The 56,626-nt window shown below is 41.9% G+C and carries 69 protein-coding genes and 1 pseudogene (1 of these 70 cut by a window edge); 69 read left to right on the top strand and 1 reads right to left on the bottom strand.

What is annotated here, in order from left to right:
• The 69 genes from recO to rplQ all read left to right on the top strand — a co-directional run.
• A protein-coding gene (recO, locus tag ODU46_RS08440) for a DNA repair protein RecO (protein WP_024385103.1) crosses the window boundary here: on the top strand, positions 1-697 show its 3' portion. 86 nt of this gene lie to the left of the window's left edge; 697 of the gene's 783 nt are visible here — the last part of the coding sequence; its start codon lies beyond the left edge, outside the window; the stop codon is at positions 695-697.
• The gene (gene plsX / locus ODU46_RS08435; protein WP_398579510.1) at positions 694-1,701 is read left to right on the top strand and encodes a phosphate acyltransferase PlsX; all 1,008 of its coding nucleotides are present in this window, start codon (positions 694-696) and stop codon (positions 1,699-1,701) included. The genes recO and plsX overlap by 4 nt, the downstream gene beginning before the upstream one ends.
• The gene (locus ODU46_RS08430) at positions 1,694-1,942 is read left to right on the top strand and encodes a phosphopantetheine-binding protein (protein WP_398579509.1); all 249 of its coding nucleotides are present in this window, start codon (positions 1,694-1,696) and stop codon (positions 1,940-1,942) included. The genes plsX and ODU46_RS08430 overlap by 8 nt, the downstream gene beginning before the upstream one ends.
• Before the next feature lie 117 nt (positions 1,943-2,059).
• On the top strand, positions 2,060-2,767 hold the full coding sequence (purC, locus tag ODU46_RS08425; RefSeq protein ID WP_398579508.1) for a phosphoribosylaminoimidazolesuccinocarboxamide synthase: 708 nt from the start codon (positions 2,060-2,062) through the stop codon (positions 2,765-2,767).
• Positions 2,768-2,779: 12 nt separating this feature from the next.
• Entirely contained in the window at positions 2,780-6,499 is a 3,720-nt protein-coding gene (locus tag ODU46_RS08420; protein ID WP_398579507.1) for a phosphoribosylformylglycinamidine synthase, read from the top strand.
• Positions 6,500-6,501: 2 nt separating this feature from the next.
• On the top strand, positions 6,502-7,956 hold the full coding sequence (gene purF, locus ODU46_RS08415; RefSeq protein ID WP_024389655.1) for an amidophosphoribosyltransferase: 1,455 nt from the start codon (positions 6,502-6,504) through the stop codon (positions 7,954-7,956).
• A 56-nt stretch (positions 7,957-8,012) separates the two neighbouring features.
• Positions 8,013-9,035: a phosphoribosylformylglycinamidine cyclo-ligase gene (purM, locus tag ODU46_RS08410; protein ID WP_105121295.1), complete on the top strand. Its 1,023-nt coding sequence runs from the start codon at positions 8,013-8,015 to the stop codon at positions 9,033-9,035.
• Entirely contained in the window at positions 9,032-9,583 is a 552-nt protein-coding gene (gene purN / locus ODU46_RS08405; protein ID WP_174854257.1) for a phosphoribosylglycinamide formyltransferase, read from the top strand. The genes purM and purN overlap by 4 nt, the downstream gene beginning before the upstream one ends.
• Positions 9,584-9,592: 9 nt before the next feature.
• Positions 9,593-11,140: a bifunctional phosphoribosylaminoimidazolecarboxamide formyltransferase/IMP cyclohydrolase gene (gene purH, locus ODU46_RS08400; protein WP_398579506.1), complete on the top strand. Its 1,548-nt coding sequence runs from the start codon at positions 9,593-9,595 to the stop codon at positions 11,138-11,140.
• 118 nt (positions 11,141-11,258) lie between these two features.
• Entirely contained in the window at positions 11,259-11,537 is a 279-nt protein-coding gene (locus ODU46_RS08395) for a hypothetical protein (RefSeq protein WP_253216905.1), read from the top strand.
• Positions 11,538-11,672: 135 nt separating this feature from the next.
• Positions 11,673-12,935, top strand: a complete 1,263-nt coding sequence (purD, locus tag ODU46_RS08390) for a phosphoribosylamine--glycine ligase (protein ID WP_398579505.1) — start codon at positions 11,673-11,675, stop codon at positions 12,933-12,935.
• 25 nt (positions 12,936-12,960) lie between these two features.
• Positions 12,961-13,449 carry a 5-(carboxyamino)imidazole ribonucleotide mutase gene (gene purE, locus ODU46_RS08385; RefSeq protein ID WP_398579504.1) on the top strand — a complete coding sequence of 163 codons (489 nt, stop codon included), beginning with the start codon at positions 12,961-12,963 and terminating at the stop codon, positions 13,447-13,449.
• Complete coding sequence (gene purK / locus ODU46_RS08380; protein WP_398579503.1) at positions 13,436-14,527, top strand: 5-(carboxyamino)imidazole ribonucleotide synthase; 1,092 nt, start codon at positions 13,436-13,438, stop codon at positions 14,525-14,527. Before purE ends, purK begins: the two co-directional genes overlap by 14 nt.
• A 154-nt stretch (positions 14,528-14,681) precedes the next feature.
• Entirely contained in the window at positions 14,682-17,222 is a 2,541-nt protein-coding gene (locus tag ODU46_RS08375; RefSeq protein WP_395315568.1) for an SIR2 family protein, read from the top strand.
• Positions 17,223-17,227: 5 nt separating this feature from the next.
• The gene (gene purB, locus ODU46_RS08370; RefSeq protein WP_398579502.1) at positions 17,228-18,520 is read left to right on the top strand and encodes an adenylosuccinate lyase; all 1,293 of its coding nucleotides are present in this window, start codon (positions 17,228-17,230) and stop codon (positions 18,518-18,520) included.
• Between the two features lie 772 nt (positions 18,521-19,292).
• Positions 19,293-20,021, top strand: a complete 729-nt coding sequence (locus ODU46_RS08365) for an amino acid transporter (RefSeq protein WP_398579501.1) — start codon at positions 19,293-19,295, stop codon at positions 20,019-20,021.
• A gap of 9 nt (positions 20,022-20,030) precedes the next feature.
• A complete protein-coding gene (locus ODU46_RS08360; RefSeq protein ID WP_398579500.1) occupies positions 20,031-20,609 on the top strand; it encodes a lysostaphin resistance A-like protein in 579 nt (192 codons plus the stop codon).
• A 14-nt stretch (positions 20,610-20,623) separates the two neighbouring features.
• Complete coding sequence (locus ODU46_RS08355) at positions 20,624-21,052, top strand: Msa family membrane protein (RefSeq protein ID WP_161943651.1); 429 nt, start codon at positions 20,624-20,626, stop codon at positions 21,050-21,052.
• Positions 21,045-21,917 carry an ABC transporter ATP-binding protein gene (locus tag ODU46_RS08350; RefSeq protein ID WP_398579499.1) on the top strand — a complete coding sequence of 291 codons (873 nt, stop codon included), beginning with the start codon at positions 21,045-21,047 and terminating at the stop codon, positions 21,915-21,917. The genes ODU46_RS08355 and ODU46_RS08350 overlap by 8 nt, the downstream gene beginning before the upstream one ends.
• A 5-nt stretch (positions 21,918-21,922) precedes the next feature.
• The gene (locus tag ODU46_RS08345; RefSeq protein WP_398579498.1) at positions 21,923-22,693 is read left to right on the top strand and encodes a hypothetical protein; all 771 of its coding nucleotides are present in this window, start codon (positions 21,923-21,925) and stop codon (positions 22,691-22,693) included.
• Positions 22,694-22,695: 2 nt separating this feature from the next.
• Positions 22,696-24,408, top strand: a complete 1,713-nt coding sequence (locus ODU46_RS08340; protein WP_398579497.1) for an ABC transporter ATP-binding protein — start codon at positions 22,696-22,698, stop codon at positions 24,406-24,408.
• A gap of 118 nt (positions 24,409-24,526) precedes the next feature.
• Positions 24,527-25,363: an ABC transporter ATP-binding protein gene (locus ODU46_RS08335; RefSeq protein ID WP_398579496.1), complete on the top strand. Its 837-nt coding sequence runs from the start codon at positions 24,527-24,529 to the stop codon at positions 25,361-25,363.
• Positions 25,356-26,099, top strand: a complete 744-nt coding sequence (locus ODU46_RS08330) for an ABC transporter permease (protein ID WP_398579495.1) — start codon at positions 25,356-25,358, stop codon at positions 26,097-26,099. The genes ODU46_RS08335 and ODU46_RS08330 overlap by 8 nt, the downstream gene beginning before the upstream one ends.
• Before the next feature lie 52 nt (positions 26,100-26,151).
• The gene (locus ODU46_RS08325; protein ID WP_398579494.1) at positions 26,152-26,325 is read left to right on the top strand and encodes a hypothetical protein; all 174 of its coding nucleotides are present in this window, start codon (positions 26,152-26,154) and stop codon (positions 26,323-26,325) included.
• Between the two features lie 283 nt (positions 26,326-26,608).
• A complete protein-coding gene (ruvB, locus tag ODU46_RS08320; RefSeq protein WP_398579493.1) occupies positions 26,609-27,610 on the top strand; it encodes a Holliday junction branch migration DNA helicase RuvB in 1,002 nt (333 codons plus the stop codon).
• A 66-nt stretch (positions 27,611-27,676) separates the two neighbouring features.
• Positions 27,677-28,312, top strand: coding sequence for an HAD-IA family hydrolase (locus ODU46_RS08315; RefSeq protein ID WP_398579492.1), 636 nt, complete (start codon positions 27,677-27,679; stop codon positions 28,310-28,312).
• Between the two features lie 92 nt (positions 28,313-28,404).
• Positions 28,405-29,307: a helix-turn-helix domain-containing protein gene (locus ODU46_RS08310; protein ID WP_398579491.1), complete on the top strand. Its 903-nt coding sequence runs from the start codon at positions 28,405-28,407 to the stop codon at positions 29,305-29,307.
• Positions 29,308-29,517: 210 nt separating this feature from the next.
• On the top strand, positions 29,518-29,664 hold the full coding sequence (locus ODU46_RS08305) for a hypothetical protein (protein WP_153309212.1): 147 nt from the start codon (positions 29,518-29,520) through the stop codon (positions 29,662-29,664).
• A 205-nt stretch (positions 29,665-29,869) separates the two neighbouring features.
• Positions 29,870-31,090, top strand: a complete 1,221-nt coding sequence (locus ODU46_RS08300) for a folylpolyglutamate synthase/dihydrofolate synthase family protein (protein ID WP_105136247.1) — start codon at positions 29,870-29,872, stop codon at positions 31,088-31,090.
• 190 nt (positions 31,091-31,280) lie between these two features.
• Positions 31,281-32,804 carry a quinol oxidase gene (locus ODU46_RS08295; RefSeq protein ID WP_105136248.1) on the top strand — a complete coding sequence of 508 codons (1,524 nt, stop codon included), beginning with the start codon at positions 31,281-31,283 and terminating at the stop codon, positions 32,802-32,804.
• A 117-nt stretch (positions 32,805-32,921) separates the two neighbouring features.
• A complete protein-coding gene (mutL, locus tag ODU46_RS08290) occupies positions 32,922-34,859 on the top strand; it encodes a DNA mismatch repair endonuclease MutL (RefSeq protein WP_208542012.1) in 1,938 nt (645 codons plus the stop codon).
• A 38-nt stretch (positions 34,860-34,897) separates the two neighbouring features.
• Complete coding sequence (gene ruvA, locus ODU46_RS08285) at positions 34,898-35,488, top strand: Holliday junction branch migration protein RuvA (protein WP_044692559.1); 591 nt, start codon at positions 34,898-34,900, stop codon at positions 35,486-35,488.
• A 729-nt stretch (positions 35,489-36,217) separates the two neighbouring features.
• Positions 36,218-36,787: a DNA-3-methyladenine glycosylase I gene (locus ODU46_RS08280; protein ID WP_398579490.1), complete on the top strand. Its 570-nt coding sequence runs from the start codon at positions 36,218-36,220 to the stop codon at positions 36,785-36,787.
• Between the two features lie 36 nt (positions 36,788-36,823).
• Entirely contained in the window at positions 36,824-38,005 is a 1,182-nt protein-coding gene (locus ODU46_RS08275) for a competence/damage-inducible protein A (RefSeq protein ID WP_398579489.1), read from the top strand.
• Positions 38,006-38,056: 51 nt separating this feature from the next.
• Positions 38,057-39,208 (top strand): recombinase RecA, encoded by a 1,152-nt coding sequence (recA, locus tag ODU46_RS08270; RefSeq protein ID WP_398579488.1) that lies wholly within the window; start codon positions 38,057-38,059, stop codon positions 39,206-39,208.
• Positions 39,209-39,443: 235 nt separating this feature from the next.
• Positions 39,444-39,842: a transcriptional regulator Spx gene (spx, locus tag ODU46_RS08265; RefSeq protein WP_002939362.1), complete on the top strand. Its 399-nt coding sequence runs from the start codon at positions 39,444-39,446 to the stop codon at positions 39,840-39,842.
• A gap of 99 nt (positions 39,843-39,941) precedes the next feature.
• Entirely contained in the window at positions 39,942-40,208 is a 267-nt protein-coding gene (locus ODU46_RS08260) for an IreB family regulatory phosphoprotein (protein WP_002939360.1), read from the top strand.
• Positions 40,208-40,627 (top strand): Holliday junction resolvase RuvX, encoded by a 420-nt coding sequence (gene ruvX, locus ODU46_RS08255; protein ID WP_398579487.1) that lies wholly within the window; start codon positions 40,208-40,210, stop codon positions 40,625-40,627. The genes ODU46_RS08260 and ruvX overlap by 1 nt, the downstream gene beginning before the upstream one ends.
• Before the next feature lie 11 nt (positions 40,628-40,638).
• Complete coding sequence (locus ODU46_RS08250; protein ID WP_002939343.1) at positions 40,639-40,959, top strand: DUF1292 domain-containing protein; 321 nt, start codon at positions 40,639-40,641, stop codon at positions 40,957-40,959.
• Positions 40,960-41,112: 153 nt separating this feature from the next.
• Positions 41,113-41,235: a hypothetical protein gene (locus ODU46_RS08245; protein WP_266578202.1), complete on the top strand. Its 123-nt coding sequence runs from the start codon at positions 41,113-41,115 to the stop codon at positions 41,233-41,235.
• Positions 41,236-41,443: 208 nt separating this feature from the next.
• On the top strand, positions 41,444-41,752 hold the full coding sequence (gene rpsJ / locus ODU46_RS08240; RefSeq protein ID WP_002939332.1) for a 30S ribosomal protein S10: 309 nt from the start codon (positions 41,444-41,446) through the stop codon (positions 41,750-41,752).
• 71 nt (positions 41,753-41,823) lie between these two features.
• Positions 41,824-42,450, top strand: coding sequence for a 50S ribosomal protein L3 (gene rplC / locus ODU46_RS08235; protein ID WP_011921686.1), 627 nt, complete (start codon positions 41,824-41,826; stop codon positions 42,448-42,450).
• Between the two features lie 24 nt (positions 42,451-42,474).
• Positions 42,475-43,098 carry a 50S ribosomal protein L4 gene (gene rplD, locus ODU46_RS08230; protein ID WP_004195490.1) on the top strand — a complete coding sequence of 208 codons (624 nt, stop codon included), beginning with the start codon at positions 42,475-42,477 and terminating at the stop codon, positions 43,096-43,098.
• A complete protein-coding gene (locus ODU46_RS08225) occupies positions 43,098-43,397 on the top strand; it encodes a 50S ribosomal protein L23 (RefSeq protein ID WP_004195491.1) in 300 nt (99 codons plus the stop codon). Before rplD ends, ODU46_RS08225 begins: the two co-directional genes overlap by 1 nt.
• 17 nt (positions 43,398-43,414) lie before the next feature.
• Positions 43,415-44,248, top strand: coding sequence for a 50S ribosomal protein L2 (gene rplB / locus ODU46_RS08220; protein WP_002936663.1), 834 nt, complete (start codon positions 43,415-43,417; stop codon positions 44,246-44,248).
• 104 nt (positions 44,249-44,352) lie between these two features.
• Positions 44,353-44,634: a 30S ribosomal protein S19 gene (gene rpsS / locus ODU46_RS08215; RefSeq protein WP_000533766.1), complete on the top strand. Its 282-nt coding sequence runs from the start codon at positions 44,353-44,355 to the stop codon at positions 44,632-44,634.
• A gap of 17 nt (positions 44,635-44,651) precedes the next feature.
• Positions 44,652-44,996 carry a 50S ribosomal protein L22 gene (gene rplV / locus ODU46_RS08210; protein WP_002936662.1) on the top strand — a complete coding sequence of 115 codons (345 nt, stop codon included), beginning with the start codon at positions 44,652-44,654 and terminating at the stop codon, positions 44,994-44,996.
• 12 nt (positions 44,997-45,008) lie between these two features.
• A complete protein-coding gene (rpsC, locus tag ODU46_RS08205) occupies positions 45,009-45,662 on the top strand; it encodes a 30S ribosomal protein S3 (RefSeq protein ID WP_002936661.1) in 654 nt (217 codons plus the stop codon).
• A gap of 3 nt (positions 45,663-45,665) precedes the next feature.
• Positions 45,666-46,079 carry a 50S ribosomal protein L16 gene (gene rplP, locus ODU46_RS08200; RefSeq protein WP_002936660.1) on the top strand — a complete coding sequence of 138 codons (414 nt, stop codon included), beginning with the start codon at positions 45,666-45,668 and terminating at the stop codon, positions 46,077-46,079.
• Positions 46,080-46,088: 9 nt separating this feature from the next.
• The gene (gene rpmC / locus ODU46_RS08195; protein ID WP_002936659.1) at positions 46,089-46,295 is read left to right on the top strand and encodes a 50S ribosomal protein L29; all 207 of its coding nucleotides are present in this window, start codon (positions 46,089-46,091) and stop codon (positions 46,293-46,295) included.
• A 23-nt stretch (positions 46,296-46,318) separates the two neighbouring features.
• Entirely contained in the window at positions 46,319-46,579 is a 261-nt protein-coding gene (gene rpsQ / locus ODU46_RS08190) for a 30S ribosomal protein S17 (RefSeq protein WP_000440801.1), read from the top strand.
• Positions 46,580-46,603: 24 nt separating this feature from the next.
• Entirely contained in the window at positions 46,604-46,972 is a 369-nt protein-coding gene (rplN, locus tag ODU46_RS08185; RefSeq protein ID WP_002936658.1) for a 50S ribosomal protein L14, read from the top strand.
• Between the two features lie 182 nt (positions 46,973-47,154).
• The gene (gene rplX, locus ODU46_RS08180; protein WP_002936656.1) at positions 47,155-47,460 is read left to right on the top strand and encodes a 50S ribosomal protein L24; all 306 of its coding nucleotides are present in this window, start codon (positions 47,155-47,157) and stop codon (positions 47,458-47,460) included.
• Positions 47,461-47,483: 23 nt separating this feature from the next.
• Positions 47,484-48,026 (top strand): 50S ribosomal protein L5, encoded by a 543-nt coding sequence (rplE, locus tag ODU46_RS08175; protein ID WP_002936653.1) that lies wholly within the window; start codon positions 47,484-47,486, stop codon positions 48,024-48,026.
• Positions 48,027-48,040: 14 nt separating this feature from the next.
• Positions 48,041-48,226, top strand: coding sequence for a type Z 30S ribosomal protein S14 (locus ODU46_RS08170; protein ID WP_002936651.1), 186 nt, complete (start codon positions 48,041-48,043; stop codon positions 48,224-48,226).
• Positions 48,227-48,562: 336 nt separating this feature from the next.
• Positions 48,563-48,961 (top strand): 30S ribosomal protein S8, encoded by a 399-nt coding sequence (gene rpsH, locus ODU46_RS08165; protein WP_398579486.1) that lies wholly within the window; start codon positions 48,563-48,565, stop codon positions 48,959-48,961.
• 378 nt (positions 48,962-49,339) lie between these two features.
• Entirely contained in the window at positions 49,340-49,876 is a 537-nt protein-coding gene (rplF, locus tag ODU46_RS08160; RefSeq protein ID WP_004195502.1) for a 50S ribosomal protein L6, read from the top strand.
• A gap of 88 nt (positions 49,877-49,964) precedes the next feature.
• Entirely contained in the window at positions 49,965-50,321 is a 357-nt protein-coding gene (gene rplR, locus ODU46_RS08155; RefSeq protein ID WP_002936641.1) for a 50S ribosomal protein L18, read from the top strand.
• 18 nt (positions 50,322-50,339) lie between these two features.
• On the top strand, positions 50,340-50,834 hold the full coding sequence (gene rpsE / locus ODU46_RS08150; protein WP_002936639.1) for a 30S ribosomal protein S5: 495 nt from the start codon (positions 50,340-50,342) through the stop codon (positions 50,832-50,834).
• Between the two features lie 14 nt (positions 50,835-50,848).
• Positions 50,849-51,031: a 50S ribosomal protein L30 gene (gene rpmD, locus ODU46_RS08145; RefSeq protein WP_002936638.1), complete on the top strand. Its 183-nt coding sequence runs from the start codon at positions 50,849-50,851 to the stop codon at positions 51,029-51,031.
• Positions 51,032-51,166: 135 nt separating this feature from the next.
• The gene (gene rplO, locus ODU46_RS08140) at positions 51,167-51,607 is read left to right on the top strand and encodes a 50S ribosomal protein L15 (protein ID WP_002936637.1); all 441 of its coding nucleotides are present in this window, start codon (positions 51,167-51,169) and stop codon (positions 51,605-51,607) included.
• Between the two features lie 13 nt (positions 51,608-51,620).
• Complete coding sequence (secY, locus tag ODU46_RS08135) at positions 51,621-52,931, top strand: preprotein translocase subunit SecY (protein ID WP_014637293.1); 1,311 nt, start codon at positions 51,621-51,623, stop codon at positions 52,929-52,931.
• Between the two features lie 93 nt (positions 52,932-53,024).
• Positions 53,025-53,666, top strand: a complete 642-nt coding sequence (locus tag ODU46_RS08130; RefSeq protein ID WP_024385065.1) for an adenylate kinase — start codon at positions 53,025-53,027, stop codon at positions 53,664-53,666.
• A gap of 121 nt (positions 53,667-53,787) precedes the next feature.
• Complete coding sequence (gene infA / locus ODU46_RS08125; protein WP_002936627.1) at positions 53,788-54,006, top strand: translation initiation factor IF-1; 219 nt, start codon at positions 53,788-53,790, stop codon at positions 54,004-54,006.
• Positions 54,007-54,030: 24 nt separating this feature from the next.
• Complete coding sequence (gene rpmJ / locus ODU46_RS08120; RefSeq protein WP_001808836.1) at positions 54,031-54,147, top strand: 50S ribosomal protein L36; 117 nt, start codon at positions 54,031-54,033, stop codon at positions 54,145-54,147.
• A gap of 19 nt (positions 54,148-54,166) precedes the next feature.
• Positions 54,167-54,532: a 30S ribosomal protein S13 gene (gene rpsM / locus ODU46_RS08115; RefSeq protein ID WP_002936622.1), complete on the top strand. Its 366-nt coding sequence runs from the start codon at positions 54,167-54,169 to the stop codon at positions 54,530-54,532.
• Positions 54,533-54,549: 17 nt separating this feature from the next.
• Positions 54,550-54,933, top strand: coding sequence for a 30S ribosomal protein S11 (rpsK, locus tag ODU46_RS08110; RefSeq protein ID WP_004195509.1), 384 nt, complete (start codon positions 54,550-54,552; stop codon positions 54,931-54,933).
• A gap of 44 nt (positions 54,934-54,977) precedes the next feature.
• Positions 54,978-55,916 carry a DNA-directed RNA polymerase subunit alpha gene (locus ODU46_RS08105; RefSeq protein WP_004195512.1) on the top strand — a complete coding sequence of 313 codons (939 nt, stop codon included), beginning with the start codon at positions 54,978-54,980 and terminating at the stop codon, positions 55,914-55,916.
• Between the two features lie 14 nt (positions 55,917-55,930).
• Positions 55,931-56,317 (top strand): 50S ribosomal protein L17, encoded by a 387-nt coding sequence (gene rplQ / locus ODU46_RS08100; RefSeq protein ID WP_000331493.1) that lies wholly within the window; start codon positions 55,931-55,933, stop codon positions 56,315-56,317.
• 199 nt (positions 56,318-56,516) lie between these two features.
• Here the strand turns inward: rplQ and ODU46_RS08095 are convergent.
• Positions 56,517-56,626 (bottom strand): annotated as a pseudogene (locus tag ODU46_RS08095) (IS30 family transposase); the annotation flags it as partial.

The following is a 56,626-nucleotide window of genomic DNA, read 5'->3' as shown; positions in this document are numbered from 1 at the left end:
GGCTGGCAAGCGAATGTTTTTTGTGAAACATGCCTCTAAGTCCAAGCTGGTAGCTTCTATCCAGCCTTTGACCTATGCGGATTTTATCGTTAAAATCAATGATGATGGTCTGTCTTATATCGAAGATTTTCATCAGGTACAGCCATTTAAGAATATTAACGGCGATATTTTCAAGCTTAGCTATGCTACCTACATCTTGGCCTTGGCAGATGCGGCCTTGCAGGACAAGGTCTATGACCCAGCCCTCTTTGCATTTTTGGTCAAGACCTTAGATTTGATGGAGTCGGGTTTGGACTATGAAATTTTGACCAATATCTTTGAAATTCAACTCTTGGGACGATTTGGGATTAGTCTGAATTTTCACGAGTGTGCTTTTTGTCATCGGGTTGGCCTGCCTTTCGACTATTCCTACAAGTACAGCGGTGTCTTGTGTCCGCAACACTATCAACAAGATGAGCGACGGGCTTATCTGGATCCCAATGTTCCCTATCTACTTGATCAATTTCAGGCTATTTCCTTTGATGAGCTGGAAACCATTTCCATCAAGCCTGAGATGAAGCGAAAATTACGGCTTTTTATTGACCAGCTGTACGAGGAATATGTGGGGATTCACTTGAAATCCAAGAAATTTATAGATGATTTGTCTTCTTGGGGGCAAATTATGAAACCAAGAACAGAAAATGAGGAAACAGAATGAAACGTATTGCAGTAGATGCTATGGGTGGGGACCATGCCCCTCAGGCAGTGGTAGAAGGTGTCAATCAAGCCTTGGCTGCCTTTCCAGACATTGAAATTCAACTTTATGGTGATGAGGCTAAAATCAAGCAGTATTTGACAGTGACAGAGCGTGTCAGCATCGTCCATACGACGGAGAAAATCAATTCAGATGATGAGCCTGTCAAGGCCATTCGTCGGAAGAAAGAGGCTTCTATGGTCCTAGCGACCAAGGCTGTCAAGGATGGTCAGGCAGATGCGGTCTTGTCAGCTGGAAATACAGGTGCTCTTTTGGCGGCAGGCGTCTTTGTCGTCGGTCGCATCAAGAACATCGACCGTCCTGGTCTTATGTCTACCTTGCCGACTATGGACAGTAAGGGATTTGATATGATGGACTTGGGGGCAAATGCTGAAAATACAGCTCATCACCTCTATCAGTATGGTATTCTTGGTTCATTTTACGCGGAGCATGTGCGTGGTGTCAAACAACCTCGTGTGGGACTTTTGAACAACGGTACGGAAGATACCAAGGGCACGCCAGTTCACCAAGAAGCCTATAAACTCTTGGCGGAAGACAAGTCAATCAACTTTATTGGCAATGTGGAGGCGCGTGAGTTACTTAACAGCGTGGCGGATGTGGTCGTGACGGATGGTTTCACGGGAAACGCTGTGCTGAAAACAGTTGAAGGGACTGCAAAATCCATCGTTGGTCAGTTGACGGGCTCAATCAAGAATGGTGGTCTGCGTGCTAAATTGGGTGGTCTTTTGGTTAAACCAACCTTGAAAAAGGCCTTGGGGGCTATGGACTATAAAACTGCAGGTGGTGCTGTCTTGCTTGGTCTGAAAGCACCTGTCATCAAGGCGCACGGATCCAGCGATGCTCAGTCAATTTTCTATACGATCAAGCAGACGCGTTCGATTTTGGAGGCTGGTATTGTTGAAAAATCAGTGGCCAAATTTTCAGTAGTGGAGGAGAGTCATGACTAGAGAGCAGGTCTATCAGCGGGTTGTTGAATTAATTCAGGATGAAAAGGGAGAAGATTTTCAAGTTCAACCTGAATCTACTTTGGCAGATAATATTGCAGCAGATTCAGTAGAAATCATGGAATTTGTTCTTAATTTGGAGGATGAATTTCATGTAGATGTCCCAGATGCTGCTATTGAGCAGTTTGAGGTCCTATCTGATATTGTTGATTTTATTTATGAAGAAGTGAAAAAACGTTCGTAATTTACGGGCGTTTTTCTTTGTTTTTTCCTAAATAACCGTAAATTTGTTGTGGATGCGAATGTTGTGTGTTAGAATAAACGAAAAGACTAGAATATTTTACGAAAGGCGAACATTCTCATGAAAACAGACCTTCTATATTCAGGAAAAGCCAAAGACATCTACGCAACGGCTGACCGCGACCAGATCGTTGCGGTTTATAAGGATCAGGCGACGGCTTTTAATGGTGGTAAGAAAGAACAGATTGTGGGTAAGGGCCGGCTCAATAATCTGATTTCCTCTTTGATTTTTGAAAAATTGAATGAAGCGGGTGCCCAGACGCATTTTATCAAGCGTTTGTCGGATACGGAACAGTTGAATAAGAAGGTGGAGATTATTCCTCTTGAGGTTGTTTTGCGAAATGTGACAGCTGGGTCTTTCTCAAAACGCTTCGGGGTGGAGGAAGGGATAGCCTTACCTACTCCTATCGTAGAATTTTACTATAAAAAAGATGAATTGGACGATCCTTTTATCAACGATGAACATATTTTTTTCCTTAATCTAGCTAGTTCAGAAGAAATCGCCTATATCAAGGAAGAAACAAGACGAATCAACGTTTTCTTGAAGGACTTGTTTGCACAGATTGGGCTGACTTTGGTGGATTTCAAGCTAGAATTTGGGGTTGACTCGTCTGGTCAGATTTTATTGGCGGATGAGTTTTCTCCTGATAATTGTCGTTTGTGGGATGCGGATGGCAACCATCTGGACAAGGATGTTTTCCGTCGGGGTCTCGGGGAGTTGACCGAGGTTTACGAGGTCGTATTGGCAAAGTTACAAGAAGTGAAATAAGGATTGGAAGATATGGCGAAGCGGATTTTTGTTGAGAAGAAGGCGGATTTTCAGATTAAGGCGGAGGCTCTTCGCAAGGAGTTGACCCATAATTTACAGTTGACAAGTTTGATGAGTGTACGTCTGGTGCAGGTGTACGATGTTTTCCATCTGGAGGAGGACTTGCTGGAGCAAGCTATTAAGCATATCTTTACCGAGCAGGTGACGGACAAGGTCTTGTCGGAAGCGGAACTGGACTTGGCGGAGGCTGCTTATTTTGCGATTGAGGCTCTTCCTGGTCAGTTTGACCAGCGGGCGTCCAGCAGTCAGGAGGCACTTCTCTTATTGGGCAGTCGTCAGGAGGTGCGTGTCAATACAGGTCAGCTCTATATTTTGAATGGCGATGTGCGGGAAGAAGAGTTGGCTGCTATCAAGAACTATTTGCTGAACCCTGTGGATTCGCGGTTCAAGGACTTGGATGCTCCTTTGGTGGCTCAAGAGTTTTCGGTGTCAGATACGACTATTCCAAGCTTGGACTTTTTTAATAGCTATGGGGCGGAAGAATTTGCAACCTACAAGCGTGAAGCTGGCTTGGCTATGGAAGTGGAAGACCTGCTCTTCATTCAGGACTACTTCAAGTCAATCGGTCGAGTACCAACTGAAACAGAGCTCAAGGTCTTGGATACCTATTGGAGTGATCACTGCCGTCATACGACATTTGAGACAGAACTCAGGTCTATAGACTTTTCAGCTTCAAAATTCCACAAGCAATTGCAGGCGACTTATGACAAGTATCTGGCTATGCGAACAGAGTTAGGTCGGACAGATAAGCCGCAGACGCTTATGGATATGGCGACTATTTTTGGTCGCTATGAGCGGGCAAATGGTCGTCTGGATGACATGGAAGTGTCAGATGAAATCAATGCCTGCTCGGTGGAAATCGAAGTGGATGTGGACGGCGTGAAAGAGCCATGGCTCCTCATGTTCAAAAATGAAACCCACAATCACCCAACAGAAATCGAGCCTTTCGGTGGTGCAGCAACCTGTATCGGCGGAGCCATTCGTGATCCTTTGTCAGGACGTTCCTATGTCTATCAGGCCATGCGAATTTCAGGTGCAGGTGATATTACCCAGCCTCTGACAGCTACTCGTCCAGGGAAATTGCCACAGCAAATCATTTCTAAAACAGCGGCACATGGCTATTCTTCTTACGGTAACCAAATCGGTCTTGCGACCACCTATGTGCGTGAATATTTCCACCCAGGCTTTGTCGCTAAACGTATGGAGCTAGGCGCCGTAGTCGGTGCTGCTCCTAAGGAAAATGTGGTCCGTGAAAAACCAGCCGCAGGCGATGTGGTCATCTTGTTAGGAGGCAAAACAGGTCGCGATGGTATCGGCGGGGCAACAGGCTCGTCCAAGGTACAGACAGTCGAGTCTGTGGAAACAGCTGGTGCGGAAGTCCAAAAAGGAAATGCCATTGAAGAACGCAAAATTCAGCGTTTGTTCCGCAATGGTGCCGTGACTCGCTTGATTAAAAAATCCAATGACTTTGGTGCAGGTGGTGTCTGCGTTGCCATTGGTGAGCTGGCAGATGGTTTAGAAATCGACTTGGACAAGGTGCCGCTCAAATATGCAGGCTTGAACGGAACGGAAATTGCTATTTCGGAATCACAAGAGCGGATGAGCGTCGTTGTTCGTCCAGAGGATGTAGATGCATTCATCGCAGCCTGCCGTCAGGAAAATATCCATGCAGTTGTCGTGGCCAAAGTGACGGAAAAATCAAACCTAGTCATGACTTGGAATGGACAAACCATTGTTGATTTGGAGCGCTCCTTCCTTGATACCAACGGTGTGCGCGTGGTCGTCGATGCCAAGGTAGTTGACAGTCCTGTCAACTTACCAGAAACACGTGTAACATCTGCCGAAACACTACAAGAGGACTTGAAAGACCTTCTTTCAGACCTCAACCATGCTAGTCAGAAAGGTTTGCAGACGATTTTTGACTCATCTGTTGGTCGTTCAACCGTCAACCACCCACTCGGAGGTCGCCACCAGTTGACACCGACAGAAAGTTCGGTACAGAAACTACCTGTCCAACACGGTGTGACGACGACGGCTTCTGTCATGGCTCAGGGCTATCATCCTTATCTGGCAGAATGGTCTCCTTATCACGCTGCAGCCTACGCGGTCATCGAAGCGACAGCTCGCTTGGTGGCAACAGGCGCCAACTGGTCCAAGGCTCGCTTCTCCTATCAAGAATACTTCCAACGCATGGACAAGCAGGCAGAGCGTTTTGGTCAGCCGGTGGCAGCACTTCTAGGCTCTATCGAGGCTCAGATTCAGCTTGGTTTGCCGTCTATTGGTGGCAAGGACTCCATGTCTGGCACCTTTGAGGACTTGACAGTTCCGCCAACCCTGGTTGCCTTTGGTGTGACCACGGCTGATAGTCGCAAGGTCCTCTCGCCTGAGTTCAAGGCGGCTGGCGAGTACATTTACTACTTACCAGGTCAGATTTTGTCCGAAGATATTGATTTTGCCCTTATGAAGTCTAATTTTGAGGCTTTTGAAAAATGGCAGAGCGATTACGTGATTACGGCTGCTAGTGCAGTCAAGTATGGTGGTATTCTAGAAAGTCTAGCCCTCATGTCCTTTGGAAACCAAATCGGAGCAAGAGTCGAGCTTGCAGACCTTGAAACCAGCTTGACAGGTCAGCTTGGCGGATTTGTCTTTACATCGAAAGTAGACATTCCAGACGTTGTGAAAATTGGACAAACCACCGTTGACTTCACACTCCTTGTCAACGGTGTCAACCTAGCAGGGCAGGACTTACAGGTAGCCTTTGAAGGTAAGTTAGAAGAGGTTTACCCAACAGAATTTGAACAGGCGACAGACTTGCAGGATGTTCCGGCGGTAACCAATACAGCAGTTATTCAAGCTAAAGAAATTATCGAAGAGCCGATAGTCTACATCCCAGTCTTCCCAGGTACCAACTCAGAATATGATTCTGCTAAGGCCTTTGAACAGGCTGGTGCTAAGGTTAATCTGGTGCCATTTGTGACCTTGGATGCAGAGAGTATTGAAAAGTCAGTTGACACAATGGTTGACAACATTGACAAGGCACACATTCTTTTCTTTGCAGGGGGATTCTCAGCTGCGGATGAGCCAGACGGGTCTGCCAAGTTTATCGTGACCATCTTACGAAACGCCAAGGTCCGCTCTGCTATTGACCAATTCATCGAAAAAGGTGGCCTCATCATCGGTATCTGCAATGGCTTCCAGGCCCTTGTCAAATCGGGCTTGCTGCCGTATGGAAACTTTGAGGAGGCGGGTGAAAGCAGTCCAACCCTCTTCTACAACGATGCCAACCAGCACGTTGCCAAAATGGTGGAAACGCGGATTGCCAATGTCAACTCTCCGTGGTTGGCAGGTGTCCAAGTCGGCGATATTCACGCTATCCCAGTTTCTCATGGGGAAGGAAAATTTGTAGTGACGGACGAGGAGTTCGCTATCTTGCGGGATAATGGTCAGATTTTCAGCCAGTACGTTGACTTTACAGGTCAGCCAAGCATGGATTCTAAGTACAATCCAAACGGTTCTAGCCATGCCATTGAGGGCATTACCAGTCGCAACGGTCAGATTATCGGGAAAATGGGACATTCAGAGCGGTATGAGGACGGTCTTTTCCAAAACATTCCAGGTAAGAAAGACCAAGGACTCTTTGTTTCAGCGGTTCGCTATTTTACAGGAAAATAAATATGACATACGAAGTTAAATCACTCAATGAAGAATGCGGTGTTTTCGGCATTTGGGGACATCCGCAGGCTGCTCAGGTTACTTATTTTGGTCTCCATAGTTTGCAGCACCGAGGTCAAGAAGGGGCAGGGATTTTAGCCAATGATGGTGGGCATTTGCGTCGCCATCGTGGAACAGGTCTGATTGCAGAAGTCTTCAAAAATCCAGTAGATTTAGAAGCCTTGACAGGAACGGCTGCCATTGGTCATGTCCGCTATGCGACTTCTGGCTCTGCTTCTATCAATAATATCCAGCCCTTCCTCTTTGATTTTGCAGATATGCAGGTGGGTTTGGCACACAATGGGAATTTGACCAATGCGGTTAGTTTGAAGGCTGAACTTGAAAAAAATGGTTCCATTTTCTCTTCTTCTTCTGACACTGAAATTCTCATGCACTTGATTCGCCGCAGTCACAATCCAGACTTCATGGGAAAAATCAAGGAAGCCCTCAATACTGTTAAAGGTGGCTTTGCCTACCTGATTATGCTAGAGGACAAGCTGGTCGCAGCCCTGGATCCAAACGGCTTCCGACCACTTTCAATTGGCAAAATGAAAAATGGTGCTTGGGTTGTTGCTAGTGAAACTTGTGCTTTTGAAGTAGTGGGGGCTGACTGGGTGCGAGATGTGGAGCCTGGTGAAATTGTCGTCATTGATGATTCAGGGATTCAATATGATAGCTATACAAGAGATACGCAACTGGCAGTTTGCTCTATGGAGTATGTCTATTTTGCTCGCCCAGATTCGGTGATTCATGGGGTCAATGTTCACACGGCTCGTAAAAATATGGGACGTCGTTTGGCCCAGGAATTTCAACAGGAAGCAGACATTGTCGTTGGTGTGCCCAATTCTTCCCTATCTGCGGCTATGGGATTTGCAGAGGAATCTGGTTTGCCAAATGAAATGGGGCTGATTAAAAACCAATATACCCAGCGGACCTTTATTCAACCGACCCAGGAATTGCGGGAGCAGGGGGTTCGCATGAAGTTGTCAGCCGTTTCAAGTGTTGTCAAAGGCAAGCGCGTGGTCATGATTGACGACTCTATTGTTCGCGGTACAACTAGCCGCCGCATTGTCCAGCTTCTTCGTGATGCAGGGGCAAAAGAAGTCCATGTGGCTATCGGTAGCCCAGAACTCAAGTACCCGTGTTTCTATGGCATTGATATTCAGACCCGTCGGGAGCTGATTTCAGCCAACCATACAGTTGAGGAAGTCTGTGAGATTATTGGGGCAGACAGTCTGACCTACCTTTCTCTTGAGGGGATGATTGAAGCCATAGGCATCGAAACCGATGCGCCAAAAGGCGGGCTCTGTGTGGCCTACTTTGATGGAGAATTTCCAACGCCTCTCTATGACTATGAGGAAGAATATCTCCGTAGCCTAGAAGAGAAAACGAGTTTCTACATTGAAAACGTCAAGTAAGTGACAGAGGTGTCAACGTTACTTGACAGACCTGTAAACTGTTGAAAGGAATCAAAATGACAAATAAAAATGCCTACGCCCAGTCGGGCGTTGACGTCGAAGCTGGATATGAAGTTGTCGAGCGTATCAAGAAACACGTAGCTCGGACAGAACGCTTGGGTGTGATGGGAGCTCTTGGTGGTTTTGGCGGTATGTTTGACCTGACCAAACTGGATGTCAAAGAGCCAGTCTTGGTATCAGGAACAGACGGTGTCGGCACCAAGCTCATGTTGGCGATTCAGTACGACAAGCACGACACGATTGGCCAGGATTGCGTGGCTATGTGTGTCAATGACATCATCGCAGCAGGTGCGGAGCCACTTTATTTCCTCGACTACATCGCGACAGGAAAAAATGAACCAGCCAAGCTGGAGCAGGTGGTGGCCGGTGTGGCTGAAGGCTGTGTCCAAGCTGGTTGCGGCCTGATTGGCGGTGAAACGGCTGAAATGCCTGGTATGTACGGAGAGGATGACTATGACCTGGCTGGCTTTGCTGTCGGCATTGCGGAGAAGTCCCAGATTATCGACGGCAGTAAGGTCCAGGAGGGCGACATTCTCCTCGGACTAGCTTCCAGCGGCATCCACTCCAACGGCTATTCTTTGGTCCGACGAGTTTTTGCAGATGTTTCTGGCGACGCTCTGTTGCCAGAGCTCAATGGCAGAGCTCTGAAGGATGTCCTCTTAGAGCCGACCCGCATCTATGTCCAGCAGGTATTGCCTCTGGTAAAAGCAGGGCTGGTCAACGGCATTGCCCATATCACAGGCGGTGGTTTCATCGAAAATATTCCCCGTATGTTTGCAGACAATCTAGCAGCTGAAATTGAAGAGGACAAGATTCCAGTCCTTCCAATCTTTACAGCTCTTGAAAAATACGGCCACATCAAGCATGAAGAAATGTTTGAAATTTTCAACATGGGTATCGGTTTAGTTCTGGCTGTCAGTCCAGACAAGGTTGACAGTGTCTGTCAACTAGTTGACGAGGAAGTTTACACCATTGGTCGCATCATCGCCAAGGAAGATAAGAGTGTGGTCATCAAATGAAACGAATAGCAGTGTTTGCATCAGGCAACGGCTCCAATTTTCAAGTTATCGCAGAGCAGTTTGAGGTAATCTTTGTTTTTTCAGACCGTAGAAATGCCTATGTCTTGGAACGGGCTGAAAAACTAGGCGTACCGACTTTTACTTTTGAACTAAAAGAGTTTGAGGATAAGCAGGCCTACGAAGAAGCCCTTATCCAACTATTAGACCAGCACCAAATTGACTTGGTGGTCTTGGCAGGCTATATGAAGATTGTGGGACCAACCCTGCTGACTCAGTACGAAGGTCGGATCATCAATATCCACCCCGCCTACTTGCCTGAATTTCCAGGAGCCCATGGGATTGAAGATGCCTGGCAGGCAGGAGTATCTGAAAGTGGCGTAACAGTCCACTGGGTTGATAGCGGCGTTGACACAGGACAAATTATCAAACAAGTCCGTGTGCCTAGACTGGCTGAGGATACCCTGGAAACCTTCGAAGCTAGAATACATGAAGCAGAATACCAACTCTATCCAGCAGTCTTGGAGGAGTTGGGGGTAGTGAGAAAATAAGGAGAAATCATGACAAAACGTGCGTTAATTAGCGTATCCGACAAGGCAGGCATTGTAGAGTTTGCCCAAGAATTGACCAAGTTTGGTTGGGAAATTATCTCCACCGGTGGTACCAAGGTTGCCTTGGATCAGGCTGGTGTAACTACCATCGCCATTGATGATGTGACTGGTTTTCCTGAGATGATGGATGGTCGTGTCAAGACTCTTCATCCGAAAATACACGGTGGTTTGTTAGCACGTCGGGATTTGGACAGCCACCTACAAGCAGCCAGCGACCATGAAATCGGCTTGATTGACTTGGTAGTGGTTAACCTTTATCCCTTCAAAGAGACTATTTTACGTCCAGATGTGACCTATGATTTAGCGGTGGAGAATATTGACATCGGTGGTCCCTCTATGCTTCGTTCGGCAGCCAAGAACCACGCCAGCGTAACAGTTGTAGTGAATCCGACAGATTATCCGACGGTTTTAGGGGAAATTGCAGAGCAGGGGGAAACGAGCTATGCAACACGTCAGCAACTGGCTGCAAAGGTATTTCGTCATACCGCAGCTTACGATGCCTTAATAGCAGATTATTTTACCAAGCAAGTAGGCGAAGATAAGCCTGAAAAATTAACCATTACTTATGACCTCAATCAGCCGATGCGTTACGGAGAAAATCCCCAGCAAAATGCGGATTTCTACCAAAATGCCCTTCCAACAGATTATTCGATTGCCTCTGCTAAGCAGTTAAATGGTAAGGAATTATCTTTCAACAACATTCGTGATGCGGATGCAGCCATTCGGATTATCCGTGATTTTAAGGACCGTCCAACTGTTGTGGCTCTCAAACACATGAACCCTTGTGGTATCGGGCAGGCAGAAAGCATTGAACAGGCTTGGGATTACGCTTATGAAGCTGACCCAGTATCGATTTTCGGAGGCATCGTCGTGCTGAACAGAGAAGTAGATGCTACGACGGCTGAAAAGATGCACCCGATTTTCTTAGAAATCATCATCGCACCGAGCTACTCGGCAGAAGCGCTAGCTATTTTGACCAATAAAAAGAAAAATCTTCGGATTTTGGAGTTGGCCTTTGACGCACAGGATGCGAGCGAAGTTGAGAAGGAATTCACAGGCGTTGTCGGCGGGCTCTTGGTACAGGATCAGGACGTGGTGGTGGAAAGCCCCGCGGACTGGCAGGTGGTGACCGAGCGTCAACCGTCCGAGCAAGAGTGGGCGGCCATGGAGTTCGCTTGGAAGTCCTCCAAGTATGTCAAGTCCAACGGCATCATCATCACCAATGACAAGATGACTTTGGGCGTGGGACCGGGGCAAACCAACCGTGTGGCTTCCGTCCGCATCGCTATCGAGCAAGCCAAGGACCGTTTGGAAGGAGCCGTTTTGGCGTCGGATGCCTTCTTCCCCTTTGCTGATAACGTGGAAGAAATCGCAGCGGCAGGCATCAAGGCTATCATTCAGCCGGGAGGATCTGTCCGCGACCAAGACTCCATTGACATGGCCAACAAGTACGGCTTGACTATGGTCTTTACGGGAGTAAGACATTTTAGACATTGAGAAATTTGGAGAAAGAGGAACACCCCGGCTGGAGAAGTTGGGGTGTTACTTTTTTTAGAATATTTTCAGTCTAGTCCGTTAAGCTGTTCTCGTAAATATGAAAGTGAGGATAATAGCAATGTTAAATAAAAATCAGTTTAGTGAATTGGGACTGGAACTAGGAATAGCCACAGAAAACTTACGTTTACAGGTTGCGACTGTAGATTTACTACACTCTTTTAACAAACCAGAAAACAGTGATTTAGTACGGATTCACCTTCATAATATTACAGATGCCCTTCACTCCAACTTACAAGATGTTATAAATCGTATCAATAATGTAGCTAGTAAATTATTTTCTGAAATGGAGCAGTTGGAAAAAGAGGAGGCTAGGCAAGTAGAGACTACTATTCAATAACAGTACATTCTTTTAGATAATTTGCTCACCTCGTGTGAGCTTTTTCCATTCCCGAACATTCCCCTGCTTTTTCTATCAAAATACGTCTGTTTTTGCTATACTGTTTATATAAAATCCGTTTTTGAGGTGTGAAAAATGAAACTTTTGGTTGTTGGGTCTGGTGGTCGTGAACATGCTATAGCAAAGAAATTGTTAGAGTCTGAGCAGGTAGAACAGGTCTTTGTCGCTCCTGGAAATGACGGAATGACTTTAGACGGTATTGAATTGGTCAATATCGGAATTTCCGAACATTCTGCATTAATCAACTTTGCAAAGGAAAATGACATTGCCTGGACTTTTGTTGGTCCAGACGATGCTCTGGCAGCAGGTATCGTTGATGATTTTGAACAGTCGGGACTAAAAGCTTTTGGTCCGAGTCGTCTAGCCGCGGAGCTGGAGTGGTCAAAAGACTTTGCCAAACAAATCATGGTCAAATACGGTATTCCAACAGCAGCCTTTGGCACATTTTCCAACTTCGAAGAAGCCAAAGCCTACATCGAAGAGCAGGGGGCTCCCATCGTGGTCAAGGCGGACGGCTTGGCGTTAGGGAAAGGAGTAGTTGTGGCGGAAACCGTTGAGCAGGCGGTCGATGCGGCACATGAGATGCTTTTGGACAACAAGTTCGGCGACTCAGGTGCCCGCGTGGTCATCGAGGAGTTCTTGGCAGGTGAGGAGTTTTCCCTCTTTGCTCTGGTCAACGGCGACCAGTTCTATATCCTGCCGACAGCCCAGGACCACAAGCGTGCCTTTGACGGCGATCAAGGTCCCAACACAGGCGGTATGGGGGCTTACGCTCCTGTTCCCCACCTGCCTCAAAGCGTGGTGGACACAGCGGTTGACACCATTGTCAAGCCTATTCTGGACGGCATGATTGCGGAAGGGCGGTCTTATCTGGGCGTGCTCTATGCTGGCTTGATTCTGACCGACCAAGGTCCCAAGGTCATCGAGTTCAACGCCCGTTTTGGCGACCCGGAAACCCAGATTATCCTGCCTCGTCTGACCTCTGACTTTGCTCAGAACATTGACGACATCCTCCACAAACGCACGACACAGCTGACTTGGCTAGATAGTGGCGTGACGCTTGGGGTAGTGGTGGCATCAAACGGCTATCCTTTGGATTACGAAAAAGGTGTGGTCTTGCCAGCAAGGACCGAGGGAGACATCACGACCTACTATGCAGGGGCTCGTTTTGCGGAAAATAGCAGAGCACTGCTATCAAACGGCGGTCGGGTCTATATGCTGGTTACCACAGCAGACACCGTCCAAGAAGCCCAAGAAAAAATTTACTCGGAGTTGAAGAAACAAGACACGACAGGCCTCTTTTATCGGACAGATATTGGAAGTAAGGCCGTAAAATAAGGGATAAAGAAAAGGAAGTACAAGCATGAACATTCCAATTTCCATCATCATGGGTTCTAGTTCCGACTGGAAAACCATGAAAAAAGCAGCCGAAGTGCTGGACAAATTTGGCATAGCCTATGAAAAGAAAGTGGTCTCTGCCCACCGCACCCCAGACCTCATGTTCCGTCACGCCGAGGAAGCGCGTGACCGTGGCATCAAGGTTATTATCGCAGGAGCGGGCGGTGCGGCTCATTTGCCAGGTATGGTAGCAGCCAAGACCACCCTGCCTGTCATCGGTGTCCCAGTCCAGTCCCGTGCCCTCAGCGGTGTGGATTCGCTCTACTCTATTGTGCAGATGCCTGGCGGTGTACCTGTTGCGACCATGGCAATCGGTGAAGCAGGTGCGACCAATGCAGCTCTGACAGCTCTTCGCATTCTCTCCATTGAAGACCAAACCATTGCAGCTCAGCTGGCAGATTTTGCCAAGGAACAGGAAAAAATTGCGGAGGCGATGACAGATGACCTCATCTAAGACAATTGGAATTATCGGTGGCGGTCAGTTAGGGCAGATGATGGCTATTTCTGCCATTTATATGGGTCACAAAGTGATCACGCTGGATCCCGCGGCGGACTGCCCAGCCTCCAAGGTAAGCGAGGTCATCGTCGCTCCCTATCACGATGTGGCGGCCCTCAAACAGTTGGCGGAGCGGTGCGATGTCCTGACCTACGAGTTTGAAAATGTCGATGCTGACGGACTGGACGCGGTCATCAAGGACGGCCAGCTCCCTCAGGGGACAGACCTCCTCCGCATTTCCCAGAACCGCATTTTTGAGAAGGATTTTTTGGCAAAAAAAGCTGGCGTGCAAGTCGCCCCTTACAAAGTGGTTACCTCTAGCCTAGACCTAGAAGGTCTGGACCTCAGCAAAAACTACGTCTTGAAGACAGCCACTGGGGGCTATGATGGACACGGTCAGAAGGTCATTCGAGAAGCGGCGGACTTGGTAGAGGCTAGTCAGTTAGCCAACTCTGCCGAGTGTGTCTTGGAAGAGTTTGTGAATTTCGACCTGGAAATCTCCGTCCTTGTGTCAGGCAATGGCTCCGACTACACCGTCTTTCCTGTACAGGAAAATGTCCACCGCAATAATATTCTTTACAAAACTATCGTGCCTGCCCGTATTTCAGATGAACTAGCTGAAAAAGCCAAAACAATGGCCCTGCAAATCGCAGACAAGCTCCATTTAGCAGGTACTCTCTGTGTTGAAATGTTTGTCGCAGGGGAGGACATTCTGGTTAACGAAATCGCCCCTCGCCCACACAATTCAGGACATTATTCCATTGAAGCCTGTGATTTTTCACAGTTTGATACCCATATACAGGGTATCCTTGGTCAACCCCTCCCTCCTATTCGCCTGCTCTCTCCAGCAGTTATGATCAACGTCCTCGGACAAGACATGGAAGCCGTCCAAACCTTTCTTCAAGAAAACCCTACCGCTCATCCCCACTTTTATGGTAAACTAGAAGCGAAGCACAATCGTAAAATGGGACACGTGACGGTGTTTAGTGATGTGCCTGATGAGGTTGAGGAGTTTAGTATAGGGATAGATTTCTGAAGAAATATTATGTTGAGGTTTGTCTCTGCATATTTATGTTAAGTAATTATTCGTTGAATAGTTGGATTACAATTCATTATGAAATGCTTAGTTATCTACTTTTGCTGAAATAAATTAGCGGCGTTCGATACAAATAAGATTAGAAAGAATGAAGATGAGTGATAGGATTGATTTTAGAGATTTGAAAAATATAGAGTATGGCTTTGAAAAATTATCTAGATTAACTCAAAAGCCGGTATTGTTTGTGGGTTCGGGGTTATCAAAAAGATATTTAAATTCCCCTACTTGGTTGGAATTATTGGAGAAAATTTCTGAGGAAGTAGGAGTTGATAAAAAGGTATTAAGGGAATGGTCTGATAGTAATTATGAAGAACTTGCAGAACGATTGGAGGCCATTTATTTTACAAAACTAAACGGGAGTGAATTATTAGATGGTAATATAAAGAGGCCTTTTAGAGAATTAATCAGTAAATATTTAGAGAATTTGACAATAAATCTTGACAATAAGCGAGAAATATCGATACTTAAAAATATTCATTATCAAAAACTAATTACTACAAATTACGATTCTTTATTAGAAAGCAATATTTTCAATATAGATAGTGACGATATTTATATCCATAATGATGATTTATTTTCTTCGGAGACAAAAAATAAAAAACTCTATAAAATTCATGGTTCTATAAGTAATCCAGAGTCTATTATAATTACGAAAGCAGATTATGATCAATTTTTTGAAAAAAGCAAATATATATATTCTAAATTATTAACAATATTTGTAGAATCTCCGATAGTGTTTTTGGGATATAGTGTCAGTGATAGGAATATAAAAGACATACTTTCAACTTTGACTGTGACGTTAAGCAAGAAAGATTTGGATAAATTTCAAGAAAGGGTATATATCGTTTCGTATTCTCCGGATGATAAGCCAGAATATTTTTTAGAAAAAGAAGATTTATCACTTTCAAATGGTTTAACAATAAAAATTAATGTCTTTTATTTACGAACGAGTTACAAAGAATTTTATGAAGTATTACAAAATGTATCTTTAAAATCAGATAATTTAGAATTTGCAGTTTCCAAAAATGATGTTGTCAATCACTTTATTATTCCGCTTTATGAGGGGCAACATAAGCCAACAGTAGTCATGAGAGAGTTATTACAAAATTCAATGGATGCTTGTAAAATGGCTAATAGGGAGTATGATATAAAAATTTCTCTAGAGAAAAAAGATGATACAATATTTTTGTCAGTTTTAGATAATGGTACAGGGATGTCTATTGATGAGATTAAGGAGTACTACTTAACAATTGGAAAATCTGGAAAAAGAGATAAAACTGTTAAAAATTTAGTAGGACAGTTTGGCATAGGTGCATTATCTATGTTTCTAATTTCAGATTCTATCTACGTGCAGACGAAGAAATCAGGAGAAAAGCCGATTTCGTTTAGGATGTATACTGATACAACTAAATCAAGCAAAGAAGTTCAAATTGAAAATAGCAATCTGGAGTTTAGCGAAGATTCTTATACTTTTGTTTGCTTAAGATTAACAAAAGTATTTGGGGCTGAAATAAATAAACATAATGAAATTAAAGATTTTTTGGGATATTTTGGACTAAGTGATGTTGTTCGAGGAGGTAAAATAAGCTTGAATATTGGCTTTAAAGAAATAAATTACCTGTTTAATACTCTTGATTTATCAGACTTTAAATGTATTTCTGAAGAACCATATAAAATTTATATGTACCTGCAGAATGATTATTCAATACAAAATAAGTTGTTAGATAGTTTATATAATCATGTTTTATATGGAGATATGATTATAAAAGTTGAATATCGTAAACACTACTATAATAATTTTTCTTATAATAGAAATTTGAGACCAAGGCCACTTGCAGATATTTATAAAATCCCTTTGATTGTACTAGAGGATACGGAAGGAATTGAAATTCCCCTGAGTAGAGAGTCAATTGCATTACCAGATGATATTGAGATTCTAGTAGAAAACGCTTATTGTAAACAAATTTTGCCTACCTATTTAAAAAAAATAGATGAGATTTGTGATAATGGTGGCCTACCAAGAGCAGAACATTACAATGGAAGAACGATGAAATTTGGTAAAATGAATGTGAATTGGTATATCAAGTCAGGTAAAGTTTATATTCCAACATCTAATAAAGAAATTATGTATGTCTTGTCCAATAGAGTTGATGAAGTAGTGAATAAGTTATTTTATGATCAAAAAATAGTTATTGAAAATTCTGTAATAGAAAATCCTACTAATATCTCTTCTTCAATTGAAGATGGATATATTATCGCTCTATCACGAAATTATATTAATGAAAATTTAATTAATATAAAGAATCATAATGTTGGATTTAGGGGAGATGCAATTAGCGAAATATTACGACGTCTAGGTTTTCCTTGTGAAGAATTTAAAAAATTGACGAAGGCATCGGAAATCAAAGATTTTGTTATTAACCATACTAAAGAATTGAGCGAATTCTTTGAAGGCCATTATGTGAATAATATTTTATGGTTTGATGAAACTTATCGTAGCACAAAGATGGCTTTTGCTGAAACGGATTACCTGTATATTTCTAAATATAAACTTTTAAAAAATGACAATATTGATATTTTAGATAATGTAATTGCAGAAGACAAATATAGAAATATTATTTTAGATAAGGAGTAAAAATCATGCTAACACGTTATTCCCGCCCAGAGATGGCGGCTATTTGGAGTGAAGAGAACAAGTACAAGGCTTGGTTGGAGGTGGAAATCCTCGCTGATGAGGCTTGGGCTGAGTTGGGTGAGATTCCCAAAGAAGATGTGGCCTTGATTCGTGAGAATGCGACTTTTGACATCGGCCGCATTTTAGAGATTGAAGAGGAGACCCGTCACGATGTGGTGGCTTTCACGCGTGCGGTTTCGGAAAGTCTTGGTGAGGAACGCAAGTGGGTCCACTACGGTCTGACTTCGACCGACGTGGTGGATACGGCTTACGGCTACCTCTACAAGCAGGCCAACGACATCATCCGTCGTGACCTTGAAAACTTTACTAACATCATTGCCGACAAGGCTCGTGAGCATAAGTACACGATTATGATGGGTCGTACCCACGGTGTTCATGCGGAGCCAACGACCTTCGGTCTTAAATTAGCGACTTGGTATAGCGAAATGAAACGCAACATGGAGCGTTTTGATGTAGCGGCCAAAGGCGTTGAGGCTGGTAAAATTTCAGGTGCGGTTGGTAACTTTGCCAACATTCCACCATTTGTGGAAGAGTATGTTTGTGGCAAATTGGGCATTCGTCCGCAGGAAATTTCAACTCAGGTCCTTCCTCGTGACCTCCACGCAGAATATTTCTCAGCCCTAGCCTTGATTGCAACGTCTATCGAGCGTATGGCGACAGAAATCCGTGGGCTACAAAAATCTGAACAACGCGAAGTCGAAGAGTATTTCGCCAAAGGCCAAAAGGGCAGCTCTGCTATGCCCCATAAACGCAACCCTATCGGCTCTGAAAATATGACCGGTCTGGCTCGTGTGGTGCGTGGTCACTTGGTGACGGCTTTTGAGAATGTGGCTCTCTGGCACGAACGCGATATTTCCCACTCGTCAGCGGAGCGGATTATCACGCCGGATACGACTATTCTTATCAACTATATGCTCAATCGTTTTGGCAATATCGTCAAGAACTTGACGGTCTTCCCTGAAAATATGAAACGCAATATGGAGTCGACTTTTGGCTTAATTTACAGCCAGCGTGTCATGCTCAGTTTGATTGAGAAAGGCATGACCCGTGAGGAAGCCTATGACTTGGTGCAACCAAAAACTGCGCAGTCTTGGGATAATCAGGTGGACTTCAAGCCCCTTCTCGAAGCGGATGAGCGTGTGACAGCCAAACTCAGTCAAGAAGAAATCGATGAACTCTTCAACCCAGACTACTATGCTAAGCGGGTGGATGATATCTTTGCTCGACTTGGATTATAAAAAAATCAAAATTCTTTGGATTTTCCAGAGAATTTTTTTGTTTACTTGCGAATAAATAGGTGAAGGGGAAAACAAGCTCCTTCCGCTAGACAATCATTCGTGAGTAAAAATAAATTATTTTTTACAAAAGTTTACGAATAGATAAGTGTAGGGGAAGCAAGCTCACAACTTATTCAAAAAAATAACATTTTTTCAAAAAATGCAAACGATTTGCGAATAAGTAAGTGAGAGGGAAACCACCCCTCAAGGAGATACACACTTGAAAAAATAAATCATTTTCCAAATGATTTACGAATAAACAAGTGTAGGAAAAATGAAAGGAGAAGAAGGATGAAAAAGAAGTTCAAGATTGTAAACAAACGTACAACGATTGACCTCGGGATTATTAAGTATAGCTACCGTCGTGGTCGTCATACCTTGTAAATCGATCAGTAAATCAAATTGTTAAAGTAATAGGAGGAAATAGAAATGAACAAATTTTTTAAGAAAAATAAACGTGTAACAATCGATCTAGGTATTATCAAATACACCTATCGTCGTGGTCGTCATACTTTGTAAACAGATTAGTAAATTTTTAAAGAAAAAGGAGTAAAAATGAAACAATTATTTAAGAAGAATAAGCGCATCACTATTGATCTGGGTATTATCAAATACACTTATCGCCGCGGTCGTCACACTTTGTAAAAAGAACTTGATAGCTAATTTGATTTAGCTATCAATAAGATGGGAATTTGTTACAGTTCCTATCTTATTGATAAAAAGGGGAAACAATATGAATATGTTTAGGTCTATTTTTAAATCGATTATCTATAGAAGAGATGTTGCTTTGTTCTATGCCTTTGCTGGTTTACCAATCTTAGTTCCGATATTGTCTAAATTTTTAGTAGGCGTAAAAGCTGAATATACGGATAATTTTTTAGATTTTCTAGGGGCAGCATTGGCAACACAGGATGGGATTGTGTTACCAACATTGCTGTTATCCTTGATAATTTCCGCAGTTTTTAGGGATGAGATTGATAGCGGTATTCTATTTTTATATAAAGATCTGAATAGAACTCGACTTTTTAATGCAAAAATCATTAGTTTAGTGACGATGTACGCCTCTTATGTCCTTCTAACAATGCTGACAAGTGCGATTGCTTATTTTGGTTTCTTGAATGCTTCTGGAAAAGTAGTATCGGATGATTGGAATAATGTACAGTCCACTCTCCTATCTATTTTTGCAACAATTTCAATCAATGTTATCGGTATTCTATTGGTTGCCATGGTTTCTATCAAAGCCAAATCCTTACAGGCAGTTTTAGCAGGAGTTTTTTGGTCGCTGTTTACAACAACTGCACCATTTCTCATTGGAGTTCGTTATGTCGTACCGAATGGCTATGCTCAGATGAGCTTTAATCAGCCACTGCTTGCATGGTCCTTGGTAGTAGCTATAACGACATTTTATATTATTGCTATCTATCTCAAAGGCCGTTCGAACTTTGAAAAGCTGGAGTTTTAGAGGTATTTTATGGTAATTCGCTATATTAGACCGGTTGCCTTATCCGTTGCTTTGATTATTTTAGCATCAATTTCTTATCTTCTAGCAACATCTATGGTTTTGTTTAGTCCCAGTCAATTTTTACAGGTGGCTTACCTATTTTCTATACTGGTTGGAATGCCAGTAGGATTTATTCTACTTCCATCTATGTTAACCAAGCGTTATCAACTTTGCCAGGAGCTATCGGAAGTAAAGTTCAGTTGGAAAAGTTTTGTTTTGCTTGCTATTGCAATTTTCCTGATCAATTTCTGGTTTATTCAAAGTGAAGAATATGTCAATCAATTTATTATTGCGACTTGTGAAGAATTCTTGTTCCGTTATCTTATCTACCGTATTCTAAAAAGTGAATACCCTACTTGGCTAGCTATGTTGGTCACTTCTCTCTTGTTTGGAGTTTTGCTACATATGAATTATCCATTGTTGGATAATCTAATCATTCGAACTCCACTAGGTTTATTGTTCTCTGTATTAGCTACACGTTTTGGATTGCAGTATGCTATCGGAGGACATTGGATCTACAATCTGTTGGTTTCGAGATTTCCATTTTAATTGTGAGGGTTATGATGATATTTATTCTACTATTGAGTTTATTTTATACTTGTTTGACAGTTGTAAGTTCGCAACTGCTGTTAAGCCTTTCGGTTCCTATTTTGTTGTTGTTGACCTATTTGCTACCACCCATTGTCAATTCAATCTGTCTAGGATTGCTAAAGGATAATTCTTGGAAAGCATGGTCAGCAGGCATTTTTCCAACAATGTCAATGATATTTTATGCTGCTTTTGCCTACATTACGAGTAGCAATGGTCAGTGGGCTCAGTTTTCTCAACTGAATACAGTTTCAGACGATGTCATGAGTGTCGAGGTAGCTAGTGATCTGTTAGCTCCATCACAAATACTATTTGTTGCTGTATTGTACTATGGCATAGCTTTTGCTACATATTTTATTCAACAAACAGGTCGTCAGAAAGAAAAAGGAGTTACTTATGCTTAAAATCAATCATTTATCAAAACAGTTTGCAGGAAACGAATTTTACTCACTAAAAGATGTGAGTTTGGAGATCAATAAGGGCGAGATTGTTGGTCTGATTGGGAAAAACGGAGCTGGAAAATCCACGCTCATGAAACTAATGGCCAAGTCCCTAAAACCAAGTTCAGGAACCATTACTTATAAGGGTACGGATATTTTTAGCCAGGATAATTTGTTGGCAGACTTTGGGATTATGATTGATCCAGTCTTCTATCCAGAAATGACCGTTGTGGACAATCTTAAGTTTTATTTGGACCTGCATGGGAAAAAAGAGCTCTATCCAAATATTGAGAAGACTTTGAAATTGGTAGAATTATGGGATGCTCGTAATCGGAAACCCAAGGGATTCTCGTTTGGTATGAAACAACGGACTGCTTTGGCGATTGCCTTAGTTGCGGAGCCAGATTTCCTTATCTTAGATGAGCCTTTTGTGGGCTTGGATCCGATTGGTGTTCAGAAATTGATTGATATCTTGAAGCAGTGGTCGAGTGAGCGACAAATTTCCATGTTGATTTCGAGTCACCAACTAGGTGAGCTGGAGGCCTTGTGTAGCCGCTATGTCTATATCGAATCGGGAGAATTGGCAGAGGCTTTTGAAGGCAAATCTCATCCAAGTGTGCTCGTGCAGTTGGATACGACTAAAAACCTAGATTCTGTAGAGGCTTTGCTCAATGAGCATGTGGTGCTAGAGGGGGAAGTGTTAGAGATTTCCACTGCTACACCTACAAGTGAGCTAAATCAGATTTTTGGTGTGCTGGCTCGTCAAGAATTGATTGTGAAACTAGAAGTGAAAGAGAATCACTTGAAAGAAATCTTTACGAAAGGGTAGTGAGTATGAAGCAAATTTTTCCGGCTATCTTTAGAACGATTTGGAAGCGAAAGGAGACGCAGATTTATCTCCTGTTCACTTTGTTTCCTTTTATTTATCTAGTCACTTCATTTATTGAAGGGTCGAATTTTATGCAAATTCATGCTAGTGAGGGGTCGGTTAGCCTTGTTGCCTTTACGAATATGATGATGAGCTCTGTGGATAGTTTTATTCTTCCTAGTTTGACCCTGTATTTCTTGGCTATCTCTGTCTTTAGGAAAGAAGTAGATGAACATACCATGTTTTTATACCGGGATCTTGGGCGGAAACAGATTTTCTGGTCTAAATATTTGGGTCTCTTAGCAACAATTGTCATTTTCTATGGTCTCTTCTTTGCAACCTCTGCATTTGTACATTATGTTCGAGTAATTCACCTGCCTTTTGGCAGTCAGTCCGTTTTTGATACTAGTTTGGCAGAGAGTTTGAGTAATGTGTTTTGTATTGTCGCTTATTTACTAAAAGATATTTTATCGGTTAGTTTGGCAACGGCTCTTTGCTTGTATCTGAAAAATATTACCACAATGATCACAGGATTTTTGGTGACGATTACGATGATGATTTTAGCAGTTGTTGGCGGTCCAGTTGCGATGCTTTTTCCAACTACTTATATGCCTTTAGCGAGCGAAGGCCTGACAGGAGCGGGACTTGCTTACTTAGGAGCTATCGGTGTGACGCTTGTTTACGCACTCGTATTTACTAAAATTGCTGCGAAAAAGTTCAAGAATTTGGAGTTCTAGGTATGAATAGAAGACTCGTAGGAGTGTTGTTGAAATCGCTCAATAAAACGATGTTCTTGTTTGGAATAGCGCTGAGTGCTCTTGGGGTTGGAATGGGGTTGCTTCTTCCCCAGTTTATTGGTCAGTTGCTAGATCAAACCTATTTAAGCAATCTATTAACACGACCCGCATTGCTGGCTGGCTTCATCCTTTTCTTTGTATCGGTTTATACGGTACAAGCCCTATCCAATTATTTCATCGGGCGTAGTGGTAGTAAGGCACTCAAACAGTTGCAACAATATATTTATGAATCCTTGTTGACCACATCTGTAAAGGACTTGGATCAGTACCAATCCGGCGATCTTGCCAGTCGTTTGACCAATGATATGTCGGTTGTTCTGAACTTCATTACCGTTATTCTTCCAAATTTCTTGATGAATGGTTTGATGGTTGTCGGGTCAATTTATTTTCTGTGGACCATCAGTCCGTGGCTCACAGGTCTTAGTCTTTTGTTGCTTCCTTTGTTGTCAATGGTTATGATTCCAATGAATCAGCGGCTGGAAGGTTACTACTCTGCTTACCAAGAAGGATTAGGGCAGGTTTCTAGTAGAATTAGTCATAAATTTACAACGATTCGTTTGATGAAGGCCTTTCAGGGAGAAAAGCATGAACAACGAGAGATGGGCAAGTCTTTTCAGAAACTGTCGCAAACCTTTGAGAGAATGATTAGACTGTCAGCGGTGCAACATACTTTGGTTAGTAGCTTGATGACGGGTTTTATCATTCTGATGTTGCTGGTAGCAGGTATAGAAGTGACCAAGGGAGTGATGACCATGGCTACATTGACAACCTTTGTATTGTACATGATGCAACTGATTGATCCAGTAACAGATATTGCCTCTTCCTTAAATGAACTAACGGAGTTTCAGGCGGTGTCTAAACGTTTGGTAGAGTTGCTGGAGCTGACTAAGGAAGAACAGGCAGATACAGAGTTGGTTGATGAAGCTAGTATCCAGTTGGAAAATGTTCGGTTTTCCTATCATACAGATCCAGTTTTGAATGGAGTATCGGTTAGAATTCCTGAGGGAGCTCATGTGGCGATTGTTGGTCCAAGTGGGGCAGGAAAATCAACTATTTTTGCCTTACTGATGAAATACTATCAAGACTACCAAGGAGAGATTCGGATTGGTCAACAATGCTTAAGTGATATTTCAACCAAGGAGATGAGAAGATTGATTTCCTTCATACCTCAAGATAATACTCTCTTCCATGGAACGATTAGAGAAAATCTATTGTATGGAAAGAACGAGTCTGTGTCTGAAGAGCGTATTGCTCATATTCTCAAGGAGTTGGGACTGTCTCATTTAGTAGCTGAGTTGGAAGATGGTTTAGATACTCGGATTTCAGAAAATGGGACAGGTTTGTCGGAAGGCCAAAAACAACGGTTTAGCATTGCGAGAGCCTTGTTGTTAGAGCATCCTATCTATTTGTTGGATGAGGCGACAGCGAGTTTAGATACTGTCACAGAACGTGTCATTAGCAAAGCGATTGACCGTTTAACAGCTGGGAAAACAAGGCTAACCATTGCTCACCGTTTGCACACAGTGCGTGAGGCGGATGCTATTTTGGTCTTAGATAAAAATGGACAAGTGGCCGATTATGGTCCTCATCAGCAGTTAGTGGAGAGAAATCATCTCTATCAAGATTTCTTAAGAGGCTTACCGCAAGCCAGTTAGTGAATGGGAGTCGATGGACTTCCATTTTTTTGAACTATTTTACGAATAAATAGGTGAGGGTGAGAGTTTTCGATGAGTTAGCTTTTCAGACTCAAGCACTATTCAAAAGAGGTAGAAAATGGAGCACAGCATGATAACAGTTCAACATATCCATAAACAGTTTGGAGACAAGGTTGCCTTAGACAACATTAGCTTTGACATTCAAAAAGGACAAATCTTTGGATTCTTGGGTCCCTCTGGCTCGGGGAAGACAACCATGATTAAGATTATTACCGGGCAGCTACCAGCAGATAGCGGAAAATCTTATCTACTAGGTAAGGAATCGACCCTATTGTCACCAGAGGACTTTGAAGCAATGGGCTTGGTCAGTGATTCAAGTGGTTTCTTCGAGAAGATGACCTTGGAAAATAATTTGTTGTTCTATGCAAAATTCTTTGGTGTCAGTTCGAAAGAAGTAGAGGTTATTCTACAAAAAGTAGGATTGCTGGATAGTAAAAAGACAATTGCAGAAAAACTATCTACAGGCATGAAGCAACGAATGTTGCTTGCAAGAGCCTTAATCAATTCACCAAAAGTATTGTTTCTTGATGAGCCGACAAGCGGTCTAGATCCTACAACTTCAAAGCGGATTCATGAACTCTTATTGGAGCTAAAGGGTAAGGGGACGACGATCTTCTTGACCACGCATGATATGGCAGAAGCGACATTCTTATGTGATCAATTGGTTCTATTGAATCAAGGAAATTTGGTTGAAAAGGGAAGTCCGCAGGATTTGATTCATAAGTACAATGTCACTAAAAAAGTGAGGGTTACTTTTGAGGACGGTAGTGATCATGAGCTATTGTTTAGTGAATTGACACCTGAAAAGTTAGCTCAGGCGACAACTATTCACTCTTGTGAGCCAACTTTGGAAGATATTTTTATTCAACAGACAGGAGCAACCTTAAATGTATAAACGATTTTTAGCCTTACTTTGGCTTCGAACACAAGTCTTGGTGACCAATAAGAACATTCTATTGCCAGTATTGATGCCCTATTTCATGTTACTACTGTTTAAGTTTGTGATGAAAACAGATGATACCAAGGCAATGGATTTAATGGGAATTTGTTTTTCAATGGCTATTGGTATGTCAGTAGGAAGTCCTATATCTGCAATGATTTCTGAAGAAAAGGAAAAGAATAATCTGTCTACCTTGTTACTGACAGGTGTTCGCCCAAGTGAATATGTGCTGTCTATTTTGTGTTATCCTGTTGTCATTAGCTTTGTCAACCTCATTCTATTTCCAGCTATCACACAGGCTGATGTATCAGGATATGTTCTTAGCTATTCGGTTATCATGCTTTTGACATCACTGGCTTCCATTTTAATCAACCTTTTAATCGGGGCAACTTCCCAATCTCAATCCAAGTCACAGGTTACCTCGATGCTTATCACAATGGCGGTGTCTATGGGACCTAGCCTGTCTTTGATGAATGAGACAGTGGGGCAGATTTTGAAATATAGTTTTCTTGGAGCTTATATTGAATTTTTCAAAAATCCCCATTTTGAACTTTTGAATCAAGAATTCTATTACCTATTGGGGTGGATTGTCCTGATTAGTTTGGCCTTGATTCTCTACTTGGGAAATTGGTGGAAATACTTTAAAAATAGATTGTCAGGGTTGAAAGAAAAAATCCACTATTCTTTATAAATAGAAATGAATACGAATGATTACTTGCACAATGAATAGATAGGAGAAAAGAATGAAACAAACAACTTACACATTATCTTTGGGAGGAAATGATAGCGGGGACTCGAAAGTTTCAAAGATGGAAGAAAAGTTTGAAAAATATATGGAGGGGATGGCAGAGCGGTTACGGCGATCTGGGAAGAAGAGTATTGATAAATGGTTTATCCGTGTGCGGATTGAGGAGTAAAAATGATTGACAAGAGAAAATGAGAGAGCGATGATGCAAGTAGATTCGCACTATCTAGAGCGATTTTTGCGAATAGTGGAAAAGAAATAAAATGAATTCTGTTTTAGTTGCCCTTCAGTTTTGTGAGCTATACTATATCCAAGCTAGAAATAGCAGGAATACTTTTCACCTAAAGGTGTCCCCAGCTCTAAGTCGCAAACGACAAGAGTTAGGGATCATATAATCTCCTGGAAATACCGGACTCACTGAGTCTGGTATTTTCATTTTATGCTATAATGGTTTCATGACAAATCGAATTTTAGACATGGAACAAATGCAGGACGAGGAATACGTTGAGCGTACCCTGCGTCCGCAGAAATTAAATGAATACATCGGTCAGGACAAGGTCAAGGACCAGCTGAAAATCTTTATCGAGGCAGCCAAGCTCCGTGATGAAGCCTTGGACCATACTCTTCTTTTTGGTCCTCCAGGTCTGGGTAAGACCACCATGGCTTTTGTTATTGCCAATGAGTTGGGAGTTAATATCAAGCAGACCAGTGGTCCCGTCATTGAAAAGGCAGGCGATTTAGTGGCCCTTCTCAATGATTTGGAGCCAGGAGATGTCCTCTTTATCGATGAAATCCACCGTATGCCCATGGCGGTTGAGGAGATTCTCTACTCTGCCATGGAAGATTTTTACATTGACATCATGATTGGGGCTGGGGAGGCTAGCCGCTCTGTGCATCTGGAGTTGCCACCTTTTACCCTGATTGGAGCAACCACTCGTGCGGGTATGCTATCCAATCCCCTGCGGGCTCGTTTTGGTATCACCGGTCACATGGAGTATTACGAACTGGCTGATTTGACCGAGATTGTCGAGCGGACAGCGGACATCTTTGAGATGGAGATTACCCATGAAGCAGCTATCGAGCTGGCTCGTCGTTCGCGGGGGACCCCTCGTATCTCCAACCGCCTGCTCAAGCGGGTACGGGATTTTGCCCAGATTATGGGCGACGGCCTGATTGACGATAGCATTACGGACAAGGCCCTGACCATGCTGGACGTGGACCGAGAGGGGCTGGACTATGTGGACCAGAAGATTCTCCGGACCATGATTGAGATGTACGGTGGCGGTCCCGTCGGCCTCAACACCCTGTCGGTCAATATCGCCGAAGAGCGTGAAACAGTGGAGGATATGTACGAGCCCTACCTGATTCAGCAGGGCTTCCTCATACGGACACGGACGGGGCGAGTCGCGACAGCTAAGGCTTACGAGCACTTGGGTTATCCCTATACGGAAAAATAATGGCAGAGCAGATGAGCAAGTAATGACCTTGTTTCACGTTCGAACTAAACTAGAAATGGAGATAAGATGACACCGACATTTATTTGGGATTTGGATGGAACCCTTTTGGATTCCTATGAAGCGATTTTGGCTGGAATTCAGGAAACCTATGAACAATATGATCTTCCTTTTGACCGCGAAGAAGTAAGGAATTTCATTCTTCGTTATTCTGTCAAGGATTTGCTGGTGCGTGATGCGGACAAGTACGGTCTAGATAGCGATGAACTTAATCGTGTGCGTGCGACTTCCTTGAAGGAGAAGAATACGCAGATTCCTTTGATGGCTGGTGCGCGTGAAATTCTGGATTGGACAGCAGAGAAAGGAATTCAAAATTTCGTTTATACACACAAGAGTGACAATGCTTTTCAGGTTTTGGAGGATCTTGGCGTCCGTCACCATTTCACAGAAATCTTGACCAGCGATTCTGGTTTTGCCCGCAAACCAAGTCCAGAAGCTCTGCTATTTCTTATCGAAAAATACGGACTGAACAAAGAAAATACCTACTACATCGGCGATCGGTTGCTCGATGTAGAAACAGCTATCAACGCAGGGATTCATAGCATCAACCTGCAAATTGATGGTGTAGAGAAGAATTGGAAGATTGTTTCTTTATTGGACATAAAACAAATATTAACCGATGAATACAAACAAAAACAAACGTAAAACCGTTTGTTTTTTATTTAAAAACAGAAAAAAGTATGGAAATTGAGTAATGATTTTGCTATAATATACAAAAGAATATTTGGAGGTGTTTTATGAACGATAAGGAATTTGGACAACGTGTGCGCCAGCTGCGAGAATCAGCCAATATGACGCGTGAACAGTTTTGCGGTGACGAACTTGAGCTCTCCGTCCGCCAATTAACCCGTATCGAAGCAGGTACTTCTAAGCCGACTTTTTCAAAAATCCAATATATCGCAACCCGCTTAGGCATGGGGCTCTATGAGCTTATGCCAGATTATGTGTCTCTGCCTGAACGATATTCCAAACTGAAATTTGATGTCCTCCGTACACCGACTTATGAAAATGAGGAATTGATGGAAAAACGGGCAGATATGATGACAGAAATCTATGATGACTATTATGATGACTTGCCTGAAGAAGAGAAAATAGCGATTGATGCCATTCAATCTATTATTGATGTATTTGAAACGAAGACAGCAGAATTTGGTCAAGATATTCTAGAAGATTATTTTGAACAGATACATAGAAAAAAACAATTTTCAGTCAATGATTTGTTGATAATCCAGCTCTATTTAATCAATTTGAGAATGGAAGTTAAACAGAGTAGTGATTTCCAGTATTTTTTAGAGTTGGTTGAAAAGTTTCCGAGTCAAGTAGAATTAGTTGAATCTGGGGATTTGTTTATTTTAAGGGATGTGATGATAACTTCAGTTGGACTTTTGGGACAAAAGAAAGAATTTAGCTATATTCCTACACTCTTTGAAGCACTTGATAAGATAATGCAGAAGACCCAAGATTTTCAAAAGAAACCTATTCTTAATCTGCTTAAGTGGAAATATGAGTTATTAATAAATAAAGATAAAGATGCAGCAACTGCCTTATATGAAGAAGCACTTCTTTTTGCAAGAATAATTGGTAATGCACACCTAACGGCTAAATTAGAAGAAGAGTGGAGAAAAGATAGTCAATTATAGGACATTTTTGTCCTGTTGGAAAATTTACTAAGATTGTAAAATAGTTTTATCAAATGAAGGAGATAGAGCAATGATTACAATTCTTACAAAAGTTTTTCCATTTGGAGATTTCTCAACAAGCTGGTGGAATTTTTAACATTCACCTTATTCAAAAAGCCAACATCCGTTAGGCTTTTTTTGTTATACATAGACAGTATGTAGGAGGTGGTTATGTTAGAAAATTGGTTAAACACCAAACAAGGTCAGGTGTTTCATTACATGATGGAGAGGATTGAGTATGCTCTAGGGCTGTTAGGTAATGCATATTTAATTGTTAAAATTAGAAATAGATTGGCAACAAGATGGTCTGTTATGTGACATTTTTGTCCTGTTGGAAAAAGTTCTCAAGTTGTAAAATAGTTTTATCAAATAAAGGGGATAGAGCAATGATTACAATTCTTACAAAAGTTTTTCCATTTGGAGATTTCTCAACAAGCTGGTGGAATTTTTAACATTCATCTTATTCAAAAGCCAACATCCGTTAGGCTTTTTTGTTATACTAGACAGTATGTAGGAGGTGGCTATGTTAGAAAATTGGTTAAACACCAAGCAAGGTCAGGTGTTTCATTACAAGATGGAAAAGATTGAGTATGCCCTAGAACAGCTAGGAAATCCCCAGTTTGCAGTTCCGGTCATTCATGTCGCTGGAACCAATGGCAAGGGATCGACCATTGCCTTTATGCGCCAGCTATTTCAGGCACATGGCTTGCGTGTCGGCAGTTTCGTGTCACCTCACATGGTGAGCGTACACGACAGGATTTGTATCGACAGCCAGCCCATTTCTGACCATGATTTTCAGCACTACTTACAGAAAGTCTACGACTTGGAGCAGGAAGTCGCCGCTCGTTATGAGCCTTTTCGCTATTTTGAAGTCATGGTGCTCATCATGTTCCTCTATTTCCAGGACCAGCCGCTCGATGTGGCGCTAGTAGAGGTGGGCATCGGAGGGCTTTTGGATACGACCAATGTCGTGGCACCAGCCCTAAGCGTTATCACCTCCATCGGCATGGACCATCAGGATTTATTAGGCTTGACTTTAGGGGAAATAGCAGAGCAGAAAGCAGGGATTATCAAGGAAAACGTGCCTGTCGTCCTTGGACCGCTTTGTCCAGAAACCACAGCCATCTGTCGCCAAATTGCCCTTGATAAACAAGCACCTGTCTACCAATTTGGTCAGGAATTCACCTATAAAGCAGGACAGTTCAGCAATACGGACATCAATCTGTCGGAATTAGTTCTGGGGCTGGCTGGCCATCACCAAGAAGAGAATGCGGCCGTAGCCCTACAAACTTTTCTACTCTATATGACCAATATCCAAAAAGATATTCAACCTCAGTTGATTCAACAAGCCCTTGCCCAAACCAGCTGGCCTGGTCGTTTGGAATTGGTTGCTCAAGCGCCAAAAATCTATTTGGACGGAGCCCACAATGTCCCAGCTATCGAACGTTTGGTTGAATTTATTCAAGAACAAGAAGAACCTGTCACCATTCTCTTTTCAGCTCTTCGGCGCAAGGACTTTCAAGAAATGCTGGAATTATTGGACGAAAAATTACCACATACTGCCCTTGTATTAACCAGCTTTGCTTATGATGGTGCCTTGTCCGAGGAAAACCGTCAAGGACGAGATTATGTTGAGAATTATCAGCAGTTTATAGAAGACTGGCAATCTAGAAAGCAAGGGATTTTGATTGTCACAGGCTCTCTCTACTTTATCTCAGAAGTTCGTCGGCTTTTTAAAAAATGACTATCATTTTGCGAATAAATAGGTATGACACATGCAGAAAAAATAGCATTTCTAAAGGAATTTGAAAAGCTCAAACGCCATACCTTTCGCCAATTAGAACAGTTTGCAAAAATTTCTAGAACTCCCGATAGGAAATGACATCGGGAGTGCTTTTTGATATAATAAGGAAAGCAAATCCAAGGAGAAGAAAATGACAGAATTAGATGTAGTTTCGGACGTAGTTACTCATCCTGAGGAAACTTATCGGCGTAGTCGTAGAGCATCACGCAGACAGCAAGTGCAACTGAATGGTGAATTTCATGAAAGAGTATTAAAGACAAAGTATTGGCCAGCTCTTGTTTGGAGCTTAGTTTTAAGTGTTTTTAGCGTAGCCAATCCACTGCTAATGCCATTTGCAACCAATATACAAACTCAAAATTTATATGCAGGGATGGCAATGGCAAATGGACAAATCCCTTATGGTGATTTCTTTGGGACAAGCGGGTTATTATTCTACTTACTTGCTTTCTTAGGTCATCTGGGAGGGACTTTCATTATCTTTGGAATCCTCCAGTTTATAGCGTTACTGATAGCGGGAATCTATTTCTATAAGATTGTAGCTTATTTTAGTCAGTCAGAACACCTAGCGACAAGTTCTAGTCATTGGTTCTATGTGTTTATTTTTGCACTTGGTTTTGGAGGGATGTATGCAGAAATGTTTGCTCTTCCGTTTCTTTTGACTAGTGTGTGGTTTCTGGTCCGCTATTTTGAAAATGCAGTGCGTGATGAGGCATTTATCCTCTACGGAATCGATGCGGCATTGGTATTTTTAATTTACCCAAAAAGTCTGATTCTTTGGTTAGTTGCGGGTCTAGTTTTATTTATTTTTAATATCCAACACCGCCAAGTTACTCGAGGAATCTATCAATTATTAGCGACCATTTTTGGTTTTCTTCTGATTCTATATGCGGTAGGTTATTATGCTTTTGAGGCGCAGATTCTGGGAACAGCTATTCAACAAACTTTCCTTTATAACTTACAGTTAGACTTTCACCATTCCTATCTATATTTAGCCTTGGCGATTGTGTCTGTATTTTTACTCTTATCTGGATTCTTTAAAAGTTTCATCCAAATGGTGTTTTCTTTCAAACAAGTAAGACATACCTATATCAAAGTTCTCCTATTATTGACTTTCTTAGTTCAATGTGTCTTTATTATTGGGAACGCAAACTTTCAATGGAGCCAACTCATTCTTCTTTTACCGTATGGTTTTGCGATGTCAGTCGTTTACCTGCGTGATGAGGATGTAGAAGATCATCGTGGGTATTTGCGTCGTCAATTCTTCCTTCCATTAGCTATTTGCTTGGGTATTATCGCTCAACCTGCTTATCTTTATTTGGTACAGGGAGATTTGAGAACTGACCGTGAACAAGTTGCCAATTACATTGGTGAACAAACGAAAGATTCGGATAAGATTTATGTTTGGGATAATAGCGCAAGTATCTATCTTTCAAGTCAACGTTTATCTGCCGCAACGCTTACTACAGCAGAACCCTATCTGAATACTGACGACAATAAAAATAGCTTGATGTATGACATCAATAAAAATGAGGCAAAATTTGTAGTCGTCAATAAGAATTTGCCAATTCTAGATGAAATCAAGACAAATTTAGAATCACAGTACCAGTCTGTTCAGACAACGGATTACTTTACGATTTATCAAAAGAATGAATGATTGCTCAGGCAGTCATTTTTTCTTTAGCCTATCTGGGAAAAGGAGGGAAAGTGGATATGTGGTATAATGGAAAAATAAGCATTCGGGAAAAATTATTAAAGAAATGTAGGAGAAATGATGTCACATATTATTGAACTACCAGAAATACTAGCCAACCAGATTGCGGCTGGTGAGGTCATTGAGCGACCAGCCAGTGTGGTTAAGGAGTTGGTGGAAAATTCCATTGACGCAGGGGCTAGTCAGATTGAAATTAGTGTTGAAGAGGCTGGCCTTAAAATGATTCAAATCACGGATAACGGTGAGGGGATTGCCCCTGATGAAGTAGCGCTTGCCCTCCGCCGTCACGCCACCAGTAAGATAAAAAGTCAATCGGATTTGTTTCGTATTCGTACCCTCGGTTTTCGTGGAGAAGCTCTGCCTTCCATTGCTTCTGTCAGTCATATGGTCATTGAGACAGCTACGGCAGACTTTGCACACGGACTTCATTTGGAGGCCAAAGGTGGTGTCATCGAGAAAGAGGAGCCCGTTAGTCGTCCAGTCGGTACGCAGATTACTGTTTCGGATTTATTTTACAATACCCCTGCTCGTCTCAAATACGTTCGCAGTCAACAGGCTGAATTATCACATATTGTTGATGTTGTAAATCGATTGAGTCTAGCTCATCCGGAAATAGCTTTTGCCTTAGTAAACGAAGGACGAGAATTAATTAGAACTGCAGGGACAGGGAAACTTCGTCAGGCAATTTCAGGGATTTATGGGATTGCGTCTGCCAAAAAAATGGTTGAAATTGAGGCAGAAGACCTGGATTTTCAGATTTCAGGTTACGTTTCCTTGCCAGAGTTGACTCGTGCCAACCGCAACTACATTTCCATTTTCATCAATGGTCGCTATATCAAGAATTTTTTGTTGAATCGAGCGATTTTGGAAGGTTATGGCAGTAAGTTGATGGTTGGACGCTTTCCGCTGGCGGTGATTTCTATTGAGATTGACCCCTATCTTGCCGATGTCAATGTGCATCCGACCAAGCAGGAAGTTCGCATCTCCAAGGAAAAAGAACTCATGACCTTGATTCGAGAGGCGATTAGTCAAGCGCTTAAAGAGCAGGACTTGATACCAGATGCTCTTGAGAATTTAGCTCAGTCAAGTACTCGACCAAAAGTAAAAGCAGAGCAAGGCACCTTACCACTCAAAGAGCCAAAAATCTATTATGATACGATTAAGCAAGACTTCTTCTTAAAACCAGACGTGGTCGCTGAGGATGTCAAACCTCTCGAAGAGGATAGGCAAGAGATTGTTGAGTCGCCTGTCGAAAATAAACCTACATCTGTTCAATTTGCAGAACGTCAGTTGGTGGAATCAGAAGATCAGGAGCATCCTAATCTAAGTGCAAAAGAATTGGCAAAACTGGCAGATAAATTAGACCGGGAGGAAACATCGACATTTCCAGAGTTAGAATATTTTGGTCAAATGCATGGGACGTATTTATTTGCGCAAGGTAAGACAGGACTTTATATCATTGACCAGCATGCCGCACAAGAGAGGGTCAAATACGAATACTATCGTGAGAAAATTGGACAGGTTGACAATTCAGCTCAACAGTTATTGGTGCCGTATATTTTTGAATTTCCGCAGAATGATGCCCTTAACCTTGTCCACAAAATGGATGCTCTTCGTCAAGTTGGTGTCAACTTAGAAGAATATGGAGCTAATCAATTTATTCTGCGTGAACATCCTATTTGGATGAAGGAAGAGGAGATTGAGTCTGGCATCTATGAGATGTGTGACATGTTGCTCTTGACGGATCAGGTGTCAATCAAGCAGTATCGGGCAGAACTGGCTATCATGATGTCTTGTAAACGGTCAATCAAGGCCAACCATGCTTTGGATGATTATTCGGCGCGTGATTTATTGAGACAATTGTCTTACTGCCAAAATCCCTATAACTGCCCGCACGGTCGCCCAGTCTTAGTGCATTTTAGCAAATCGGATATGGAAAAAATGTTCCGTCGCATTCAGGAAAATCACACGAGTTTGCGAGAATTGGGCAAGTATTAACATAGTTGAAAAAGTTGACACATTAGTAAAGGAAGTATATGTACGACTATATTAAAGGAATTTTAACGAAAATAACTGCAAAATACATTGTGGTAGAAACGCATGGAGTAGGGTATATCTTGCAAGTTGCTAACCCCTACGCCTATTCAGGACAAGTCCAGCAAGAAGTGACTGTCTATACGCATCAGGTGATTCGTGAAGATGCTCATTTGCTCTACGGATTTATGACAGAAGCTGAAAAATCTGTTTTTCTCAGCCTGATTTCAGTATCAGGTATTGGTCCGACAACGGCTCTAGCAATTATCGCTGTTGATGATAATGATGGACTAGTTCGTGCCATTGAGCAGAAGAACATTACCTATCTGACCAAGTTTCCAAAGATTGGCAAGAAAACAGCCCAGCAGATGATTTTGGACTTGGAAGGCAAGTTTGTTATGAGCGAAGAAGCGGGTCCTGTTCAACAAGTAGTACCATCCAGTGAAAATATCGCTCTTGATGAAGCTATGGAAGCCATGGAAGCCCTTGGTTACCGACCAGCCGAACTCAAGAAAATCAAGAAATTCTTCGAAGGCACCAACGATACCGCAGAAAACTACATCAAGTCAGCCCTTAAAATGTTGATGAAGTAATAAGATACAAAGGACGTAAAGGACATAGAGAAAATAGGAAGCCTAACGCAGAGCCATCAGGCTCTAGGCAGGTTTATCTTTTTCTCACAGTCCTTAGTCCGTGTTCAATTAACGTACTAATATGATGGTTAAAAAGTTTTGTTTTGTTACTCAAAGTTTGAGTCAACATCTCAGCGCAGTGGTTGATTGGCAGATTTGTTCGTGTTTCACACTTCAAATCTGACCTCTACGACTGATGCGAACGAGTTCGCTTTATTTCCAACCTTAAACTGTCCCCCAGACAGTTTAAGCTGTGCGGGGGTGGGAGTGAAACAGTCTGGGGATAGACTGTTTCAGCTCAACAACTTAAAACTAGGACTTGTTGACGAATTCTTTTTTATCTGTTGAATTCTTTCCTGCTCCCACTACGGCAATCGCTATTTGCGACTTGCCTAGGTACCTTACTAATTCGCCACAAAAATAATATCGATTTTTGCGGCTCATGTCGTGTCCAGATACAAAGACGTTAAAGACAAAGAGAAAATAGACGGCCGAACAGAAATTTCGTTGTGAGACCTCCGTAATGACAGCTAGGTAAGAGGCGAGTTTTGACGAAGCCTTTTACCAGATGTCAACTGCGTCATTCAGTGATATTTAGGATTCAGTTTGACAACTTTACAAAGTATCGTAGTCGTGCTTCAGTCAGTTTATCCTGATTCGCACTGTAGTTATTCTCGAAAAGGAGTTTCTATGTCCCGTTGTGCTTGGGTCAATCCCAACAATCCACTCTATATTGCCTACCATGATGAAGAATGGGGCAAGCCGCTACATGATGAGCAGGCCCTGTTTGAGTTACTTTGCTTGGAGTCTTACCAAGCTGGACTCTCATGGGAAATTATCCTCAACAAACGCCAGGCTTTTCGCTCTGCTTTTTTCAACTATGATATTCAAAGGGTTGCTACTATGACAGATAGCGAGTTAGACGGTCTTCTGAGCAATCCAGATATCATTCGTCACAAGGCTAAGTTGTACGCTACCCGCGCCAATGCCCAGGCTTTTCTTCGAGTACAGGAGGAATTCGGTACGTTTGATACGTATCTTTGGGAATGGGTGAACGGTGCAACAATTGACAACCCTGTCAAGTCCTTCCGAGAATTGCCGACCAAGAACGACTTGTCTGAGCGAATTTCAAAAGATTTGAAAAAGCGAGGTTTCAAATTTGTAGGTCCTGTATGTGTTTATTCTTATTTGCAGGCAGCAGGTCTGTTGAATGAACACGAAGAATCTTGCGATTTTCGAAATCCCTTACGAACTAATTAGATGAGCGAGCAATCGCACCCTAGACAGAGGAGGAATATGAAAGCAGAACTAATCGCCGTTGGGACGGAGATTTTGACAGGCCAAATCGTTAATACCAATGCTCAGTTCCTTTCGGAGAAATGTGCAGAGCTAGGTATTGATGTATACTTCCACACTGCTGTAGGTGATAATGAACAGCGACTATTGTCTGTACTTGAAATTGCAAGTAAACGGAGTGATATGGTCATTTTATGTGGTGGTTTAGGTCCTACTGAAGACGACTTGACTAAGCAAACTTTAGCGACATTTTTGCAAAAAGAGTTGGTTGTTGACGAACTAGCGATGGCAAAATTAGACCGTTTCTTTGCCAGTCGACCAGGTCGTGTTCGCACACCTAATAATGAGCGTCAAGCACAGATTGTGGAGGGAAGTCAGGCGCTACAGAACCCAGCTGGTTTAGCTGTTGGTGGTATGATTGAGCAAGATGGTGTGACCTATATTGTTTTGCCCGGACCACCAAGTGAACTCAAGGCTATGTTTTCTGAGAGTCTGTTACCTTTTTTGACTCAATCTCAGCAGCAACTTTACTCGCGTGTCCTACGCTTTTTTGGAATAGGTGAAAGCCAGTTGGTGACTGTTTTAGCGGATTTGATTGACAAGCAGACAGACCCGACTCTTGCGCCTTATGCAAAAGTTGGAGAGGTGACGCTTCGTTTATCTACGAAGGCAGATAACCAGGAAGAAGCGAACGTGCGTTTGAATCAGTTGGAAGAAGAGATATTGCAACGTGATCATTTGAGAGATTTTTTCTATGCATATGGGGATGATAATAGTTTGGTTAAAACCGTAGCGACTCTTTTAGAGGAAGAGAAACAATCTTTGGGCATCCTAGAGCATGGAACAGGTGGTTTATTACAAGCAGAATTGAGTCTGGCTTTGGCTGGTCAGCCGTATTATAGCGGAGGAAAAATCATCGGTCAGCTAGGGATAGAATCGGGCGGGTTATCAGAAGAAGCAAGTCGTATTCGGGAGGAACTACAAGCTGATTTAGGGCTAGTAGTGTCGGTGGCAGTCAAGCCAGAATCAACAGTAGACAACGTACTTGCTAAAGTATATCTAGCCTTGGCCAGTACCTCGGGTATTTCTAAAAAAGAGGTAGATTTAGGAGGTTATTCATGGCCATACCTCCGTCAACTTGCTTGTTTACAGGCGTTAGATTTTGTACGAAACACTTTGTGAAATAGCAGATATTTGCTATAATAGTTTGACTAAGAAAAGAGGAGAAAATCATTGGCTAAGAAACCAGGAAAAAAATTAGAAGATATTACAAAGAAATTTGGCGATGAGCGTAAAAAAGCGCTGGATGATGCCCTAAAATCAATTGAAAAAGATTTTGGTAAGGGGGCTGTCATGCGTCTTGGTGAGCGTGCTGAGCAAAAAGTTCAAGTCATGAGTTCAGGTAGCTTGTCAATCGACATTGCGCTTGGAGCGGGTGGCTATCCGAAGGGGCGTATCATTGAAATTTATGGTCCAGAAAGTTCAGGTAAGACAACAGTTGCTCTTCATGCTGTGGCTCAAGCACAGAAAGAAGGTGGAATTGCAGCCTTTATTGATGCAGAACATGCTTTGGATCCAGCCTATGCAGCAGCCCTAGGGGTAAATATTGATGAATTACTTTTGTCTCAACCAGACTCAGGGGAACAAGGTCTAGAGATTGCAGGCAAGTTGATTGACTCTGGCGCGGTTGACTTAGTTGTCGTTGACTCTGTAGCAGCTCTTGTACCTCGTGCAGAAATTGATGGTGATATTGGTGATAGTCACGTAGGTTTGCAAGCACGCATGATGAGTCAGGCTATGCGTAAGTTGTCAGCTTCTATCAACAAGACCAAGACAATTGCTATCTTTATCAACCAGTTACGTGAAAAAGTTGGGGTGATGTTTGGTAACCCTGAAACAACACCTGGTGGACGTGCTCTTAAGTTCTATGCATCTGTTCGTATGGATGTCCGCGGAAATACGCAGATCAAAGGTACTGGTGATCAAAAAGATCAAAACGTTGGTAAGGAAACCAAGGTCAAGATTGTGAAGAATAAGGTAGCTCCTCCGTTTAAGGAAGCTGTCGTTGAAATCATGTATGGAGAGGGAATTTCTCGCACAGGTGAATTGATCGAGATCGGTAGCAACCTTGGTATTATTCAAAAAGCAGGTGCCTGGTATTCTTATAATGGAGAAAAAATCGGACAAGGCTCTGAAAATGCTAAGAAATTCTTGGCAGACAATCCAGCAATCTTTGATGAAATCGACCGTAAGATTCGTATTCACTATGGTTTGATTGAAGCGGATGGAGTTGAAGAGGTTGCGACCGAAGAAGCTCCTGTTGTTGCGGAAGAGATCCAAGATGTTATCCTAGATCTTGATGGCGGTATTGAATTAGAAGATTAATTCCTAACAAAATAGATTTAATATTGAACTATTGATGCCTATCTGTTATAGGTATGTAGGAAGTTGTTTAGTATAAGAACGAAAAAGTCTGGAGATTCCAGGCTTTTTTCTCATAAAAACCGAATTTTTACCCCAAAATTTAAAGTTTTTTTTAAAAATAGGTCTGCAGACCGAGGGAATTTATGATATAATAGTCTATAATGTGCTTAATAAAATGTAGCAAAGGAGTGACTACATGATTAAAATTTATACTGTATCTAGTTGTACTTCTTGTAAGAAAGCGAAAAATTGGTTAAATGCTCACCAATTATCTTATAATGAGCATAATCTTGCGAAGGAAGCCATTACTAAGGAAGAAATCCTAAACATCTTAACAAAAACAGAGAATGGTATTGCAAGTATCGTATCGTCAAAAAACCGTTATGCAAAGAGTCTGGACTTTGATATTGAAGAGTTGAGTGTGAATGAGGTCATTGATTTAATTACCTCTAATCCACGTATTTTGAAGAGTCCAATCTTGATTGATGAGAAACGACTTCAAGTGGGCTATAAAGAAGATGATATACGCGCTTTCTTGCCACGTGCAGTGCGCAATGTTGAAAATGCTCAAGCTCGTATGAGAGCAGCTCTATAAGATGTACAAAAGGACTCTTTTGGGGTTCTTTTTGCGCATTTTTTGAGAATAATTAAAATTTGTGATATAATGTAAAAAATAGGGAAAGAAGGTGTAAGTATGGGATTTACCGAAGAAACCGTTCGTTTTCGCCTAGATGACACAGATAAACAAGAAATCAGCAAAACATTGACTAGTGTTTATCGTTCGCTAGAGGAAAAGGGCTATAATCCGATTAACCAAATCATTGGCTATGTATTAAGTGGGGACCCTGCTTATATTCCCCGCTATAATGATGCCCGCAATCAGATTCGTAAGCATGAACGAGATGAAATCATTGAAGAATTGGTGCGCTACTATTTGAAAGGGAATGGGATTGACCTCTAATGAGAATAATGGGATTAGACGTCGGTTCCAAGACAGTTGGTGTAGCCATTTCAGATCCGTTAGGCTTCACGGCCCAAGGGTTGGAAATCATCCCAATCGATGAGGAAAAGGGCGAATTCGGTCTGGAGCGTTTGACCGAACTTGTAGAACAGTACAAGGTTGATAAATTTGTTGTAGGCTTGCCCAAGAATATGAATAATACTAGTGGTCCACGTGTGGAAGCTAGTCAAACTTACGGTGATTTATTGACTGAGCGTTATAAACTTCCAGTTGATTATCAGGATGAACGTTTAACAACTGTTGCAGCAGAACGGATGCTGATTGAGCAAGCGGATATCAGCCGAGGAAAACGCAAGAAAGTTATTGATAAATTAGCAGCTCAGCTGATTTTACAAAATTATTTAGATAGAACATTTTAAAGGAGATTCTAATGGCACATCATCATGACCATGAACACGACCACAATCACGACGAACGTGAATTGATTACTTTGGTAGACGACCAAGGTAACGAAACACTTTTTGAAATCTTATTGACGATTGACGGTCAAGAAGAATTTGGTAAAAACTACGTCCTCTTAATCCCTGCAAGTGCAGAAGAAGATGAGAACGGAGAAGTTGAAATCCAAGCCTACTCATACATTGAGAATGAGAATGGCACAGAAGGCGATTTGCAACCTATCCCAGAAGACGCAACAGCAGAATGGGATATGATTGAAGAAGTCTTTAACAGCTTTATGGAAGAGGAATAAAAAGGTCCAGTGGACCTTTTTATCATGAGCCTGAAAACAAGAAAGCGAATTAAGGTCCAGTGGACCTTTTTATCATGAGCCTGAAAACAAGAAAGCGAATTAAGGTCCAGTGGACCTTTTTATCATGAGCCTGAAAATCAAAAGGGAGGCCAGATGAAAGATAGTTTTACAGAAAGAAGTAAGAGGCTGAGTGAGGAATTAGAGAGGCATCTACTGGCTGATAAAAATATTTTGGTCATATTAGACATAATGGATAGAAGTAATGAAGAATCCTGAAATAAAAGTTTTGGGATTTTTTGAATTTTTGAGTAAAAACTCTTGCAATGACAAGTAGAATCTGGTAGAATGTTCTAGTGCCGTAAAAATTACGGCTGTAGCTTTGATGCAAGAGGTTGCGACACGCTCGGTTGCATTGCCACGCAACACGTGTTGGTTTTCTTGTGGAGCTAGCCTATTATGTTAAATAGACGAAAAGGAGAAAAAGATGGCAAACAAAAAAATCCGCATCCGCTTGAAAGCGTACGAACACCGTACACTTGATACAGCAGCTGCAAAAATCGTTGAAACTGCAACACGTACAGGTGCTCAAGTAGCAGGTCCAGTTCCACTTCCAACAGAACGTAGCCTCTACACAATCATCCGTGCGACTCACAAGTATAAAGACTCTCGTGAGCAGTTCGAAATGCGTACACACAAACGTTTGATCGACATCATCAACCCAACTCAAAAAACAGTTGATGCTTTGATGAAATTGGATCTTCCAAGTGGTGTAAACGTAGAAATCAAACTTTAATTGATTTTGAGCATAAAAAACGCTCGTTAAAAACTTTTTAACTATAAAATAAGAAAAGGAATATTTTTCTCATGACAAAAGGAATCTTAGGGAAAAAAGTGGGAATGACTCAAATCTTCACTGAATCTGGTGAATTTATCCCTGTTACTGTCATCGAAGCAACTCCAAACGTTGTTCTTCAAGTGAAAACAGTTGAAACTGATGGTTATGCAGCAGTTCAAGTTGGTTTTGATGACAAACGTGAAGTATTGAGCAACAAACCTGCCAAAGGCCATGTAGCTAAAGCTAACACAGCTCCTAAGCGCTTCATTCGTGAATTCAAAAACATTGAAGGCTTGGAAGTTGGACAAGAAATTACAGTTGAAACTTTCGCAGCTGGTGATGTTGTTGATGTAACTGGTACATCTAAAGGTAAAGGTTTCCAAGGTGTTATCAAACGCCATGGTCAATCACGTGGTCCTATGGCTCACGGTTCTCGTTACCACCGTCGTCCAGGTTCTATGGGTCCTGTTGCACCTAACCGTGTATTCAAAGGTAAAAACCTTGCAGGTCGCATGGGCGGCAACCGTGTAACAATTCAAAACCTTGAAGTTGTACAAGTTGTTCCAGAAAAGAACGTTATCCTTATCAAAGGTAACGTACCAGGTGCTAAGAAATCTCTTATCACTATCAAGTCAGCAGTTAAAGCTGGTAAATAATAAGGAAAGGGGAAATCAGTCGAAATGGCAAACGTAACATTATTTGACCAAACTGGTAAACAAGCTGGTGAAGTAGTTCTTAACGATGCGATCTTTGGTATCGAGCCAAACCAAGCAGTTGTATTTGATGTGATCATCAGCCAACGTGCTAGCCTTCGTCAAGGTACTCACGCAGTTAAAAACCGTTCAGCAGTCTCAGGTGGCGGACGCAAACCATGGCGTCAAAAAGGAACTGGACGTGCTCGTCAAGGTTCTATCCGTTCACCACAATGGCGTGGCGGTGGCGTAGTCTTCGGACCAACTCCACGTTCATACGCGTACAAACTTCCACAAAAAGTTCGTCGCTTGGCACTTAAATCTGTTTACTCAGAAAAAGTTGCTGAAAACAAATTTGTAGCTGTTAACTCACTTGAATTCACAGCTCCAAAAACTGCTGAATTTGCAAAAGTACTTGCAGCATTGAGCATTGATTCTAAAGTCCTTGTTATTCTTGAAGAAGGCAACGAATTCGCAGCTCTTTCTGCTCGTAACATCCCAGGAGTTAAAGTTGCAACTGCAACAACTGCAAGCGTACTTGACATCGCAAATGCAGACAAACTTCTTGTAACTCAAGCAGCTATCTCTAAAATTGAGGAGGTTCTTGCATAATGAATTTGTATGATGTTATCAAAAAACCTGTCATCACAGAAAGCTCAATGGGCCAACTCGAAGCAGGCAAGTATGTATTTGAAGTTGACACTCGTGCACACAAACTCTTGATTAAGCAAGCTGTTGAAGCTGCATTTGAGGGTGTTAAAGTTGCAAATGTTAACACAATCAACGTGAAACCTAAAACAAAACGCGTAGGTCGTTATGTAGGTCGCACAAACAAAGTGAAAAAAGCAATCATCACATTGGCTGCTGATTCAAAAGCGATCGAATTGTTCGCTACAGCTGACGCTGAATAATCAAAGGAGGAATTAACGTGGGTATTAAAGTTTATAAACCAACGACAAATGGCCGTCGTAACATGACTTCTTTGGACTTCGCTGAAATCACAACAAGCACTCCAGAAAAAAGCTTGCTTGTTGCTTTGAAGAGCAAAGCTGGTCGTAACAACAACGGTCGCATCACTGTTCGTCACCAAGGTGGCGGTCACAAACGTTTCTACCGTTTGGTAGACTTCAAACGTAACAAAGATGGCGTTGAAGCAATCGTTAAAACTATCGAGTACGATCCAAACCGTTCAGCAAACATCGCTCTTGTACACTACACAGACGGTGTTAAAGCTTACATCATTGCTCCTAAAGGTCTTGAAGTTGGTCAACGCATCGTTTCAGGTCCAGAAGCAGATATCAAAGTTGGTAACGCACTTCCACTTGCAAACATCCCAGTCGGTACTGTTGTTCACAACATCGAGCTGAAACCAGGTCGCGGTGGTGAGTTGGTTCGTGCTGCTGGTGCATCTGCACAGGTTCTTGGTCAAGAAGGTAAATACGTTCTTGTTCGCCTTCAATCAGGTGAAGTTCGTATGATCCTTGGTACTTGCCGTGCTACTGTTGGTACTGTAGGTAACGAACAACATGGCCTTGTTAACCTTGGTAAAGCAGGTCGTAGCCGTTGGAAAGGTATCCGTCCAACAGTTCGCGGTTCTGTAATGAACCCTAACGATCACCCACACGGTGGTGGTGAAGGTAAAGCACCAGTTGGTCGTAAAGCACCATCTACACCATGGGGTAAACCAGCTCTTGGTTTGAAAACTCGTAACAAGAAAGCTAAATCTGACAAACTTATCGTTCGTCGTCGCAACCAAAAATAATCTATTTTTAGTTGCTTAGCATTCTATATCATCCGCCAACTCGGTAGTCCGCTATTTTGCGGACAAGCCGCTGTGGTACATATTTTAAAGGAGAAAACACTAAAATGGGACGTAGTCTTAAAAAAGGACCTTTCGTCGATGAGCATTTGATGAAAAAAGTTGAAGCTCAAGCAAACGACGAAAAGAAAAAAGTAATTAAAACTTGGTCACGTCGTTCAACGATCTTCCCAAGTTTCATCGGTTATACAATCGCAGTTTACGATGGACGTAAACACGTACCTGTATACATTCAAGAAGACATGGTAGGTCACAAACTTGGTGAATTTGCACCAACTCGTACTTACAAAGGTCATGCTGCTGACGACAAGAAAACTCGTCGTAAATAATTTAGGAGGAAAACACAATGGCAGAAATTACTTCAGCTAAAGCAACTGCTCGCACAGTACGTGTTTCACCTCGTAAATCACGTCTTGTCTTGGATAACATCCGTGGCAAAAGCGTAGCAGACGCAATCGCAATCTTGAAATTCACACCAAACAAAGCTGCAGGCATTATCGAGGGAGTTTTGAACTCAGCAATCGCTAACGCTGAAAACAACTTTGGTTTGGAAAAAGCTAACTTGGTAGTCAGCGAAGCATTCGCAAATGAAGGACCAACGTTGAAACGTTTCCGTCCACGTGCGAAAGGTTCTGCTTCACCAATCAACAAACGCACAGCTCACATCACTGTAGTTGTGGCAGAGAAATAAGGAGGTAAAAACGTGGGTCAAAAAGTACATCCAATTGGTATGCGTGTTGGCATCATCCGTGATTGGGATGCTAAATGGTATGCTGAAAAAGAATACGCGGATTACCTTCATGAAGATCTTGCAATCCGCAACTTTATCAAAAAAGAATTGGCTGATGCGTCAACATCAACAATCGAAATCGAACGTGCTGTAAATAAAGTAATCGTTTCTATCCACACTGCTAAGCCAGGTATGGTTATCGGTAAAGCTGGTAGCAACGTTGATGCACTTCGTGCTCAATTGAACAAATTGACTGGTAAGCAAGTACACATCAACATCATCGAAATCAAACAACCTGATTTGGATGCACACCTTGTTGGTGAGTCAATCGCTCGTCAATTGGAGCAACGTGTGGCATTCCGCCGTGCTCAAAAACAAGCTATCCAACGTGCAATGCGCGCTGGTGCAAAAGGTATCAAAACACAAGTTTCTGGTCGTTTGAACGGTGCTGATATTGCCCGTGCAGAAGGCTACTCAGAAGGAACTGTTCCTCTTCATACACTTCGTGCGGATATCGACTACGCTTGGGAAGAAGCTTTAACAACTTACGGTAAACTTGGTGTTAAAGTATGGATCTACCGTGGTGAAGTTCTTCCAGCTCGTAAAAACACTAAAGGAGGTAAATAACAAATGTTAGTACCTAAACGTGTAAAACACCGTCGTGAATTCCGTGGAAAAATGCGCGGTGAAGCTAAAGGTGGAAAACAAGTAGACTTTGGTCAATACGGTCTTCAAGCAACTACTAGCTCATGGATTACAAACCGCCAAATCGAAGCTGCCCGTATCGCTATGACGCGTTACATGAAACGTGGTGGTAAAGTTTGGATCAAGATCTTCCCACACAAATCATACACTGCTAAAGCTATCGGTGTACGTATGGGTTCTGGTAAAGGTGCTCCTGAAGGTTGGGTAGCTCCAGTTAAACGCGGTAAGGTTATGTTTGAAGTAGCTGGCGTTTCTGAAGAAATCGCTCGCGAAGCATTCCGCCTTGCTGGTCACAAATTACCAGTTAAAGTTAAATTCGTAAAACGTGAAGCAGAATAAGGAGAAGACATGAAACTTCAAGAAATTAAAGATTTTGTAAAAGAACTTCGTGGCCTTTCTCAAGAAGAACTTGCTAAGAAAGAAAACGAATTGAAGAAAGAACTCTTCGAACTTCGTTTCCAAGCTGCTGCTGGTCAACTTGAGCAAACTGCTCGTTTAAACGAAGTGAAGAAACAAATTGCGCGTATCAAAACTGTGCAATCTGAAACTAAATAATAGATTGGGAAAGGAGAATTTCAATGGAACGCAATAATCGTAAAGTTCTTGTTGGACGCGTAGTATCTGACAAAATGGACAAAACAATCACAGTTGTAGTTGAAACTAAACGTAACCACCCAGTCTATGGTAAACGTATTAACTACTCTAAAAAGTACAAAGCTCATGATGAAAACAATGTTGCTAAAGAAGGCGATATCGTTCGTATCATGGAAACTCGCCCACTTTCAGCTACAAAACGTTTCCGTCTTGTAGAAGTTGTGGAAGAGGCAGTTATCATTTAATCAACCTGAAAGGAGAAAATTGACATGATTCAAACAGAAACTCGTTTGAAAGTTGCTGACAACAGTGGCGCACGTGAAATCTTGACAATCAAAGTTCTTGGTGGTTCAGGACGTAAATTCGCGAATATCGGCGACATCATCGTTGCTTCAGTAAAACAAGCTACTCCTGGTGGTGCGGTTAAAAAAGGTGACGTTGTTAAAGCCGTTATCGTTCGTACTAAGACAGGTGCTCGTCGTGCTGATGGTTCATACATCAAATTCGATGAGAATGCTGCAGTTATCATCCGTGAAGACAAAAACCCTCGCGGAACTCGTATCTTTGGCCCAGTGGCACGCGAATTGCGTGATGGCGGTTTCATGAAAATCGTTTCATTGGCACCAGAAGTACTTTAATCAAATAGTTTTAGGGAATTTGTTACAGACTAGGCAGTTTGTTGTAGATAGTACTTGGGTACATCAAAACAAACTAACGAAGTCTGTGACGGATTTAGTAAACTAGAAAACAAACTAAGTCCCCTGGTTAAATTACTAACCAGGGTGCCCATTAGGGCGTAAGAAATCATAGGAGAAATCAAATGTTTGTAAAAAAAGGCGATAAAGTTCGCGTAATCGCTGGTAAAGACAAAGGCGTTGAAGCAGTTGTCGTAACAGCACTTCCAAAAGTAAACAAAGTTATTGTTGAAGGTGTTAACATCGTTAAGAAACACCAAAAACCAAACAGCGAAAACCCTCAAGGCGCTATCGTTGAAAAAGAAGCTCCAATCCATGTGTCAAACGTTCAAGTTCTTGACAAAAATGGTGTTGCAGGACGCGTTGGTTACAAGTTTGTAGACGGCAAAAAAGTTCGCTACAACAAAAAATCAGGCGAAGTGCTTGATTAATCACGAAGGAAAGGAGAAGTATAATGGCAAATCGTTTAAAAGAAAAATATCTTAATGAAGTAGTTCCTGCTTTGACCGAACAATTTAACTATTCTTCAGTTATGGCTGTGCCAAAAGTTGATAAGATCGTTTTGAACATGGGTGTTGGTGACGCTGTTTCTAACGCTAAAAACCTTGAGAAAGCTGCTCAAGAATTGGCTTTGATCTCAGGTCAAAAACCACTTATCACTAAAGCTAAGAAATCAATCGCCGGCTTCCGTCTTCGTGAGGGTGTTGCGATCGGTGCGAAAGTAACTCTTCGTGGCGAACGTATGTATGAGTTCTTGGACAAATTGGTTACAGTTTCACTTCCACGTGTACGTGACTTCCACGGTGTACCAACTAAGTCATTTGACGGACGTGGTAACTACACACTTGGTGTGAAAGAGCAATTGATCTTCCCAGAAATCAACTTCGACGATGTTGATAAGACTCGCGGTATGGATATCGTTATCGTTACAACTGCTAACACTGACGAAGAATCACGTGCATTGCTTACTGGCCTTGGTATGCCGTTTGCAAAATAAGAGGGAGAGAATAAATGGCTAAAAAATCAATGATCGCTAAGAACAAACGCCCAGCTAAGTTCTCTACACAAGCTTACACACGCTGTGAAAAATGTGGACGTCCACACTCAGTTTACCGCAAATTCAAATTGTGCCGTGTATGCTTCCGCGACTTGGCTTACCTTGGACAAATTCCTGGCGTAACAAAAGCTTCTTGGTAAAATAAGATGTGAGAGCGTTTAGCAACCAACGCAAAGATAGGAGATTTGACGATGAAGTTTACTTCTAGGAAAATCTATCTTCTTTGCTAAGCTTGTAGCTCGAACTCAATTAAAACATGATACTAAGGGCGTGACGGACAAAGTGAAAATAGGAACTCTAGCGAAGAACGCTTGCGTTCTAGATAGAGTTATCTTTTTCACACAGGCCGTAGCCCGAGTTCAAATGTTAGGATGCAATAGCATCATACTAGCAAATTCAAACTTTGCATTGCCTATCAGGCACACATTAACTAGCAAGTGATCTAATCAAACTGCTAGTAAGAGGAGAAACAACAAATGGTTATGACTGACCCACTTGCAGATTTTTTGACACGTATTCGTAACGCTAACCAATCAAAACACGAAGTGCTTGAAGTTCCTGCATCAAACATCAAAAAAGGTATTGCTACAATCCTTAAAAACGAAGGTTTTGTGAAAAACGTTGAATTCATCGAAGATGACAAACAAGGCATCATCCGTGTATTCTTGAAATACGGACCAAACGGTGAAAAAGTTATCACTAACTTGAAACGCGTTTCAAAACCAGGTCTTCGTGTTTACTCAAAACGTGAAGATATTCCAAAAGTTCTTAACGGACTTGGTATCGCAATCATCTCAACATCAGAAGGTCTTTTGACTGACAAACAAGCTCGTCAAAAGAACGTTGGTGGCGAGGTTATCGCATACGTTTGGTAATCTTTTAGCTTCCAATTTCGTCATGTGCCTGTGTTAGAGCGTCTTGGCATACTCGAGTATAGCCTGCGTCGCTCTGCCTTGTCACATTTAGAAATTAAAACCTAAAAGCATGATACAAAACGCGAGAGGACCAGTTCTTCGTGCGTGTTCAAATCTAACAATCTGATTTGAAGGTATTATGAAACCAAACTAGAACAAGATTCACTAATTGAACACGCCTACAACTCTTTGAAAAAAGATAAACTCTCCTTAGATGCTCAAGCATCAGCAGTCGAGTTTCCTATTTTTCTTCGAGTTGCTTAACGGCTTTGTATCTTGTTCACCCCGTGAAAACTAGTCGCTAGACGGCTTGATAATTTAACAGGAGAATTAAAAAATATGTCACGTATTGGTAATAAAGTAATTACATTGCCTGCTGGTGTTGAGCTTGCTCAAAACAACGGCGTGGTAACTGTAAAAGGACCTAAAGGGGAATTGACTCGTGAATTCCCAACTGCTATTGAAATCCGTGTGGAAGGTGCAGAAGTAACTCTTCACCGTCCAAACGATTCAAAAGAAATGAAGACTATTCACGGTACTAGCCGTGCTAACCTCAACAACATGGTTGTTGGTGTTTCTGAAGGCTTCAAAAAAGAACTTGAAATGCGTGGTGTCGGTTATCGTGCTCAATTGGCTGGTAACAAATTGACACTTGCTGTTGGTAAATCACATCCAGATGAAGTGGTTGCACCAGAAGGTATCACATTTGAAGTTCCAACACCAACACAAATCGTCGTGTCTGGTATCAACAAAGAAGTTGTTGGTCAAACAGCAGCTTACATCCGTAGCCTTCGCGCTCCTGAGCCATACAAAGGTAAAGGTATCCGCTACGTTGGTGAATTCGTTCGCCGTAAAGAAGGTAAAACAGGTAAATAATAGCTTGCTGAGGTGGCTTAGCCACCTGGCTGACTATTTCTCAAATTGTTTCGTAAGAAACAGAATCATACATTAAGAGGTGAATATTGTGATTTCAAAACCAGATAAAAACAAAATCCGCCAAAAACGCCACCGTCGCGTTCGCGGTAAAATCTCTGGAACTGCTGCTCGCCCACGTTTGAACATTTTCCGTTCTAATACAGGCATCTACGCTCAAGTGATTGATGACGTAGCGGGTGTAACGCTCGCAAGCGCTTCTACTCTTGATAAAGAAGTTTCAAAAGGTACTAAGACAGAACAAGCTGTTGTTGTAGGTAAACTCGTTGCTGAACGCGCGGTAGCTAAAGGTATTTCTGAAGTGGTCTTTGACCGCGGTGGATATCTCTATCACGGACGTGTGAAAGCTTTGGCTGAATCAGCTCGTGAAAACGGATTGAAATTCTAATAGGGAGGACACTAAGAAATGGCATTCAAAGATAACGCAGTTGAAATTGAAGAACGCGTAGTAGCCATCAACCGTGTTACAAAAGTTGTTAAAGGTGGACGTCGTCTTCGTTTTGCAGCTCTTGTGGTTGTTGGTGACCGTAACGGTCGCGTAGGTTTCGGTACTGGTAAAGCTCAAGAAGTACCAGAAGCTATCCGTAAAGCAGTTGAATCTGCTAAGAAAAACATGATTGAGGTACCAATGGTTGGTACAACAATCCCTCACGAAGTTCGCTCAGAATTTGGTGGCGCTCGTGTATTGTTGAAACCTGCTTCAGAAGGTTCTGGGGTTGCTGCCGGTGGTGCAACTCGTGCCGTAATCGAATTGGCAGGTATTGCAGATGTGACTTCTAAGTCACTTGGTTCAAACACACCAATCAACATCGTTCGCGCAACAGTTGAAGGTTTGAAACAATTGAAACGTGCTGAAGAAGTGGCTGCACTTCGTGGCATCTCAGTTTCTGATTTAGCATAAGAAAGGAGATACTCATGGCTCAAATTAAAATCACTTTGACTAAGTCTCCAATCGGTCGCAAACCAGAACAACGTAAAACAGTTGTTGCACTTGGACTTGGTAAATTGAACTCTTCAGTTGTTAAAGAAGATAACCCAGCTATTCTTGGAATGGTTAACGCTATCTCTCATTTGGTAACTGTAGAAGAAGTTAAATAATCTAACAAATAGACTAAGTCGCATAGAGAAATCTTTGCGACTTCTAGTCCATTTTACATATTTACATACAGCGAGTTTGTGGAGGAAGACTCTTGTACTTCACAGGCGCTAGCATATAAAAGAGGAGAAATAATAATGAAACTTCATGAATTACAACCTGCTACAGGTTCTCGTAAAGTCCGCAACCGTGTAGGTCGTGGTACATCATCAGGTAACGGTAAAACATCTGGCCGTGGTCAAAAAGGTCAAAAAGCTCGTAGCGGTGGCGGTGTTCGCCCAGGTTTTGAAGGTGGACAAACTCCATTGTTCCGTCGTCTTCCAAAACGTGGATTTACAAATATCAACGCTAAAGAGTACGCAATCGTTAACCTTGATCAATTGAACGCTTTTGAAGATGGTGCAGAAGTAACACCAGTTGTGCTTATCGAAGCTGGAATCGTTAAAGCTGAAAAATCAGGAATTAAAATTCTTGGTAACGGTGAATTAACGAAGAAATTGACAGTTAAAGCTGCTAAATTCTCTAAATCAGCTGAAGAAGCAATCACTTCTAAAGGTGGCTCAGTAGAAGTCATCTAAGAGGTGACAGCCTATGTTTTTTAAACTTTTAAAAGATGCCTTAAAGGTAAAATTGGTACGTAGTAAAATTCTATTTACTATCTTTATCCTTTTTGTCTTCCGCGTAGGAACCCACATTACAGTACCAGGAGTAAACGCAAAGAGTCTTGAAGCCTTGTCAAATGTTCCATTTTTGAACATGTTGAGCTTGGTTTCGGGAAATGCTATGCGCAATTTCTCAGTTTTCGCACTAGGGGTTAGTCCTTATATTACAGCTTCCATCATTGTTCAACTTTTGCAAATGGATATTTTACCTAAATTTGTTGAATGGGGTAAGCAAGGTGAAGTTGGTCGTCGTAAACTGAATCAGGCAACACGCTACATTTCTTTGGTACTGGCATTTGTTCAATCGATTGGTATTACAGCAGGCTTTAATGCCTTGTCTGGTGCAAAATTGACCAATATGCCACTAAATTGGCAAACATATTTGTTGATTGGATCAATTTTGACAACAGGTTCAATTATTGTAACCTGGTTGGGGGAACAAATTTCTGAAAAGGGCTATGGTAATGGTACATCAATGATTATCTTCGCGGGTATCATTTCATCACTACCAGGGACTTTTCACGAGATTTACATTGATCGCTTTGTTAATATTGAATCAAGTCGTTTGGGGGAGTCAGCAATCTTTGTTGCTGCACTCGTCGTATTAATATTCTTTGTTGTGTATTTTACAACTTTTGTACAACAAGCAGAATATAAATTACCAATTCAATATACAAAACGTGCACAAGGAGCACCTTCTAGCTCATATTTACCGCTGAAATTGAATCCAGCAGGAGTTATTCCCGTAATCTTTGCAGGCTCAATCACTGCAGTTCCAACTTCTTTGATTCAATATTTCGCAAGTCAAAATAAGAGTGCCGGGTGGTTATTGACGGTTCAGGAATACTTTGATTATTCAACTGCTAAAGGTATGATTGTATATGCAGGTTTAATTATTGCCTTTACATTCTTCTACACCTTTGTTCAAGTAAATCCTGAGAAGACTGCAGAAAGCCTTCAGAAAAGTGCAGCCTATATCCATGGAGTTCGTCCTGGTAATGGCACTGAACAGTTTTTGTCAAAATTATTGACAAGATTGGCAGTAATCGGTGCACTCTTCTTGAGTTTTGTAGCTTTGTTGCCTATCCTTGCGCAAAATCTCTTTGGGCTTTCTTCAAGCATTGCGTTCCTTGGTACAAGTTTGATTATCGTAATCTCTACAAGTATCGAAGGCATCAAGCAATTAGAAGGCTACCTTCTTAAGAGAAAATATGTAGGTTTCTTAGAAATTACAGAATAGAATATAGGTTGACCTAGTCAACCTTCTATTTTGTTTTTAGATAAGTTTGTCAATAATGGCAAATTTATGTGAAAACAAAATAAGGAGTTTGTCATGAATCTTTTAATTATGGGTTTACCAGGTGCTGGTAAAGGGACACAAGCGGCCAAGATTGTTGAGAAATTCAATGTTGCTCATATTTCAACAGGAGATATGTTCCGTGCAGCAATGGCCAATCAGACTGAAATGGGTATTCTTGCCAAGTCGTACATCGATAAGGGGGACCTCGTTCCCGATGAAGTTACTAATGGCATTGTCAAAGAACGTTTGATTCAGGATGACATCAAGGAAAAAGGCTTTTTGCTAGATGGCTATCCTCGTACGATTGAACAAGCCCATGCCTTGGATGAAAATTTGGCTGACTTAGGAATTGAGTTGCAAGGTGTTATCAATATTGAGATTGATCCTTCAAAATTGGTAGAGCGTCTCAGCGGTCGTATTATTCATAAAGAAACCGGAGAGACTTTCCACAAAGTATTCAATCCACCTGTTGGAGACTACAAAGAGGAAGACTTCTATCAACGTGAAGATGACAAGCCAGAATCTGTCAAACGTCGTTTAGAAGTCAATATCGCACAAGGACAGCCAATCATTGATCATTATCGTGCAAAAGGGCTGGTCCATGATATTGAAGGAGACCAAGACATTGACCTTGTTTTCCAAGCAATTGATACAGTACTATCAAAATTGCAATAAACTAATAGATTTGGCTTGCATTTTTTATACAAAGATGATAAAATAGCCTAGTCTGACTTATAATTGTTACCTCTGTGTTCAGAGGACATCAAATCGATATTTAGAGAGGGGTTACTTTTGCATGGCAAAAGAAGATGTGATTGAAATTGAAGGCAAAGTAGTCGATACAATGCCAAATGCTATGTTTACTGTTGAGTTGGAGAACGGACACCAAGTCCTTGCAACTGTTTCAGGTAAAATCCGTAAAAACTACATTCGTATTTTGGTCGGTGACCGCGTAACTGTTGAGCTTAGTCCATACGACTTGACACGTGGACGTATCACATACCGCTTTAAATAGTCGAAATACTTGGAGGGATTAAACATGAAAGTAAGACCATCGGTCAAACCAATTTGCGAATACTGCAAAGTTATTCGTCGTAATGGTCGTGTTATGGTGATTTGCCCAGCAAACCCTAAACACAAGCAACGTCAAGGTTAAGAAATAGAAAGGAGAAAACATGGCTCGTATTGCTGGAGTTGACATTCCAAATGACAAACGTGTAGTTATTTCATTAACTTATGTTTATGGTATCGGTCTTGCAACATCTAAAAAAATTCTTGCAGCTGCAGGTATTTCAGAAGATGTACGCGTGAAAGATTTGACATCAGATCAAGAAGATGCTATTCGTCGCGAAGTTGATGCAATCAAAGTTGAAGGTGACCTCCGTCGTGAAGTTAACTTGAACATCAAACGTTTGATGGAAATCGGTTCATACCGTGGTATCCGTCACCGTCGTGGACTTCCTGTCCGTGGACAAAACACTAAAAACAATGCCCGCACTCGTAAAGGTAAAGCTGTTGCGATTGCAGGTAAGAAAAAATAATATAGGAGGTAGAAAAATTGGCTAAACCAACACGTAAACGTCGTGTGAAAAAGAATATCGAATCTGGTATTGCTCATATTCACGCTACATTTAATAACACTATTGTTATGATTACTGATGTGCATGGTAACGCTATTGCTTGGTCATCAGCTGGTGCTCTTGGTTTCAAAGGTTCTCGTAAATCTACACCATTCGCAGCTCAAATGGCTTCAGAAGCAGCTGCTAAATCTGCACAAGAACACGGTCTTAAAACAGTTGAAGTTACCGTTAAAGGCCCAGGTTCAGGTCGTGAGTCTGCTATCCGCGCTCTTGCTGCCGCTGGTCTTGAAGTAACAGCAATTCGTGATGTGACTCCTGTACCACACAATGGTGCTCGTCCTCCAAAACGTCGCCGTGTATAATCATACATTCCATACACAGCTTTTCGTTTAAGAGGGAGTAAGAAATGATTGAGTTTGAAAAACCAACAATAACAAAAATTGATGAAAATAAAGATTACGGCAGATTTGTGATCGAACCATTAGAACGTGGTTACGGTACAACTCTTGGTAACTCTCTTCGTCGTGTACTTCTTGCCTCACTTCCAGGTGCTGCAGTAACATCAATTAAAATTGATGGTGTACTCCACGAATTCGACACAGTTCCAGGTGTTCGTGAAGATGTTATGCAAATTATTCTTAACATCAAAGGCATTGCTGTAAAATCTTATGTCGAAGACGAAAAGAAAATTGAACTTGATGTAGTAGGTCCAGCTGAAGTAACAGCAGGAGACATTCTTACAGATAGTGACATTGAAATTGTAAACCCTGACCATTATCTCTTTACCATTGCTGATGGTGCCACTTTTAAAGCTGTTTTGACTGTCAATTCAGGTCGTGGTTATGTACCAGCTGAGGGTAATAAGAAAGATGATGCACCAGTGGGAACACTTGCTGTAGATTCTATCTATACGCCAGTGAAGAAAGTCAATTATCAAGTTGAACCAGCTCGTGTTGGTAGCAACGATGGTTTTGACAAATTAACACTTGAAATCAACACAAATGGCACCATTATTCCAGAAGATGCTTTAGGTCTTTCTGCACGCATTTTGATGGAGCACTTAGGTCTCTTCACTGACTTGACTGAAGTTGCAAAATCTGCAGAAGTGATGAAAGAAGCTGAAGTGGCTTCAGATGATCGTATGCTTGATCGTACGATTGAAGAATTGGATCTATCTGTTCGCTCATATAACTGTCTGAAACGTGCAGGCATCAATACTGTATTCGACTTGACAGAGAAAACTGAGCCAGAAATGATGAAAGTGCGCAATCTTGGTCGCAAGAGTCTTGAAGAAGTTAAAGTTAAATTGGCTGATCTTGGTCTAGGATTGAAAAAAGATAAATAATATAGGAGGAAATCATGGCATACCGTAAACTAGGACGCACTAGCTCACAACGTAAAGCAATGTTGCGCGATTTGACAACTGACCTTTTGATCAACGAATCAATCGTTACAACTGAAGCTCGTGCTAAAGAAATCCGTAAAACAGTTGAAAAAATGATCACACTTGGTAAACGTGGTGATTTGCACGCACGTCGTCAAGCAGCAGCATTTGTTCGTAACGAAATTGCATCTGAAAACTATGATGAAGCAACTGATAAGTACACTTCTACTACAGCACTTCAAAAATTGTTCTCTGAAATTGCACCTCGTTATGCAGAACGTAATGGTGGATATACTCGTATCCTTAAAACTGAACCACGTCGTGGTGATGCTGCACCAATGGCAATTATCGAACTTGTATAAGATCATCAATTTTGTTGAGTGTTATGATGATGGAATCCTATTCTGATTCTTAGTCTAGCTCTGGTCTACCGCTGAGCTTGTCTCAGCGGTAACACTCATCATGTTGATTGGACGCTTGTTTACGAAATTACTCTAAGATAGAATAATTTCGTAAGCAGGCGTTTTTATTTTACTCAAAAACTCAAATTTCAAGTTGAAGTTAGCCACCCAAAAGAAATTCACTTGGCGACTTGTAGTCCAAGCATTTTTTAGGGTAGTTGTTAATCCAATTTTCGATAAAAGCGACTTCTTTCGGAGTCGTTTTCTTGG

Source organism: Streptococcus sp. 2020WUSS089, assembly GCF_044427405.1.
Taxonomy (GTDB): Bacteria; Bacillota; Bacilli; order Lactobacillales; family Streptococcaceae; genus Streptococcus; species Streptococcus hashimotonensis.
This window is presented reverse-complemented; position numbering and strand designations above follow the sequence as displayed.

Coding starts and splice junctions, on each gene's coding strand:
- ODU46_RS08225 (WP_004195491.1), top strand. CDS start 43,098: ATGAATTTGTATGATGTTATCAAAAAACCTGTCATCACAGAAAGCTCA.
- rpsJ (WP_002939332.1), top strand. CDS start 41,444: ATGGCAAACAAAAAAATCCGCATCCGCTTGAAAGCGTACGAACACCGT.
- ODU46_RS08245 (WP_266578202.1), top strand. CDS start 41,113: ATGAAAGATAGTTTTACAGAAAGAAGTAAGAGGCTGAGTGAGGAATTA.
- purE (WP_398579504.1), top strand. CDS start 12,961: ATGAACATTCCAATTTCCATCATCATGGGTTCTAGTTCCGACTGGAAA.
- ODU46_RS08355 (WP_161943651.1), top strand. CDS start 20,624: ATGATATTTATTCTACTATTGAGTTTATTTTATACTTGTTTGACAGTT.
- rplV (WP_002936662.1), top strand. CDS start 44,652: ATGGCAGAAATTACTTCAGCTAAAGCAACTGCTCGCACAGTACGTGTT.
- ODU46_RS08280 (WP_398579490.1), top strand. CDS start 36,218: ATGTCCCGTTGTGCTTGGGTCAATCCCAACAATCCACTCTATATTGCC.
- rplD (WP_004195490.1), top strand. CDS start 42,475: ATGGCAAACGTAACATTATTTGACCAAACTGGTAAACAAGCTGGTGAA.
- rpsQ (WP_000440801.1), top strand. CDS start 46,319: ATGGAACGCAATAATCGTAAAGTTCTTGTTGGACGCGTAGTATCTGAC.
- ODU46_RS08340 (WP_398579497.1), top strand. CDS start 22,696: ATGAATAGAAGACTCGTAGGAGTGTTGTTGAAATCGCTCAATAAAACG.
- ODU46_RS08275 (WP_398579489.1), top strand. CDS start 36,824: ATGAAAGCAGAACTAATCGCCGTTGGGACGGAGATTTTGACAGGCCAA.
- purK (WP_398579503.1), top strand. CDS start 13,436: ATGACCTCATCTAAGACAATTGGAATTATCGGTGGCGGTCAGTTAGGG.
- purC (WP_398579508.1), top strand. CDS start 2,060: ATGAAAACAGACCTTCTATATTCAGGAAAAGCCAAAGACATCTACGCA.
- rplF (WP_004195502.1), top strand. CDS start 49,340: ATGTCACGTATTGGTAATAAAGTAATTACATTGCCTGCTGGTGTTGAG.
- secY (WP_014637293.1), top strand. CDS start 51,621: ATGTTTTTTAAACTTTTAAAAGATGCCTTAAAGGTAAAATTGGTACGT.
- infA (WP_002936627.1), top strand. CDS start 53,788: ATGGCAAAAGAAGATGTGATTGAAATTGAAGGCAAAGTAGTCGATACA.
- ODU46_RS08375 (WP_395315568.1), top strand. CDS start 14,682: ATGAGTGATAGGATTGATTTTAGAGATTTGAAAAATATAGAGTATGGC.
- purF (WP_024389655.1), top strand. CDS start 6,502: ATGACATACGAAGTTAAATCACTCAATGAAGAATGCGGTGTTTTCGGC.
- rpsE (WP_002936639.1), top strand. CDS start 50,340: ATGGCATTCAAAGATAACGCAGTTGAAATTGAAGAACGCGTAGTAGCC.
- ODU46_RS08260 (WP_002939360.1), top strand. CDS start 39,942: ATGGGATTTACCGAAGAAACCGTTCGTTTTCGCCTAGATGACACAGAT.
- ruvX (WP_398579487.1), top strand. CDS start 40,208: ATGAGAATAATGGGATTAGACGTCGGTTCCAAGACAGTTGGTGTAGCC.
- rpsM (WP_002936622.1), top strand. CDS start 54,167: ATGGCTCGTATTGCTGGAGTTGACATTCCAAATGACAAACGTGTAGTT.
- rpmJ (WP_001808836.1), top strand. CDS start 54,031: ATGAAAGTAAGACCATCGGTCAAACCAATTTGCGAATACTGCAAAGTT.
- ODU46_RS08360 (WP_398579500.1), top strand. CDS start 20,031: ATGGTAATTCGCTATATTAGACCGGTTGCCTTATCCGTTGCTTTGATT.
- ruvB (WP_398579493.1), top strand. CDS start 26,609: ATGACAAATCGAATTTTAGACATGGAACAAATGCAGGACGAGGAATAC.
- purH (WP_398579506.1), top strand. CDS start 9,593: ATGACAAAACGTGCGTTAATTAGCGTATCCGACAAGGCAGGCATTGTA.
- ODU46_RS08300 (WP_105136247.1), top strand. CDS start 29,870: ATGTTAGAAAATTGGTTAAACACCAAGCAAGGTCAGGTGTTTCATTAC.
- ODU46_RS08170 (WP_002936651.1), top strand. CDS start 48,041: ATGGCTAAAAAATCAATGATCGCTAAGAACAAACGCCCAGCTAAGTTC.
- ODU46_RS08295 (WP_105136248.1), top strand. CDS start 31,281: ATGACAGAATTAGATGTAGTTTCGGACGTAGTTACTCATCCTGAGGAA.
- purD (WP_398579505.1), top strand. CDS start 11,673: ATGAAACTTTTGGTTGTTGGGTCTGGTGGTCGTGAACATGCTATAGCA.
- ODU46_RS08350 (WP_398579499.1), top strand. CDS start 21,045: ATGCTTAAAATCAATCATTTATCAAAACAGTTTGCAGGAAACGAATTT.
- ODU46_RS08130 (WP_024385065.1), top strand. CDS start 53,025: ATGAATCTTTTAATTATGGGTTTACCAGGTGCTGGTAAAGGGACACAA.
- rpmC (WP_002936659.1), top strand. CDS start 46,089: ATGAAACTTCAAGAAATTAAAGATTTTGTAAAAGAACTTCGTGGCCTT.
- rplN (WP_002936658.1), top strand. CDS start 46,604: ATGATTCAAACAGAAACTCGTTTGAAAGTTGCTGACAACAGTGGCGCA.
- ODU46_RS08330 (WP_398579495.1), top strand. CDS start 25,356: ATGTATAAACGATTTTTAGCCTTACTTTGGCTTCGAACACAAGTCTTG.
- purM (WP_105121295.1), top strand. CDS start 8,013: ATGACAAATAAAAATGCCTACGCCCAGTCGGGCGTTGACGTCGAAGCT.
- rplP (WP_002936660.1), top strand. CDS start 45,666: ATGTTAGTACCTAAACGTGTAAAACACCGTCGTGAATTCCGTGGAAAA.
- rplO (WP_002936637.1), top strand. CDS start 51,167: ATGAAACTTCATGAATTACAACCTGCTACAGGTTCTCGTAAAGTCCGC.
- plsX (WP_398579510.1), top strand. CDS start 694: ATGAAACGTATTGCAGTAGATGCTATGGGTGGGGACCATGCCCCTCAG.
- rplC (WP_011921686.1), top strand. CDS start 41,824: ATGACAAAAGGAATCTTAGGGAAAAAAGTGGGAATGACTCAAATCTTC.
- ODU46_RS08325 (WP_398579494.1), top strand. CDS start 26,152: ATGAAACAAACAACTTACACATTATCTTTGGGAGGAAATGATAGCGGG.
- ODU46_RS08430 (WP_398579509.1), top strand. CDS start 1,694: ATGACTAGAGAGCAGGTCTATCAGCGGGTTGTTGAATTAATTCAGGAT.
- mutL (WP_208542012.1), top strand. CDS start 32,922: ATGTCACATATTATTGAACTACCAGAAATACTAGCCAACCAGATTGCG.
- ODU46_RS08105 (WP_004195512.1), top strand. CDS start 54,978: ATGATTGAGTTTGAAAAACCAACAATAACAAAAATTGATGAAAATAAA.
- ODU46_RS08420 (WP_398579507.1), top strand. CDS start 2,780: ATGGCGAAGCGGATTTTTGTTGAGAAGAAGGCGGATTTTCAGATTAAG.
- ODU46_RS08345 (WP_398579498.1), top strand. CDS start 21,923: ATGAAGCAAATTTTTCCGGCTATCTTTAGAACGATTTGGAAGCGAAAG.
- purN (WP_174854257.1), top strand. CDS start 9,032: ATGAAACGAATAGCAGTGTTTGCATCAGGCAACGGCTCCAATTTTCAA.
- rplX (WP_002936656.1), top strand. CDS start 47,155: ATGTTTGTAAAAAAAGGCGATAAAGTTCGCGTAATCGCTGGTAAAGAC.
- ODU46_RS08250 (WP_002939343.1), top strand. CDS start 40,639: ATGGCACATCATCATGACCATGAACACGACCACAATCACGACGAACGT.
- purB (WP_398579502.1), top strand. CDS start 17,228: ATGCTAACACGTTATTCCCGCCCAGAGATGGCGGCTATTTGGAGTGAA.
- ODU46_RS08310 (WP_398579491.1), top strand. CDS start 28,405: ATGAACGATAAGGAATTTGGACAACGTGTGCGCCAGCTGCGAGAATCA.
- rpsS (WP_000533766.1), top strand. CDS start 44,353: ATGGGACGTAGTCTTAAAAAAGGACCTTTCGTCGATGAGCATTTGATG.
- rplQ (WP_000331493.1), top strand. CDS start 55,931: ATGGCATACCGTAAACTAGGACGCACTAGCTCACAACGTAAAGCAATG.
- ODU46_RS08365 (WP_398579501.1), top strand. CDS start 19,293: ATGAATATGTTTAGGTCTATTTTTAAATCGATTATCTATAGAAGAGAT.
- rplE (WP_002936653.1), top strand. CDS start 47,484: ATGGCAAATCGTTTAAAAGAAAAATATCTTAATGAAGTAGTTCCTGCT.
- ODU46_RS08395 (WP_253216905.1), top strand. CDS start 11,259: ATGTTAAATAAAAATCAGTTTAGTGAATTGGGACTGGAACTAGGAATA.
- spx (WP_002939362.1), top strand. CDS start 39,444: ATGATTAAAATTTATACTGTATCTAGTTGTACTTCTTGTAAGAAAGCG.
- ODU46_RS08335 (WP_398579496.1), top strand. CDS start 24,527: ATGGAGCACAGCATGATAACAGTTCAACATATCCATAAACAGTTTGGA.
- rpsH (WP_398579486.1), top strand. CDS start 48,563: ATGGTTATGACTGACCCACTTGCAGATTTTTTGACACGTATTCGTAAC.
- rpmD (WP_002936638.1), top strand. CDS start 50,849: ATGGCTCAAATTAAAATCACTTTGACTAAGTCTCCAATCGGTCGCAAA.
- ODU46_RS08305 (WP_153309212.1), top strand. CDS start 29,518: ATGTTAGAAAATTGGTTAAACACCAAACAAGGTCAGGTGTTTCATTAC.
- ruvA (WP_044692559.1), top strand. CDS start 34,898: ATGTACGACTATATTAAAGGAATTTTAACGAAAATAACTGCAAAATAC.
- ODU46_RS08315 (WP_398579492.1), top strand. CDS start 27,677: ATGACACCGACATTTATTTGGGATTTGGATGGAACCCTTTTGGATTCC.